The sequence below is a fragment of the Micromonospora sp. BL1 genome (genome assembly GCF_003667485.1).
Taxonomy (GTDB): domain Bacteria; phylum Actinomycetota; class Actinomycetes; order Mycobacteriales; family Micromonosporaceae; genus Micromonospora; species Micromonospora tulbaghiae.
In genome coordinates this window covers 57,672-110,802 of sequence record NZ_RCVK01000234.1, presented here as the reverse complement: position 1 = coordinate 110,802, position 53,131 = coordinate 57,672, and the positions used below count along the sequence as shown (strand labels likewise).

The following is a 53,131-nucleotide window of genomic DNA, read 5'->3' as shown; positions in this document are numbered from 1 at the left end:
GTCCCCCGCCACGGAGGCCGACATGCCCGCTCCCCTGGTGAACCGCCGCTTCGTCCTGCGCACCACCGCCGCCACAGCCGTCGCGGCCACCGCCGGCGCCGCCGCCGGGCCCGTCGCCGCAGGCGGCACGGCACACGCCGCGTTGCCACCGGCCCGCCCCGACATCGGCGTGTCCGCGTACGCGTTCGACCCGGGCCAGGTACGGCTGACCGCCGGCCGCTGGCAGGACAACCAGAACCGTACGGTCGCCTACCTGCGCTTCGTCGACGTGAACCGGCTGCTCTACAACTTCCGGGCCAACCACCGCCTGTCCACCGGCGGCGCCGCCGCCAACGGCGGCTGGGACGCGCCGAACTTCCCGTTCCGCACCCACATGCAGGGGCACTTCCTGACCGCCTGGGCACAGGCGTGGGCGGTGCTCGGCGACACCACCTGCCGGGACAAGGCGCTCACCATGGTCGCCGAGCTGGCCCGCTGCCAGGCCAACAACGGCGCGGCCGGGTTCAGCGCCGGATACCTGTCCGGCTTCCCCGAGTCCGACTTCACCGCGCTGGAGGCCCGGACGCTGAGCAACGGCAACGTCCCCTACTACTGCATCCACAAGACGCTCGCCGGGCTGCTGGACGTGTGGCGGCTGATCGGCAGCACCCAGGCCCGGGACGTGCTGCTGGCGCTGGCCGGCTGGGTCGACCAGCGCACCGGCCGGCTCACCTCGGCCCAGATGCAGGCCATGCTCGGCACCGAGTTCGGCGGCATGAACGCGGTGCTCACCGACCTCTACCAGCAGACCGGTGACGGACGGTGGCTCACCGTCGCGCAGCGGTTCGACCACGCCGCCGTGTTCAACCCGCTCGCCGCGAACTCCGACCAGCTCAACGGGCTGCACGCCAACACGCAGGTGCCCAAGTGGATCGGCGCGGCCCGGGAGTACAAGGCCACCGGCGCCACCCGCTACCGGGACATCGCCGTGAACGCGTGGGCCATCACGGTCGGCGCCCACACGTACGCCATCGGCGGCAACAGCCAGGCCGAGCACTTCCGCGCCCCGAACGCGATCGCCGGCTACCTGCGCAACGACACCTGCGAGGCGTGCAACACGTACAACATGCTCAAGCTGACCCGGGAGCTGTGGCAGCTCGACCCGGAACGGGTCGCGTACGCCGACTTCTACGAACGCGCGCTGCTCAACCACATGATCGGCCAGCAGAACCCGGCCGACGCGCACGGCCACGTCACGTACTTCACCCCGCTCAACCCGGGCGGGCGGCGCGGTGTCGGCCCGGCGTGGGGCGGCGGCACCTGGAGCACCGACTACAACTCCTTCTGGTGCTGCCAGGGCACCGGGCTGGAGACCAACACGACGCTCGCGGACGCGATCTACTTCCACAACGACACCACGCTGACGGTCAACCTGTTCGTCCCCTCGGTGCTCACCTGGAGTCAGCGCGGCATCACCGTCACGCAGGCCACCTCGTACCCGGTCGGCGACACCACGACGCTCACCGTCACCGGTTCGGTGGGCGGCTCGTGGACCATGCGGATCCGGATCCCGGCGTGGACCAGCGGGGCGTCCGTCAGCGTCAACGGCGTCGCGGCGGGCATCGCCACCACGCCGGGCAGCTACGCCGTGCTGACCCGCGCCTGGACCTCCGGCGACACGGTCACGGTCCGGCTGCCGATGCGGGTCGCCACGGTGGCCGCCAACGACGACGCTGCGGTGCAGGCCGTCACGTACGGGCCGGTGGTGCTCTCCGGCAACTACGGCAACACCACGTTGAGCGGCCTGCCGACGCTGGATCCCGCCTCGGTCACCCGTACCGGCACCGGCAGTCTCGCGTTCACCGCCCGGGCGGACGGCGCCACTGTCAACCTCGGCCCGTTCTACGACGCCCACGGGCACAACTACACGGTCTACTGGCGGGTCGGCGCGGGCGCCGGCGGCGGGGAGGCGAGCTTCCGGCTCGCCAACGCGGCGAGCGGCCTGGTGCTCGGCATCCAGAACATGTCCACCGCCGACGGCGGGCTCGCGCTCCAGTGGGGCGACACCGGCACCGCCGACCACGACTGGCAGCTCGTCGTCGACGGGTCGGCGCTGCGGCTGCGCAACGTCAACAGCGGCAAGGTGCTGGGGGTGGAGAACATGTCCACCGCCGACGGCGCCCGGATCCTGCAGTGGGCGGACAACGGCACCGCCGATCACCTGTGGACCGTCGTCGACGTCGGCGACGGCAGCCACAAGCTGCGCAACGTGCACACCGGCAAGCTGCTCGGCATCTCCGGCGGCTCGACAGCCCAGGGCGCGTTCGCCGTGCAGGACCCGGACAACGGGAGCCTGGACAACCAGTGGCGGTTCCTGCCCAACGGGGCGCGGCGGATCCAGAACCTCGGCAGCGGGCTGGTGCTCGGCGTGCAGAACATGTCCACCGCCGACGGTGGCCTGGTCATCCAGTGGGGCGACACCGGCACCGCCGACCACCTCTGGACCGCGCTCGTGGACACCGGTGGCTACCTGCGGCTGCGCAACGGCAACAGCGGCAAGGTGCTGGGCGTCGAGGGCGGGTCGACAGCGGCCGGCGCCCGGATCGTCCAGTGGGCCGACAACGGCACCGCCGACCACAGGTGGCGGCTACGGCACGGCGGAGGCGGCTGGTTCCGGATCCAGTGCGCGAACGGGGGCCGGGTGCTCGGGCTCAGCGGCGGCTCCGGCGCCCAGGGCACGCAGGCGGTCCTCGCCGACGACACCGGGGCCGCGCACCAGCGCTGGCGGTTCCTGTAGATCAGGCGGTGACGGTGGGAGCGGTCCGGCCGCTCCCACCGTCACCGGGGCGTTCCCCGGGGTCAGGGTGTCAGGGCGTCCCCGGCGGGCGTCCAGGTCGACTCGTCCCGCACGTCGTCGGCGACGGTGATCCCCTCGGCGATCCGCAGCAGCTCGGCCTGGGGCAGCTGGCCGCCGACGCCCTCGGAGCTGACCTGGACCACGACACTGCCGTCGGCGCTCCAGACGTTGCAGAACCCGCCTCTGCGGGCCGCACCCGGATAGCACCTCGTCGCGCCGGGCTCCGGTGACTGGTTGGAGCTGGTGCTCGGCGTGACGAAGATGTGGAACCCGTCCCTGATCCCGCCCTCGACCGAGTCGAACGGCGCGGTCAGGCCCGAGGTGCGCAGGGGCGGCCTGGTGTACGTCGCGCCGCCGTAGTCACCGGCGCGGGCGGTGGCGATGCCGCTCAGGCCGGGCATGGCGTGCGTGCCCACCTGGAGCGGCACGTAACCCCGCGGCAGGTAGCCCACCGTGAACGGCAGCGGAGCCGGCGTCGGCCCGGCCGGCTTGAGGCCCGTGACCAGGCCACTCAGGTCGCGGAAGCTCGGCGTCGCTTCGTCGCCGGAGATCGCCGTGACGACTGCCCAGGCGTTTTTCGCGTATTGCCAGGCGAACAGCTTGTTGCCCCTTTCCGGCGGCTGGCTCGGGTCGAGGGCGTACGGCAGCGTCGCCTGCACCGCCCTGCGTCCGGCCACCATGACGTTCCGCCCGCCCTTGATCGCGGCCGGGGCGAAGGCGCCGGGCCGGTAGACGGTCAGGTAGGCCCAGAGGCTCGGCTTCGCCCCGGCGGCCGTCGTCTCCTGCTGCATCGACTCGGCCTCGTCCGCGGTGAGGGGCCTGTCGTTCGAGGTGTGCCGGTCGGAGTAGACGGGGGCGATCTGGTACGCGGTCGACACGACGATCGGGTCCTGCACGTGCAGCGTGCCGGCGTCGTACCCGGTGAAGGTGAAGGTGAACGGCGAGGCGTCCGGCCAGGGGCTGACGCCCGGACGCGGCGCCTCGGACAGCGTCGAGGAGGTGCGCCTCGCGTCCAGGACCGGCACCGTGATCGCGGAGGCGACCGCCACCGCGACGAGGCCCGCCGCGCCGGCTGTCGCGAACCGGTTCCGGCGGCGCCGCTCGGCGCGCCGCCCGGCCGCGACGATGTCGTCGACGGTACGGCCCATCGGCGGCTCGTCGCCGGTCACGGCGTCCACCAGTTCACGCAACTGCATTGGTCCACTCCCCTATCGGCATGCCGGTGAGATTGAGGTGTTCGCCGCCGAGTGACTCGCGCAGCTTCGCCAGCCCGCGGGAGACCTGGCTCTTGGCCGTGCCCACCGTGCAGCCGAGCACGGCGGCCGTGTCCTCCAGGCTCAGGTCCAGGTAGTGCCGCAGCACCACGGCGGCCCGCTGCCGCGCCGGCACGGTCTCGAGCGCCGCCCGCAGGCGCATCCGCTCGTCGGTCGTCGCCGCCGTGTCCCGCACCGTGACGTCCGGCACGGCGTCGCCGGCCGACCGCTCGCGCCGCCAGGGCCGGCGGGTCTCGTCGATCGCAGCCCGGTAGACCATGGTCTTGACGTAGAGATCGGGCCGCTCCAGCTTCCGCCAGCGTGGATAGAGCTTGACCAGCGCGTTGGCCACGGCGTCCTCCGCGGCGTGCCAGTCGCCGCAGGTCATGTACGCCAGCTTGCGCAGGGACGCCATCTGTGACGTCACGAACTCGCGGAACGCTTGTTCGTCTTCGGCTTTCAATCGACTGCCTCCTCGTGACGGAGGTAGAACGGCTGCGCCCGCCCGCGAAGTTGCACGGACCGCGGACCAATTTCGCCGCGCGTCCGGAGACCTCGGTCAGTACCGTCCCGGTGGCGGCACCGGCCACGAACGGATCATGGTCGCCACCAGCGCCGGATGGTCTGTCGCCCCGCGCATGTCCACCGCGCGGCGGCAGCAGATCGTCACGCCGCTCGACGCCACGATCTGCTGCCGGGCGCCGTCGTCGATCCGCCGGTAGCCGGCCGGCACGCAGGAGCGCACGTCCGGCGTGCCACCGGCACGCAGGTTCAGGTCACCGCCGACGACGGCCGGCGCGCTCCCGGCGTCGCCCCGGACGTCCGGCACCACCGCGCCGAGCAGATGTCCGCACTGGGCCAGCGCGACCTGGGCGCTGGTGTTCGCCAGGTGCGTGGTGCAGGCGTGGAGTCCGGCGGCCCGGACGCACAGCCAGACCCGTTCCTCCGGGTCGGCGAGGTCCTGCGCCGGGTAGGTCCCCCGGTGCACCGAGGGCCGGGCGTCACGGTCGTCGAGGCGGGTCAGCAGCCCGATCCCGTACGGCTCGCCGTTGTTGCACCGGGTGGGACCGCGGGAGGGGCGGTCACCGGCGGCCTGGAACGCGGACACCACCGTCCCACCGGCACGGGCGGCCCGCAGCGTCCGCTCCAGCGTCACCAGGTCGTCGCGGCAGATCTCGTTGAGCGTGACCACGTCGGGCGTCTCGGCGGCGATCACGTCGGCGGCCTGGCGGACGGCCCGGCCGGTGTAGCAGCCGGCCCGGCCGCTGTTGCACAGGTTCATCTGGAGCACCCGCAGCGTTCCCGTGCCGCTGGCGCCGGCGCCCGACGACCCGGCGGGCAGCCCGGCGACCACGAGCAGGCACACCGCGGCCAGCACCCGGCGGACACGCCGGGCGGGGCGGGTGGCCGGCTGCGCTGACAGCGGGGCTCCAACGGGTACGGGCGGCGGCGGGCGCCGGTGATCCTATCGCCGCAGCGCTCCCGTCGCCGCCTACCTCGGTACGGCCCGGAACCACGCCTCCCGGTCGTCCGGGTCGGGCCCGCGCCGGGGCAGCCTCGGCGGTTCCTCGCCGGTGACCGGCGCGTAGTGGTCGAAGGTGGTGGTCAGGACCGCCTCGCCGCCGGTGAGGTCGGGCAGGGCGGCGACGACCCGCGGCACCCGGGCGGACGGCAGGGTGCCGCTCACCTCCAGGTATCCGCCCGCGACGGCGGTGTCGTGGACGACCGCTCCGAGCCGGCCGAGCAGCGCCAGCACCGTCTCCACCGTGTGCCGGGGGAGGTTGACGTCGAACCGCTCGATCGGCTGGCACACCCGCGTACCGGCCTGCCGCAGCGCGGCGGCGACCACGACCGGGGCGAGGTGGCGGAAGTCCGCCGCCACCGTCGAGATCGACTTGTCGAACTTCTGGTGCGGCCGGCTCTGCCGGGGCCAGTACCGGGACGCCGTCATGGTGACGGTGCAGTCGGTGACCGGCCACCCGTGCCGGCCCTGCCGCAGCGCGGCCCGCACGCCCTCCTCGGTGGCGGCGACGAAGGCCGGCGGCAGCCGGCCCGGCTCGATCCCGGGACGGAACTCGATGCCGTGCCCGGCCGGGGCGGCCTCGATGCGCAACCCCAGCCCGGCCAGGTACGGGTTGCCGCGCTCCCGTACCCGCTCCTCGGCGGCGCCGGTGCCGGCGACCCGTTCGATGCAGGCGGTGAGCGTGCCGGAGAACCGCACCCGGACGCCGTACCGGTCCTCCATCAGGGCTGCGAGGACCTCCTTCTGGACCTCGCCGTGCAGGCGGATCACCGCCTCGGCCTGCTGCTCGTCGAGGCGCAGGTCCACGAGCGGGTCCTCGTCGGCCAGCTCGGCCAGTCCGGCGAACATCGCCAGGCGCTGCTCCGGTTCGACCGGCTCGACGACCGCCTGCCGGGTCGGCGGCGGGAACCGGTAGCCGTGCCGCCGCGGCGGGTCGCCGATGTGCTGGCCGATCCGGGCCGACACCCCGCGTACCGCCGCGATCTGCCCGGCGGAGACCGACCCGCGCACCAGCATGCCCTCGGGCTCGATGACGGCGATCTCGGTCACCGGTTCCGGACGGCCGCCGGGCAGCCGCACCCGGTCCCGCACCCGCAGCCGCCCGGACCACAGCCGCAGCCAGACGCGCCGGCCGTGCCCGTCCCGGTCGACGGCGAAGACGGTGCCCGCCGGCGGGCCGTCCGGCGCGTCGCCGTACGGCAGCAGGTCGGCCAGGACGTCGCACAACTGGCGTACCCCGGCGCCGGTGATCGCCGAACCGCACACCGCGGGGACCAGCTCGGCGCGGCGGACCGCGCGGCGGAGCGCCCGCCGGACGTCGCGGACGCGCACCGGCCGGTCGGTCAGCCAGCGCGCCGCCACCGCGTCGTCGACCTCGGCCACCTCCGCCACCACGGGTTCGGCGTCGAGGTCCACGGCCTGCACCCGGGCCTCGCGGCGGCCCTGGCCGGTGACCGTGCCGAGAAGCACCGGCCGCGCTCCGAGCCGGTGCCGCACCTGGGCCGTCACCCGGTCCACGTCGGCGCCGCCACGGTCGACCTTGTTGAAGAAGAACACGGTCGGTACGCCGATGCGGCGCAGCGCCCGCCAGATCGCAACGGTCTGCGGCTGGACGCCCTCCACGCTGGACACCACGAGCACGGCGGCGTCGAGGACGGCCAGGGACCGCTCGACCTCCGCGATGAAGTCGGGGTGGCCGGGGGTGTCGAGCAGGTTGATGCTCAGGTCGCCGATGGTGATCGACGTGACGGCCGCGCGGATGGTGATGCCGCGGCGGCGTTCCAGGTCCATCGAGTCGGTCCGGGTCGTGCCGGCGTCGACGCTGCCCGGCTCGGACACGGCGCCCGCCTCGTAGAGCAGGCGTTCGGTCAGGCTGGTCTTTCCGGCGTCAACATGCGCGACGATTCCGAGGTTCAACAGGGCCAAGGCGGAGCTCCACGGTAGGACGGGCAAGGGTCCGAAGCGTGGAAGCTGCTCGCATCGTCTCTCCTGGTGATCGTCGTCGTGGCGGCGCTCGCCGCCGGTGTGCAGTCCTACCTTGCCCGCCCGCGGCGGTCGCCACCACCGAATTCGGTCCGGCTCAGCGCACGGGCGCGGCCGTATTCGGCCAGGGCGTGGAAGGCGGCCTTGGGCGTCCACGAGCCGTCCGGCAGCACGCGCACGATCCCCCGTGCCGCCAGGTCGTAGTCGTGCCCGGGGTCGCCGGTGGTCGGCAGGTGTCGGTTCGCGAACGTGTACACGAACGCCGCCTCCGCCCCGCCGGCCTCGTAGTCGCGCAGCAGGTCGACGAGGTAGCGTGCCTGGCCGTCCTCGTCGCGCTCCAGTTCCGCGGTGAGCTTCGCCGCACGGCCCTGCTCGTCGTAGGCCACCGGCTCCGTCGCGCCCGCGACATCGGCCGCGCCGCGGAACGTGCAGCAGCCGAACTCGGTCGCCGCGTACGGCTTGCCCTGCCCCACGGCCGCCGCCAGGGACTGCGGGAACACCGCGGAGTTGGTCGCGTCGCGGTAGCCGGCGTCGCTGGCGACGATGTCGAAGGCCGTCCAGTCGACGTCTTCGAGCGGGATCGAGGCGTACCCGACGGGGCCGCCGAAGCGCTCCCGCACCGCGGGTACCGCTTCCGCGAGGAAGTCCCGCACCGCGGCCCGCGCGGCCGGGACCGCCTCCCGCATCCGCATCGGGTCGGTGAACACCGCCATGCGCTCGGCCAGGTCACGGCCGGGCAGGAAGCCGTCGGTGAACAGGGAGATCTCGGAACCGGTGAGGTAGACGACCGGGGCGCCGTCACGCCGCAGCCGCTCGGCCCGCTCGGCGCCGTCGAGCAGGAACGCCATGAGACCGTCGCGGTCCAGGCCGTTGGTGAACGGGCAGTACCACACCTCCAGCCCCGTTTCGGCCGCCAGCCGCGCGGTCAGCTCCAGCCGGTCCTGCACGCCGCCGGTGACGCGGACCGCGTCGCAACGCAGCTCGTCGCGGATGACACGCAGGTCGCTGCGCACGACGTCGGGGTCGAACGGCTCGTGGGTGGTGGATCCGGCGCTGACGAAGCCGGTGTCGTAGTTCATGCCGAAGACGCGCATCGAGAACTCCACTCTTAGGGTACGCGCCGTACCCTATAAGGTACGCCGCGTACCCTGCAAGGCATGAGCAGGAGGCGACGGGGCGAGGAACTGGAACAGGCGATCCTGCGGGCCGCGGCGGAGGAACTGCGCGAGTCCGGATACGCGGGGATGACGATGGACCGGGTCGCCGACCGCGCCGGGACCAACAAGAACGCCATCTACCGCCGGTGGCCGCACCGGGCGGCGCTGGGCGTCGCGGCGTACCGCCACCTGTCCGACGCGGCCATGCCGGACCCGGACACGGGCACGCTGCGGGGCGACGCGCTCGAGATGCTCCGGCTGGCGAACGAGACGTGGTCGTCCCCGCACGGGGCCGTCCTGCGCGGCCTGCTCGCCGCCGCCGCCGACGACCCGGAACTGCTCACGCTCATGCGCGAACGGTCCGGCGCCGACACCATGGACCGCGCCTGGATCGGGATGCTGGAACGGGCCGCGGCCCGGGGCGAGGCGCCGGCGGCGGCCGTCCGTCACCGGGTGGCGACGGTACCGATGATGCTGCTGCGCGCCGAGTACGCGATGCGCGGCGTCCCCTCCGTCCCCGACGAGGTGCTGGTCGAGATCGTGGACGAGGTGTTCCTGCCCCTGGTACGCGGTCGCGGCTGACGCCACCGTTCACCGGCGGGCCGCCCTCCGCCGGACCCACCAGACCCGCGACGCCACAGCGGCGGCGATCAAGGTCAGCAGAATTCACTCCCCGATACCCAGTTCCCGCTCCAGATACCGGTAGGAGGCGGCTCGGCCGTACCAGCGCTCGAAGTGCAGGTCGTCGAAGTGGATCGCGCCACGGATGTGGTGGCCGGTGCTGCTGACCGTCACCACGCGAGCCGGGCACCGGCAGCATCAGGTCCAGCAGCAGCCCGGTGAGCGCGAAGTGGCCGAGGTGGTTGGTGCCGAACTGGAGCTCGAAGCCGTCGCGGGTGGTCCTCCTCGGCGCGCTGCCCCGCGACTGACCGGCTGCCCCGCGGACCACCGGCCGGCGGGGAAGCCGGACCGTCAGCACCAGGTCAGCGTCGAGTTGACCCGCGTGACGTTGCTGATCGTGTTGTTCGCCCCGCCGCACGGGCTCTGGGTGATGTTCGTGTTGGTGACCGTCAGGTTCTGGAAGCGGATGCCGGAGGAGATCGGGAACTCGGCCCGCGAGGCGATCCGCACCTCGCCGCCGCCGGTCACGGTGCCGGACACCCCGGCGATCGTGACGTTGTAGCAGTTCTCCACGAGGATCGAGTTGTTCCCGGTGTTCGAGATCGTCACCCGGTCGATGACCGCGCCGCCGGACTCCGACACGCAGAAGACCCCCCGGCCACCGCCGGACGCGATCACGGTGCCGACCCGGATGTTCGTCGGGTACGAGCTGCCGATCCGGCCGTTGCGGTTGGCCATCCGGAACGCCGCGTACCCGGTTCCGGTGCCGGCGCCCTGCGCGTCGACGGTGCCCACTGTGGCGTTGATCGTGTCGTTGAGCAGCAGACCGGAGTAGCCGGTGTTGCGCGCGGTGACGGTGCCGATGGTCAGGCCGTCCACGCCGTACGTCTCCACGCCGTGCGCGCCCGTGCCGGACACGTACACGGTGTCGATGCGCACGTTGCGCACCTTGACCGCCCGGTCACCGCCGTGGTTGTCGATCCGCACCCCCAGGCCGCCGGACAGCCGCATGTCGATCTGCCCGAGCGTCAGGTTGTTCACGTTGCGCATGAAGATCCCGTACAGCGGCGCCCCGGTGAGGGTCAGGTTCTGCACCTCGACGTCGGTGGTCCCGCGCGAGTAGACGGGCGCGTAGTCGCCCGATCCCGAGCCGGTCACGTTGATCGTGCCGCAGACCGCGAGCGTCGTGTACGACGGCAGCGACAACCGCGACCCGGCGCTCATCGAGCCGGAGCCGCGCACCACCACCCGCTGCCTGGCGGTCCGTCCTGCCGAGAGCGAGTTCACCGCGGCCTGCATCGCGGCGAGCATGTCCCCGCCCGAGTACACCGTCGACGACCCGTTGCGGGCCGTCCAGGTGCCGCCGTTGAGCACCGCCTCGGCCTGGTAGGAGCCGCTGCCGCACCCGGTGGACGGCGGCGGGGTGGTCGGTGTGCCGCCGGTGCCCACCCGGACCATCTGCCACTGCTGGTTGGTGCCGTTGAGGTCGGCGTACTGGCTGACCCGGGCACCGTCGGCGGTCGACCGTTCCCAGACCTCCAGGGCCTTCCCGGAGTGCCGGTTGATCAGCCGGATGTAGCCGCTGTCCGAGTCGCGCACCTGGAACTGCTGGTTGGCGGCGTCGAGGTCGGGCCACTGCCGGTACTCCGCGCCGTCGGCGACGTTCCACTCCCACAGGTCGACCACCTTGCCGCTGTGGCGGGCCCTCAGGCGGTAGTAGCCGCTGCCGGAGGAGACGAACTGGAACTGCTGCCACTCGCCGTCGTTGCGGGACCACTGCTGGATCGCCGCGCCGTCGCTGGTCGAGGTGTCCCGGACGTCGAGGACCTTGCCGCTGTTGCGGTTGACGAGCACGTACCAGGCGCCGGTGTCGATGGTGGCCGCCTGCGCCGAGGGCGCGGCCACCACGGCGGCGCCGGCCACGGCGGCCAGCGCCGCCACCAGGGCCAGCGCCAGGCCGGCGCGGCGCCGGCCCCGTGGGGCGCCGGGCGGTGCCGTCACTGCGGGGTTGAGCATCGTTCGACCTCCGGGAAAGGGGTACGCCGAGTCCGGCGCAGCGGTTGTCGGGCGCCTACTCCAGGTGGAAGGTGGCGGCGCCCCGGTCCGCGCCGGTGCCCACCGTTTCGAGCTGGAGCAGTCCGTCCCGATGGCGGACGTACCGGCCGGGGTAGTTCTGCGACTCCAGTGAGAGACCCTCGGCGGCGGCCAGCCCCGGCCGGCGCTGGAAGCTCGCGTCGCCGTCGAACAGGGCCGAGCCGTCGTCGCGTTCGACGTAGAGGGCGAAGGCCCGGTGACGCAGGTAGTAGCCGGGGAAGTTCGTCGACTCCAGCGAGACCGATCCGGCGCCGGCGAGGCCGGGGACGATGCGGAACTGCGAGTCGGCGAGGTTCGTGACGTTCGGCTCGACCCGGCCCCGGTAGTCGTAGTGCCGGATGTAGCTCCCGGTGAGATCGTGCGAGCGCAACCGGACCGGGGTGGCCCCGTCGGGCACGGGGATGCCGAGGTTCGGCGTGCCGTCGGTGTTCCAGTACAGCTTCTGGATCCTGGTCCGCCGGTTCGGGTCGTCGAGCGGGTCGCCGCTGATGTCCCGGTAGTTGCGGTCGTGGTAGACCAGGATGTCGCTCTGCCCGTCCTCGGAGACGGTGAAGGAGTTGTGGCCGGGGCCGTACTGGCCGGTGGCGGCGTTGCTGGCGAACACCGGAGTGGGGCTCTTGCTCCAGGAGGCGGCGTCGAGCAGGTTCGCGCCGGCCGACGCGGTGAGCATGCCGAGGCAGTAGTTCGCGTCGGTGGCGCTGGCCGAGTACGTGAGGAAGACCCGGCCGTTTCGCTGGATCACCGCCGGTCCCTCGGCCACCCGGTAGCCGCGGGTCTCCCAGTCGTACGCCGGCACGACCAGCCGGGCCACCGGGCCGGTGATCTGCCACGGTTCGGCGCCCATCCGGGCGAGGTAGACGTTGGAGTTGGTGGAGATGCCCGGCTCCTGCTGGGCCCAGGTCAGATACCGCACCCCGTTCACCACGAACGTCGAGGCGTCCAGGCTGAACGTGTCCCACGGCGTGGTGATCCGGCCGCGTTCGGTCCACGAGCCGGTCAGCGGGTTGGCGCTCGCGTTCTCCAGCACGTACATCCGGATCCGCCACACGTCGTCGGTCCGCCCGGCGGCGAAGTGGACGTACCACCTGCCGTTGATGAAGTGGATCTCCGGAGCCCAGATGTGGGCGCCCATCTCGCCGCTGGTGTGCCGCCGCCAGATCGTCGTCTCGGTGGCGGTGGCCAGCCCCTGCAGGGTGGTGGCGCGCCGGAGCACGATCCGGTCGTACTGCGGCACCGTCGCGGTCATGTAGTAGTAGCCGTCGGTGTGCCGGACGATGTGCGGGTCGGCGCGCTGGTTCACCAGCGGGTTGGTGTGGTTCACCGCCGGCGCCGCCTGTGCGGGGCCGGGAACGGTGAGGCCGGCCGAGGTGGTGAGCAGCGCGAGCGCCGCGGCCAGGATCGGCCGCAGACGCCGGTGGGCCGGTTCGCCGATACGGCGGCGGGCCGGGTGGAGGAAGTGCCGAGGCGACATGTGCGCCCTCCCAGGTGGCCGGTTCAGTACACGTAGGGCCAGGCAGCGGCGTCGTAGCCGATGCGGTTGACGCCGAGCAGCGACGCACCGTCGTCAACGTAGTAGTGGTAGAAGAGGACGTCGCCGTCGGTGTCCGCGAGCACGGCCTGGTGGCCGGGGCCGTGGACGTTGCCGTGCGAGGCCAGGATCTGCGTGCCGCCCCCGGCGAGCATGTCCCGGCCCGCGCGGTCCACGAACGGCCCGGTGGGGCTCGCCGAACGACCGACCATGATCCGGTACGTGCTGGCGGCGCCCTGGCAGCAGCGGTCGAACGAGACGTACAGGTAGTACCAGGAGCCGCGCTTGACCAGGACCGGCGCCTCGATGCCGGGGCCGTAGGCGGCCACGCTGTGCATGGTGCTGCCGAGCCGGCGCCCGGTGGCCGGGTCGATCGGGATCATCTTGATGCCGGACCAGAACGAGCCGAAGCTGAGCCACCAGCGGCCCTGGTCGTCGACGGTGAGGTTCGGGTCGATGGCGTTGAAGTCGTCGGTGGTCCGCGACTCGACCACCAGTCCCTCGTGGACCCAGCTCCCGGAGTCACCGGTGGTGCTGGTGGCCAGGAAGATCGCCGAGCGGTTGGAACCGAACGTCGACGCCGAGTAGTACAGGTGGTAACGCCCGTTGCGGTACGACAGGTCCGGTGCCCAGAGGTTGCGCGCACCGCCGGTGTACGTGCTGGTCCACGGCGCGCCACCGGGGAAGACGGCGCCCGCGTTGCGGAAGGTGACCCGGTCGGCGGAGGTCTTCAGCGCGACGTTGTCACCGGTGTGCGCGACGAGGTACGTGCCGTCGGGCCGCTTGACCACGGTCGGGTCGTGGACGCCGACGTCGCCGGACACCCGGCCGGGCTGCGGGTAGGCCGGTGCCGGGGTGGTGGGCGCCGGGGTGGGCGTGCCGCCGCCCAGCCGGATCAGCTGCCACTGCTGGTTGGCGCCGTCGAGATCGGCGTAGCCGGCCAGCCGGCCGCCGTCGGCGGTCGACCACTGCCACACGTCGACGACCTTGTTCCACTGCCGGTTGACGAACCGCACGAACCCGCCCGCGGAGTCCTGCAACCGGAACTGCTGGGTGGCCGACGAGCGGTCGGTGCTCTGCACGAGCTGGGTGCCGTCGCCGCCGGCCGGCAACTCCAGCACCTTCCCGCTGTGCCGGGACCGCACCTTGTAGAACCCGCCGCCGGCGTCCACGAACTGCCACTGCTGCACCGCGAGGTCGTTGCGCGTCCACTGGTTCACCGGCGCGTTCTCCGCCGTCGACCAGTCGTACAGGTCCATCGCCTTGCCGCTGTGCCGGTTCACGACCACGTACGACGCGGACGTGTCGACCGTCGCCGCCGACGCCGGGGGCGTCCCGGCCACCACCCCCGCGGCGAGGACCAGCGCCGCCGACACCACGACCGCCGCCGTCCGCGTCCTCCGAGCGGTCCCTGTCACCGAGAACCTCCTGCGCCTGGTCGTCACCGGCCGGCCGCGGCGGCTCGCCTCACCCGTGACGCTCGTGGCAACGGCATTACCTTCAAGTTACGGCAATGTTCTCGTTAACATAGACGGGTGTCAAGGTATTCATTCCGGGTCGGCCGTCGCGTCCACGATGGAGACGGGCGTGCCCAGCTCCACCGTCCGGGACACGGTGCAGAGCCGGTCGTGCGACTGCCGCAGGGAACGTGGCAGCATCTCGCGGGCCCGGTCGCCGTCCGCACCGTCCGGGAACGTCACCGCGAACGTGACGGTGAGGTTCTCCATCCGGTTGCCGGCCTCCGGGTCGCGGATCTTGTCGCCGCTCACCGTGACGGCGAACCGGGTCGGTTCGGCGCGCCGGCTGGTCACGTGGTCGACGTCGACAGCGGTGCAGCCGCCGAGGGCCGCCAGCAGCAGTTCCACCGGCGTGAAGGTCGCGTCCTCCCCCGTACCCATCGCAAGCTCGCCGCCGCGGGCGTTGCGCGCCACGTATCTGCCCACGCTGGTGCGCTCGATCTCCACCGACCGGAAGGTGTCCTCACTCATGCCACGAACCTACCGAAAAGCGTTCCGCGAACGTGCGGTACACCGGAGTGCCCGGCAGCCCGTCGCGAACGGCGAACACCACGAGGTCGAACCGGTCGACCACCCGGAGCGCGTCGGCGAACGCGCCCGCCACAGTGGCCGGGTCGTTCCGGAACACCCCGCACCCCCACGCGCCCAGCACCACGGTCCGGTGCCCGTGCGCGGCCGCGACCTCCAGCACCCGCCGGGCGCGCCGTGCCAGCACCGCCGGCACATCGGCGGCGCGGTCCGGCTGGTTGCGCAGGATCGCGCCCAGGTTCGGCGCCGCCGCGGTCAGGAAGGAGGTGGTGTACGGCCGGTCGAGCAGGTTGCCCTTGTCGTCGCGGAACACCGGCACGCCCGGGGAGTGGACGACCCGGTCGCTGTACCGCAGGTCCCGCTGCGCCCGGTGGAAGGCGTAGAACTCCGGCGCCGCGAGCAGGCACGGGTAGAGCGCCGACGAGCGGGCGATGCTCTCCTCCTGCGCCTGCGCCCCGCCCAGGAACCCGCCACCCGGGTTCTTCGCCGACGCGAACACCAGGCACGCCGCGCCGGACCCGAGCCGGTGGGCGGCCTGCAACGTCGACTCGTACGTCACCTCCACGGCGCCGGCACCCGGCCGCGCGCCATCGAGGTGGAGGACTTCGTCGGGCAGGTGCTCGCGGGTGCCGGCGACCGCGGCGCGTACCGCCGCCCCGATCTCGACGTCGTCACCGGCGTCGTTGCGATAGCGTCCGGCTTCGGCGATCGCGACCGTCTGCCGGGCGATCTCGCGGAGACGGCCGCTCATCGGGCATACCCGTCGATGTCGTGCATGATCGGCAATCTAGGCAGTCCGCACCGTGGCAGCAACCGATTAGCCACCGGCGGCGGCCTCGCGAGCGTCGACGTCGATCGACGCCGGGCAGCCGTCGCTGCTCTCGGGGGCGGGTCGCGCGACCCGTCCGCCACAGGGCATAGTGGCCCGCGGCTCCATCGACCGATGTTGCCCGCTCTCGGCGAAGGTGGTGGGAAGTGACGACGCGCTCACGTGTCCGACGGGCCCGGGCGGCCGTACTGGCCGTGCTGGCCGCAGGGGCGCTCGCGGTGGCGGCGGCACCGGCGACGGCCGCGCCGGAGACGGTGAGCATCCTGAGCGTGTCGGCGGAGAACGTGAAACCCCGCGAGACGGTACGCGTGCAGTTCCGCGTCACCAACAACGGACGCCGGGCCGAGACGGCGATCGTGGTGGTGGGCGGCGGCCTGCGGTGCGCCACCGGCTGCCGGGCGGAGCCGAATCTCGGTCCCGGCCAGAGCCGGACCTTCGACGCGACACTCGTCGCCCCGGATGCCCGGCCGGGCGAGACCACCGGGCTCAACATCTCGGTCGGGGTGCGGCTGGCCGGGCAGAACAGCTACGCCTACAAGATGGTCTACGTCCACGGGGCGGGTGCCTCGCCCACCGGCGGGGCCTCACCGGCGGCCGGGGTGAGCGGGGTCTCCGGCCGGGTCCGCGACGCCGACGGGAAGGCGATCGGTGGCGCCGACCTGACCATCCGGGACAGCGCCGGTCACGAGTACCGGACGACCAGCGACCGCAGCGGTCAGTTCTCGATCACCTCCAAGGCCGGCCGGACGATCGCGGAGGGGTCCATCACGGTCCGCGCGTCCATGGACGGCTACCGCACCGCCCGCGCGACCGTGCGGGGCCGGGCCGGTGACGTCGCCACCGTACGGCTGACCCTTGCCGCGGTGGCCACGCCGGCCACGGCGTCGCCGTCCCCGGCCGAGGAGGCGAGCCCTCTCGCCGCGGCGGCCGACGACGACCTTCCCGCGGCCGCGCCGCCCACGCTCGAGGCCGCCGGCGAGGAGAGCGGCAGTACGTCGATGTTCCTCCTGGGCGGCCTGCTGGTCGCCGCGGGCCTGGGTGCGCTCGCACTGGTGCTGGTGCGCCGGAGGAACGCACCGGGCGCGGTGGCGGCTCCCCCGGCGACCCGGCTGCCGGCCGGCGGTGACCTGGCCGACGCGCCGACCGCGATCCTGCACCTCGGGCCTCCCGGCGGCGGGCCGGAGAACGCGTTCCACGATCCGGCGCTCACGTACCGGCGCCGAGCTGCCACATCCGAAGGTTCCTGATCCGCGACGCCCGGCCCGTGGTGCCCGGCGATCGCGTCCGGGGAAGGCGCACCGTGAAGCGGGCTCCCCGGCCCGTCCGGCCCTCCGCCTCGATCGTGCCGTGGTGACTCGTCACGACCTCCTGGAGCAGGGCCAGTCCCAGGCCGAAGCGGCGCTCTCCGGAGCCCGCGCCGCGGTGGAACCGGTCGAAGATCCGCCGGGCGTCCGCCTGGTCGAAGCCCTTCCCGGTGTCGGCGATCACGATCTCGGCGACGTTGTCGACGGCCCGGAGCGTCACGTCGATCCGGCCGCCCGCGGGCGTGTGGGCCAGTGCGTTCGCGAGCAGTTCGCCGACGACCCGGCGCAGGGCCGACTCGACACCCGGCACCGGCAGCGGGCCGGCGGGGGTGTCCAGGGTGAGGGTGACCTGGCGCTCGGCCGCACGTTCGGCCTCGGCGGCGAGCGTCGCGCCGATCAGCGAGGTGAGGTCGACCGGCGGGTCCGGTTCCCGGTCGGCGGGAGCGGCGGCGAGACGGGCCGAGAGCAGCAGGTCGTCGACGATCTCGCCGAGCCGGCGGGTGGTGCCGATCAGCCGTTCCAGGTCCTCCCGGTTCGTGGCGGCGCCGTCGTGGCGCGCCCGCCGCGCGATCAGCTGGGCCCGGGTGTGCACCTGGGCGATCGGGGTTCGCAGTTCGTGGCTGGCGTCCGCGACGAACCGGCGCTGCCGGGTCAGGGCCTCCGCGAGTGGTGCGACGGCTCGACGGCCGACGACCGTGCCGGTCAGCACGGCGGCGAGCAGCCCGACCACCGCCGCGAGGCTGAACGCGAGCAGGAGGTGCCGGCGGTCGGACAGCTGGAAGCGGGCGTCGAACACCGCCTGGACCACACCGTCGCCGCGGGCCTCGGTGCGGACGTGGTAGGTCGTGCCGTCACGCGTGACGGTGGTGATCTCGGTGGCCCCGGTGGCCGCCACCGTGGCCAGCGCGTCGTGCAACGGGAAGCCCGGTGGTGGCGGGTTCGCGCCGGTGTGCACCGTGGTGCCCTCGTACTCGAAGATCCAGCTGCAGGCGGGCGGGCCGGCGATGGTGCCGTGTGCGGTGCCCCACGCCAGCTCACGCTGGATCTGCGCGTTCTGGCCGCGGACCAGGACCGCGTAGGAGATGCCGCCCGCCAGCAACAGCAGGGCGCCGATGGTGAGGCCGACGAACAGGCCGATCCGGAGCCGGGTCCGCCGCACGATCGTCTGCTCGGCCGCCTCCATCAGAGCGTGCCGAGGCGGTAGCCGAGGCCGTGCACGGTGCGTACCGCCCCACGGCCGAGTTTGCGCCTCAGGTAGTAGACGTAGGTGTCGACTATCGACGCCGCCGCGGCCTCCTCGAAGACCTTGCGGCGCAGCACCGCGCGGGGATGCACCGTGTTCGGCCGGGCCGCCAGCACACGCAGCAGCTCGAACTCACGGGTGGACAGGGCCACCCGGGTGCCGTCGGGCAGCACCGCTTCGCGTGGCCCCAGGTCGAGCACCCCGGCACCGATGCGCAGCACGTCGGTCGGCTCGGGCGTACGCCGGCACAGCGCCCGCACCCGCGCGCTCAGTTCGTCGAGGTCGAAGGGCTTGACCAGGTAGTCGTCGGCGCCCGCGTCCAGCCCGGCGATCCGGTCGTCGACGGTGCCGAGCGCGGTGAGCATCAGGGTCCGGGACGGGACCGCCCGGGCGCGCAGCCGGGCGACCAGGTCGAGGCCGTCGAGCGCCGGCAGCATCCGGTCGATGACCATCACGTCGTACGAGCGGGTCAGCCCGAGATGCAGCCCGCGCTGGCCGTCGAAGGCCCGGTCGACCAGGTAGCCTTCGTGCCCCAGCGTCTCGGTGAGCATCTCGGTCAGATCCGCGTCGTCCTCGACCAGCAGCAGCCGGTTCGATCTTCCGCCCCGCATGTGTTAACGATCTCATAGATGCCGGTCGATGCAACCATCGGTATTTGCATCTTCAACTATCTGAAACCGCCAGCGCGGGCGCGCGGACGTCGTCGGGCCGTTGCGCCTCCCGCCGCTCGATCCAGCTCAGCGCCGGCGTCGTCATCAGCGTGGTGACCAGCGCGACCAGCACCAGCACTGTGAACAGGGACGGGTTCACGATGCCCGCCTCCAGTCCCACGTTCAGCGCGATGAGCTGCATCAGGCCGCGGGCGTTCATCAGCGCGCCGACCCGCAGCGCCACACCGGACGGCTCACCGCGGAGCCTCGCCGCCGCCCAGCAGGCACCGAACTTGCCGGCGATCGCCACCGCCACGCAGGCCAGCGCGAACAGCAGCACCGGCAGCGAACCGAGCAGCCCGAACTCCGTCCGCAGCCCCGAGTAGGTGAAGAACAACGGCAGGAAGAGCGTCGCGGCGACCGGGGTGAGCGTGTCCACGACCCGGTCGGTGTTGTCGGTGCGGGGCATCACCACGCCGACCGCGAACGCGCCGAAGACCGCGTACAGCCCGATCTCGTCGGTGTACCAGGCGACCAGGAACAGCAGGGCCACGGTGCCGAGCAGCCGGGCGCGGTCGTTCAGGGCGCGGTGGGTCATCAACGTGGAGGTGACCGTACGCCCGCCGAGCCAGAGCACCAGTCCGAACAGGACCGCCCCACCGGCGGTGACGATCGCGGGACCGGCCTCGCCGGAGGCGAAGGCCAGGACGGCGGCCAGCATGATCCAGGCGGCCATGTCGTCGATCGCGCCGCTGGCCAGGGAGAGCGTGCCGTGCCGGGTGCCGGCGTGCCCGTGCTCGGTGATGATCCGGGCCAGCATCGGGAACGCGGTGATGGCCAGCGCGACGCCGACGAACGCGGCCGAGACCCCGAGTGACGTCCCGTCGGCCTGGATCGGCACGGCGCCCGCCGTCACCAGCACCAGCAGCACCCCGAGCACGAGCGGCGCGGTGACCCCGGCCAGGGAGATCACGCCGGCGGTGCCGGCCAGCCCGGTGACCCGGTGGGCGCTGAACGCGTACCCGGCCTGGAACATGAACAGCACCAGTCCGACCTGACCCACCACGTACAGGACCGGCAGCAGCGGGGCCGGGAACAGGGCGTTCTGCACGTCCGGCAGGAGGAGCCCGAGCAGCGACGGGCCGAGCAGCACGCCGGCGAGCATCTCGCTCACCACGGCGGGCTGGCCCGCCTTGCCGAGCAGCCAGGCGACCCCCTTGCAGAAGATCAGGATCACCGTGACCGCGATGAAGAACCGCGGCGCCAGCTCCGTTGGTGTCATCGGACCGCCCTCTCGAAGTAGTCGGTGCACAACCGCTGCCGGCGGGCGTCGAGCACCATCCAGGTGCCGAACACCAGTTGCCGGACGCTGCGGCCCACGTCCGCCCACCGGTCCCGCGACCGCATCGCGGCCAGCCGCAGCCGCCCCGGACCGGTGCACCCGGCCGGAGTCAGATACGCCGGGCCGCGGCTGGGCAGCGAGCGGGTGTGCGAGGCCGAGGAGGTCAGGACGTACCGGCGCAGCACCTCGCGGGTCGCGGCGCGCAGCATCACCGGCGCGACGCCGCGGGCCGGGCAGGCCCGGTTCGCGGTGACGCCGTACGGAATGAAGTGCGCGTCGCCGCGCCTGAGCGTCAGCCACCGGTCCGGGTCGAACCGGTCGTCCCCGGCGGCCCCGCCGCGGTGGAACGCCAGGTAGTTGAAGAGCAGCACGGTCCCGGCGGGCAGGGACACGCCGGTGGGCAGCGTGATCGGCGCCGACGTGATCCGGTGCGCCACGCCGAAGAGCGGATGCACCCGCAGCGTCTCGTCGATCACCCGGTCCAGTGCCTCGTCGTCGTCGAGTCCTCGCTGGAGGCCGGGATGTGTGGCGAGGGCGAGCAGCACGTGCGCCATCGCCTCGGACATCTGCACCACGGCGGTGTTGAAGAAGGCGCCCTGGAGATACCAGGCCGTCTCCTGGACCGTGAACGGCGGTGGCAGCGTCACCGGGCAGGTGCCCGCCTCGATCCGGTCGTGCAGGTAGGCGGTCAGCCGGTCGCGCCGCCGCATGTGCCGCAGGCCGGTGCACTTGAGCCCGTTGACCACGTCGGAGGCGTTGGCGACGATCAACGCCCGCGCGTCAGGGGGGCACGCCTCGCCGAAGACGAGTTCGTAGTAGACCTCGGCCCAGACCGGCATCATCAGGTCGCGCAGCCGTACGTGGCTGGTCCGGCCGGCCGGCAGCCGGTCCAGCACCCGGCGGGTGGCGGCGGTCGCCAGGTCGTCGCAGCCCTGACGGCGTACCGCGAGCACCCGCCGCGTCGTGGCGGCCACGGTCCGGTAGCGCTCCCCCGGCTCCAGATGTTCCTGGTGCATGTGCGGTCCGGGCGCCAGCCAGTACCAGAACAGGTCCGACAACCCGGCTCCCCGGCTGCGCCCGTCCGCCGCCGGATCGGCGTACACCCGCTCGAAGTGCTCCATGCCGACGGTGGGGCCCGGCACCGGTACGCCCTCGACGCCGTTGACCTTGACGAACACCCACTCCCGCAGCCGGACCACGGTCCGGGGCAGCCAGTACGGAACGGTCCACGCGATCCCCGCCAGGATCGGCAGGGCGATCAGGACGTTCATCCGCATGCCACCGTGGCGATCAGGTCACCGCGCAGGTCGGCCGGACCGGTGACGCCGGCCAGCGCCAGCGCCCGGTCGAGGTCGGCGTGCAGCAGGTCGAGCACGTGGCGCACCCCGGCGGCGCCACCCACCGCGAGCCCCCACAGCACCGGGCGGCCGACCAGCACCGCGCTCGCGCCGAGCGCCAGCGCCACCAGGACGTCGGCTCCCCGGCGGACGCCGCCGTCGAGCAGCACCGGCAGCCGACCGCCGACCGCCTCGACGACGGCCGGCAACGCGTCCAGGGTGGCGAGCGCCCCGTCGAGCTGCCGGCCGCCGTGGTTGGAGACCAGCAGACCGTCGAGACCGTACGAGACGGCCAGCGCCGCGTCAGCGGGATGCAGCACCCCCTTCAGCAGGATCGGCAGCGTGGTGACCTCGCGCAGCCAGGCGATCCGGGCCCAGTCCAGCCCGGCGTCCATCCCGATGTCGCGCACCCGGCCGCTCGCGTCGCGCATGTTCTCGCAGACCAGCCCGGGCGGCAGGTCGGCGAAGCCGTGCCGCAGATCGCGTTCCCGCCGGCCGAACACGGGTGAGTCGACGGTGACGACCAGGGCCGAGCAGCCGGCCGCCTCCGCCCGCCGCACCACCGACGCGGTGAAGTCGAGATCCGCCTGCGGATAGAGCTGGAACCACAGCGGCCCCCCGGCGGCGGCGATCTGCTCGACCGGCCGGGTGGCCGCCATGCTGACCACCATGATCGTGCCCGCCTCGGCGGCGGCGCGCGCGGTGGCCACCTCGCCCTCGGGGTGGGCCAGCCGGTGGAACGCGGTCGGCGCGATCAGCACCGGCATCGAGATCCGCGTGCCGAGCAGCGAGGTTCCCAGGTCGCGCCGGCCCGCGCCGCGCAGGACGCGGGGCACCAGGTAGCGCCGGGCGAACGCCGCCTCGTTGGCGCGGACCGTGCGTTCCTCGCCGGCCCCACCGGTGAAGAAGTCCCAGTGCACCGGGTCCAGGCGGCCCCGCGCGTCGGCGGCCAGCTCGGCCAGGTTCAGCGCCGGGCCGTCCAGCGCGGTGCCGTCCAGCGGACGCATCTCAGCCCTCGACGCCGCTCAGGCAGCGGTCGACGAACGCGACCAGCGGCGCGACGTGGGTCTCCGGCCGATCCCACCGGTTCTCCAGGTTCTCCGCGAGGTGGTGCGTGGCGACGACCCGGCCCGCCCGGTGGTGGCGGACGACCGGATGCAGGTAGGCGGCGTCGTGGGCCTGGCCGGGGACGTCCTGGGCGATCCGGCTGACAGTGACGTCGAACGGATCCACCCGGTCGTGCTCGGGCCCGTACTCGAGCGTGACGACGAAGGCGTCCGTGTAGTCGTGGTCAGCGGTGCGCAGGCCGGTGCCGGTGAAGTACTCGACCGGCACCTCGTCGTGGTAGCGCGCGTCGGATCCGGCCACCGTGACCACGTCGCCGAGGAAGCCGAACTGCTGCCACAGGGCGGAGGTGCGGTTGACCCGCGCGACGACGGCGTCGGCGATCAGCTCTGCGGTGGTGTCCAGCTTCTCCGCCGGCCACGGCGTGTCCCCGTACCGTCGCTCCAGGATCCGGTGCAGCGCCCGGACGGCGTACCGGAAACCGTGGATGAAGCCGCTCGTCGAGCGTTTGAAGTCCCGTTCCTGGCTGATCGTGCCGGCGAAGTAGAGGCCGGGCACGTTCACCGACTCCCACTCCGGGGTCTGCGCCGGGAAGCGGTCCCGGATCGCGAGTTGCGGACGGCAGGTGTCGTCGAAGACGGACGCGTCGAAGGCGAACCCGGTGCAGGCGAGCACCCGGTCGTACCGCAGTTCCTTGACCACCTCGTCCGCCCGGGAGAACGAGAACGTCACCTTGTAACCGGCACCGTCGCGCTCGATCCGCCTGACGTCGCCGTCGAGGATCGCGTTCGCCGACTTCAGCTGGTACGTGTCCAGGAAGTTGTTGTTCACCGCGCGCAGGTGACCCACGTAGTGCGTACGCCAGGCCATCCGCACCGAACTCGGCCCGGCGAGGTGGATCAGCGTGGTGGTCTCCATGAGGTTGTCCGCGGTCTCGAACGCGGAGTTCCCCTTGCCGATGATCAGCACCTTCTGGTCGAGGTAGTCGCGCGGGTCGACGGACATCTCCGCGTACTGTTCGGCGAGTTCCAGCCCGGGGATCTCCGGCCGGTACGGCTGGGAGACGCCGGTGGCGACGATCAGCCGGCGCGCCCGGAAGACCTCCTCCCCCGCCCGGGCCTCGAACACCCCGTCGACCTTGCCGATCGACGTCACCCGGGTGCCGTACCGGACCCGTACCCCCGTCTTCGCGGCGAAGTCCGCCAGGTAGCGGAGCATCACGTCGGCGTCGGGGAAGTACCGTTCCGTGTAGCCGGTGAACCGCAGCGCCGGGTCGTCGCTGAGCAGTGAGTTCCAGTCCAGCCGCAGGTTCAGCTCAGGGTCGTCCGAGCCGGTGTGCGGCTTGTTGATGGAGATCAGTTGCCGGTGGCGGGGAAAGGTGGCGAAGAACGCCCCCGGGATGTCCGCCTGTTCCAGGACCAGGTAGTCGCGCTTGCCGTCGGCCTCCAGCAGAGCCGCGAGTTGCAGGCCCGCCGGCCCGGCCCCGACGATCAGGTAGTCAAGCGTCATGTGCGCCCACTCTCAGGAGAAAGAAACGGAGAAATCCGCGATCACGTCGGCCGTGCGCCGCACGTCACCGTCCAGCGGCCGGTCCGGGTCGACCGGCGGTACGACAGCGGCCACCGCCGCGAGCGCCCCGGCGCAGCCGGACGCGGTCGGCTCACGCGCCCCGACGTACGCGGCCTGGCGCAGCCCCAGCGCGAGCGACCCGACGACGAGGTGCAGCAGCCGGGCCTGGTCCAGCGCCCGCAGCGCGGCCTGGGTGCCGAGCGGGACGACGTCCTGGTTGTGCAGGTTGGTCGGCACGCTCTGCATGCTCGCGGGCATGGTGTCCCGGCGGATCTCGGTGACCAGCGCGGTCGACGCCAGCTGCACCCCCTGGAGCCCGTGCTGCCGGCCCGGCCCGGCGGCCAGCATCGGCGGCAGGCCGCCGTTGCGGTTCGGGTCGACGAGCAGGTCCAGTTGCCGTTCGGCGAGGTTCCCGACCTGCGCCGTGACCATCGACAGCACGTCGGCGGCGAACGCGGCCGGCTGCCCGAAGAAGTTGCCGCCGTGCACCACGAGGTCGTCGTCGGGAAAGAACAGCGGGTTGTCGGTGACGCTCGCGAGGTCGGCCGCGACGACGGCGTCGACGTAGCGCAGGGCGTCCTCGGCGGCGCCGAGCAGTTGCGGCGTGCACCGGATGCTGTACGGCTCCTGCAACGGACGTCCGCCGGACGCGACGAGTCCGTCGCTGACCCGGCGCATCCGCGCGCCCACGTCGATCGTGCCCGGATGGCCGTACGCGCGCAGCAGCCGGGCGTCGAGGAACTGCGTGTCGCTGCCGAGCAGATCGGCGAGCAGGCAGGTGAGCACCTGGACCGCCCGGTGCGCGGCGCGGACCGTGTCCAGCGCCAGCGCCGTCGCCGCCGTGGTCAGGGATGTGCCGTTGACCAGGGCGAGGGCGTCCCGGCCGTCCAGCGGCAGGGGTTCCAGCCCGGCCCGCTTCAGCGCCTCGGCCGCGGGCATCCGCACCCCGTCCAGGTAGGCGTGGCCGCGGCCCCGCAACGCCTGGGCGGCCGCGCCGAGCGGGACCAGGTCACCGCTGGCACCGACCGAGCCCAGCCGGGGCATCGCGGGGACGAACGTGGTCGCGAGCATCGCCGCGAGGGCGTCGATCACATGCGGGGACACACCCGACGCGCCGCGGGCCAGCGACGCCGCCCGCAGCAGCAGCGTCGCGCGGACCACCTCCGGATCGAGGTCCGGGCCCTGACCGGCGCCGAGGTGGGCGAGCGTGTTGTCGGCCTGGTCACGCAGGTCGGCGCGGCCCGCGTACCCGACGAGGGCGCCGAAGCCGGTGGTGGCGCCGTACACCGCGCGGTCGTCGCCGAGCACGGTGGACAGGAACGTACGGGCAGCCGTGACCCGGTCGCGGACCCGCGGTCCGACCACGACTTTGATCGGGTCACGGGCGGCGCGGAGATCGGCGATCCGCAGCGGGACATCGAAGTCCACCTCTGTCGTCATGCGATCGCACCCTAGAGACGAATTCTCAGAACGCTCTGAGATCGGGTCGCTACGTTGCGGCGCATGACGCTCGACTATCTGATCATCGGAGCCGGACCGGCCGGGTTGCAGCTCGCTCACCTGCTCGAGCGCGACGGCCGCGACCACCTGGTCCTGGAAGCCGGCCCGGCGCCGGGCACGTTCTTCACCACCTACCCCCGGCACCGGCAACTCATCTCGATCAACAAGGTGTGGACCGGTTCCGACGACCCGGAGTTCAATCTGCGCGCGGACTGGAACTCACTGCTCACCGACGATCCGGCGCTGCTGTTCAAGAACTACAGCCGGCGCTACTTCCCGGACGCCGCGGACCTGGTGCGCTACCTCGCGGACGTCGCCCGCGGCCTGCGGGTCAGGTACGACACCCGGGTGTCCCGGGTCGCGCGCGACGGCGACCTGTTCACCGTCCACGCCGGCGACGACACCCTCACCGCCCGCCGCGTGGTCGTCGCCACCGGCGTGTCCCAGCTGTACGTGCCGCCGATCGCGGGCGCCGAACTCGCCGAACGGTACGACACGGTCAGCGTCGACCCGGACGACTTCACCGACCAGCGCGTCCTCATCATCGGCAAGGGCAACTCCGCCTTCGAGACCGCCGACGCGCTCGTCGAGACCGCCGCCGTCATCCACGTCGCCGGCCCGCACTCGGTCAAGCTGGCGTGGCAGTCGCACTACGTCGGGCACCTGCGTGCGGTGAACAACAACTTCCTCGACACGTACCAGCTCAAGTCGCAGAACGCGGTCCTCGACGGCACCGTGGAGCGGATCGCCCGGCGCGACGACGGCGGCTACCGGATCGACTTCCGGTACGCCCGCACCGTCGAGGCGATCCGGCAGATCGACTACGACCGGGTGATCCTCTGCACCGGATTCCGGTTCGACGCGAGCATCTTCGACCCGTCCGCCCGGCCCCGGCTCGTCATCAACGACCGCTTCCCCGAGCAGACCTCGGCGTACGAGTCGGTGAACGTTCCCGGCCTGTACTTCGCCGGCACCCTCACCCAGCAGCGCGACTTCAAGCGCTCGACGAACGGGTTCATCCACGGCTTCCGGTACGGCGTGCGGGCCCTGCACCGGATCCTCGACGCCCGCCACCACGACACGCCCTGGCCGGCCACGCCACTGGAGGTCACCCCGGAGGCGATCACCGACGCGATCATCGGGCGGATCAACCGCACCTCGGCGTTGTGGCAGCAGTTCGCCGTCCTCGGTGACGTCGTCGTCATCTCCGGCGACACCGCGCGGTACCACGAGGAGGTGCCGGTCGCGTACCTGCACGACGGCGGCCTGGGCCCGGAACCGTTCGCGTTCGTGGTCACGCTGGAGTACGGGCCGGACCACGACCAGGTCGACCCGTTCGACATCACGGTGCCGCGGATCGCCGAGAACGACGCCGCGCACGCGCACGACGCCAGCTACCTGCACCCGGTCGTCCGGGTCCACCGCGGCGGCCGGGTCGTCGCCGTGCACCACCTCGCGGAGAACCTGGAGAACCACTGGAACCTGCCGGACGTCCACCACCAGCCGCTCGTGCTCTTCGTCAAGGGCGTGCTCTCCGATGCCGGCTGAGGTCTGGCCGCAGCCCGTACTGGACCTGCTCGCCGCCGGCGACGACCGGCCCGTCTTCGAGGACGGCGACCGGACCGTCACCACGGCCCAGATGTACCGGACGGTCCGCCGCATCGCGGCCGGCCTCCGGGCCGCCGGCGCGGGGCCCGGCGTCGGGGTGGCCCTGCGCCTCGGCGTCACCGCGGAGGCGTTCGCGACGGTCATCGCGGCGTTCGCGATCGGCGCCCGGGTCTCCGGGATCCGCCCCGACCTGACCCCGGCCCACCGAGCCTGGCAGCTCGGCGGCAACACACTGCTGGTCGACGACGCCCGGGTCGCCGAACTGGCACGCACCCCCGACGACGGAAGGCCGCTGGTCGCCGCCGGACGCCCGGACGACATCGCCCGGATCATCTGGACCAGCGGCAGCACCGGCAGTCCGAAGGGCTGCGCGCAGACGTACGCGGCGATGAGCGCGGCCTGGGCGCCGTACCCGGATCGCTGGCCGCCGGCGGTCGCGGACCTCGCCACCCGGCTCCAGCGTTACCTCGTCTTCGGTTCGCTGAGCAGCCAGGTGATGCTGGAGTACGGCATCCTCACCCTGGCCGCCGGCGGCACCCTGGTCGCGGCCCGGCCCCCGGGTCTCCCGGGCATGATCGCCCGGCACCGGGCGACCGCGAGCGTGATCACCGTGGGCAAGTTGAACCAGCTCGTGCGGGACCAGCGCACCGATCCGGCCGACCTGAGCAGCCTGCGGGCCCTGCTGGTCTCCGGCTCCCCGCTCCCACCGGGCCGGCTCGCCGAGGCGCTCGACGTGCTCGGCCCCGTCGTCTTCCACGGCTACGGCCAGACCGAGACCGGCATGATCACGATGGTGACGCCGGGCGAGATGCTGGCGTACCCGGCCGCGCTCGCCTCGGTCGGCCGCCCTCCCCCGGTGACCACGCTGTCCATCCGGGACGCCGACGGCCGTCCCGCCACCCAGGGGGAACTGTTCGTCCGGACACCGGCGCAGGCCGCCTCCTACTGGAACGATCCGGTCGAGACCGCCGAGGTGTTCGTGGACGGCTGGGTCCGCACCCGCGACCTGGCCCGGCTGGACGGCGACGGCTACCTGCACCTGCTCGGCCGGATCCGGGACGTCGTCATCGTGCAGGCCAACCTGGTGTACGCCGGCCCGATCGAGCGGGTCCTCGCCGCCGACCCGACAGTCGCCGAGGCGTACGTCGTCGGCCGTCCCGACGACGTCACCGGGGAGGCGGTGCACGCGTACGTGGTGCCGGCCGCCGGTTGCGTGCCGGACGCCGGGCGGCTGCGGGCAGTGGTGGCGGATGCGCTGGGGGAACCGTCCGCTCCGCGGACGATCCAGTGGATCGACCGGGTTCCGGTGGCGCCCAGCGGGAAGCCGGACAAGCGCGCCCTGGCGTACATGACGACCGGCTGACCGCGGCCCTCGGCGCGGTCGGGGTCTACTACCAATTCTTAGTAGTTCCCCTAGGATGGCGACCGCATCAGGTCGGAGCGATGGGCGCCGGGTCCATGTCTCCCTGACGAAGGGGATCAGTGGTGCCTATCCCGCGGCGTCATCGGTTACCGGCGCGCGGCGCGGCCCGATGGGTGCTGCTGGTGTGGCTGGCGCTGTGCCCCGCCGTGTTCGTGGTGCTCGGCTTCGCCTCGCCCGCCGCCGCGCACTTCAAACTGCTCAAGGTCGTACCGGCGGACGGCGCGCGCGTGGACGGCGCGGTCGCGGAGATCCGGCTGACGTTCAGCGCCCCCGGCACGCCCACAGCGGCCGGCTTCAAACTCTCCCGCGAGGGCGCTGCCGTCCCGGTGACCAGTCACACCCCCGACGGGGGCCGTACGTGGCTGGTCCACCCCTCCGCCGCGTTGACCGGCGGGGAGTTCACGCTGCGCTGGAGCGTGGCCGCCCCGGACGCCCATCCGCTGACCGGCGACGTCACGTTCACAGTGGTCCCGGCCGCCGCGCCGCCGGGCGCGACCGCCACGCCTCGGCCCACCGCCGGTGCGCAGGGGCACGCCGGTCACGGTGGACCGGGCGTTCCGTCGGCGTCTCCACCGGCCCACTCCGGCGCTCACGCGGTGGGTCACACCGCCGACGCCGACCAGGGTCCGGTGCGGCTGGTCGGCACGGCGGGGCGCTGGCTGTCCTACGGGGCGATCCTGCTCGGCGTGGGCGGTCTCGTCTTCGCGTTGACCACACTGGTGGGGACGCGCAGCGACATCCGGCTGGTCCAGGTCTGGGTGCGGGCCGCCGGGCTGACGGTGGCGGCCGGCGTGGTGCTCGAACTCGCGGCGCTGGCGGCGGTGTTCGGCGGGGACGGTCTCGCCTCGGCGGTCAGCGTGCAGGCGTTGACCGCGCTCGGCCGTACGCCGGTGGCCGCCGGGCTGGGTCTGCGGTTCGCCGGCGCGGCCGGGTTGCTCGTGGCCGGTTCCCTGGATGCGGCGCTGATCCGGGGCCGGCACGCGGCCGGGCGGCACGCCGTGGCCACAGTCGCCGCGATCCCGACCGCCCCTCGCCCCCTGGTCGTGCCGCCCGCCGGCGACGCGAGCGGCGAGGAGACGCAACGGGTACGCGCGCGAGCGGTCCGGCCGGTGCTCCTCGGCGTCACGGTGGCGCTGCTGGTCGGTTCGTTCCTGTTCGACGGGCACACCGTCACCGCCCGGCCACGGGCCATCGTCGTGGCGGCGGACGTCGCGCACACGGTCGCCGCGTCGGTGTGGGTCGGCGGGGTTCTGCTCCTGGCGGCGCTGCTGCTGGGGCGTGCGCGCCTCGGTGTGCCGACGGGCGCGGCCGAGATGGCGGTGCGGTTCTCCGTTCCGGCAACGGCGGCGGTGACGCTCACGGGCGTCGCCGGTGCCGCGTTGACGGTGGCGATCCTGGACCGGCCCGCTCACCTGGTGAGCACCGGTTGGGGACGGGTGCTCCTGGTCAAGGTCGCGTTGGTGGCGGTCGTCGCAGTCGTCGGGCTCTACAACAGCAGGCGGGTGGTCCCCCGGCTGGACGATCCCAGCCCGGACGGCATGCGTCGCCTGCGCCGCACGGTCCTGGCGGAGGCGGTGCTGATGGTGGCCGTCCTGCTGACCACCGCGATCCTGGTGAACGCCGGCACGTAGGTCGAGCCCGCGTTGCCGGGGCGGTCCGGGGGTCTACAGGCAGAACAGGATGCCGGTGACCACGCCGGCGCCCAGAGGGGCGGCCAGGGCGGTCGAGGCGAGCACCGCGCGGGCGAGCAGGTTGCGGCGGTGCGGGCGGCGCCCCTGGAGGCGCTGGAGCCGGATGGCCACGTCGTCGCCGGCCATCGACAGCGCGGACGGCGGGTGCGGCGCGCCGGCGAAGGTCAGCAGCGCGTCGCGTACAGCGGTCGGGCCGCACTCGCGGACGGCGGCGGCGTCGGCGCGCAGTTCGACGAGCAGGCGCACGGCCGCGGGCGCCTGGCGGGTCAGGGGCAGCCACGGTACGGCGGCCGCGAGCCCTTCCACGGCGGCCACCAGGAGGTGGTGGCGTTCTCGCAGGTGTGCCCGCTCGTGGCTGAGCACCGCGGCGAGCTGGTCCGCCGGCAGGTCACCGGCGGCACTGGCCAGGACCGTCAGCCCGCGGGATCCGCCGAGGCTGTAGGCCATCGGGGTCGGGTGGGGGATCCACAGCACCGCCGCCTCGCCGCGCTCCGACGGGCCGCCGGCCAGCGTGAGCAGGTCGGCGTGGGCGCGGTGAGCACGGTGGGCGCGCAGGGCCCGGCGGGCGCAGGTCGCCGTGAACCGGGCGAGCACGACCAGCAGGACCAACGCTGCGGCCGCCCCGCCGATCTCGTCGACGGCGGGCGGCCGGCTGGGTTGCGCCCAGTGCCAGCAGATGCCGGCGAGGTCGTGCAGCGCCCACCGCCGGGTGCCGCCCGGGGCGAGGAGCATCACGGTGGCGAGGACGAAGGTGGCGGTCACCGCGACGATCAGGCCGAGCCAGCCGAGCAGCATCGCGACGGGGTCGGCGACGTGCCGGAAGCACAACCGCAGCACGGCGGGGCCGCAGCAGGCGACCAGCGCCGCGCCGGTGACGAGGGCGAGCGCGAGGCTCACGCCCCGGACTCCCGCTCGTCGAGGACCTGCCGCAGGATGTGCAGTTCGTGGTCGGAGGCGGACCGGGCGAAGTGCAGGAGCACCAGGTCGGGATGGGTGCTCGTCTCGACGACCCGGCGCAGCGTCCGCGCGATGATCTCCTCGCGGGTGCCGGCGGCACGGTAGCGGTAGGCCTTGCCGTCCTTCTCCCGTACGGCCCAGCCCTTGCGGTGCAGGTTGTCCAGCACGGTGAGGACTGTCGTGTACGCCAGGGCTCGGTCGGTGGTCACCGCGTCGAGGACGTCGCGTACGAGCACGGGCTCGGGGGCACGCCACAGGACGTCCATCACTGCCGACTCGAGTCTGCCCAGTTCCGCCACGTGCTCTCCCTTCGTGCCGGTCAGGGTACGTCAGGTGTCGTGGCGGTGCGGCCGGTCCCGACGCCGAGGCCGGGACCGGCCGCACCCGGCCGTCTACAGGCGGTCGAGGATCTTCCGCAGGGTCTGCACCTCCGTGGCCTGATCCGCCGCGATCCTGGCGGCGAGCGCCTTGGCCTCGGGGTTGCGGCCGTCGGCCTGCTCGGTCCTGGCCATGTCGATGGCGCCGTCGTGGTGGGCGATCATCATCTCGGCGAACATCTTGTCGAAGGCGGCGCCGTTCGCGGCGGCGAGGTCCTTCATCTGCTGCTCGGACATCATGCCGGGCATCCCCGAGGTCATCCCCGGCATGTCGTGCCCGGGCGTGGCGCTCATCCCGGGCATGCTGTGGTCGCCGGGCAGGTCGGTGGGCTTGCCCCAGGCAGTGAGCCACCCCTTCATGGTGGTGATCTCCGGATCCTGCGCCGCCTTGATCCTGGCGGCCAGATCCTTCAGTTCGGTGTCGCTCGCGCGCGTCGGGGCCAGGTCGGCCATCGTGACCGCCTGCTGGTGGTGCGGGATCATCATCTGGGCGAACATCACGTCCGCGTCGTTGAAGGTGGCGCCGGCCGAGGGCGAGGCGCCCGTAGCGGAACTGCTGCCGGTGCCGTGCGTCATGCCGCCGGTGTCGTCGCCGCCGCAGGCGGCGACGGCGAGCAGGGCGGACAGGGCGACGCCCGCGAGGGCGGCGCGGCGCAGGATGGTCGGTTTCATCGGTACGTGGTCCTTGTCGTGAGGTGTGCCGGAACGGAGTCGTCGGGTCCGGGCGGGACGCCGGACCGTGCTCTCCTCACGTGCGCAGGACCGTTGCGGCGCGCAGTCGCAGCCCGATGGGCCGACGGGGTGGACCCCGGTCCGGGCGGTCGACCCGGGACCAGGGGCCGGCCGGCGTGCCGGCGCCCCGGCGGCGTCGGCGTAGCAGGGCCAGGACGCCGAGGATCAGGGCGCCGCCCAGCACCGCCAGGCACACGGTGAACGCGTGCAGGCCGTCGCGGTGCCCGGGCGAGCCGCCGTCTCCGGGTGCGGCGTCGGGCTCGGCGGCGATCTCGTGGCCGGTGCCGACGGCGTGGCCGGTGCCGGCGTGGGCGGCGCTCGCGTGAACGGCGCTCGCGTGCGCGGCGTCGGGTCCGGCCGGGTGACCGAAGGTGTGCATCCCGAACACTCCGAACGCCACGGCGACGAACAGCGCCGACCGCAGCAGCGGGTGAGCGCGTCCCATCCCACCCCCTCCGCACGTCCGGCCCGGCATCAGCGTCTACTACAGGCGCATAGTAGATGGGATATCACGGCGACCGGGCACGGGGAGGGCGAACGCGTACAACGCGCCGGCCGGGAACTCCTAGGTGACGCGGTAGGCGGTGTAGCGCACCCGGTCGGCCTCACGGATCGCCGACGCCACGAAGACGGACTGCTCCAGCAGCGCCAGCGCGGGCACCGACGTCTCCAGTCGTACGCCCAGCCGGAAGTAGTACTCGGCCGGGTCGACCGCGTCGCCGCGCAGCAACGCCGCGAGGATCTCCGGGCGGCCGCTGCGGACGCCGAACGTCCGGATGTAGACGTGACCGCCGTCCGCGGTGCGCGCCGAGTAGCGCGTGTCGATCTCGATCGCGCCGTCGGGGCGGATCACCTGCCAGTCGGCACCGCCGGGAAGGATGTCGGCCTCGAACAGGCCGGTGACCCGGCCGCCGACGATCGGCACGACGCGGCGGTGACCCGCGCGGGTCGTCCCGTGGTCCTCCAGCACCCCGAGCCGGGCCTCCACCTCGAACGCGGCCTCCAGACCGGGCACCGGCGGGGCGCTCACGGCGTCCGGCCGGCGGGTCGGCGCGTACTCATGGGGTGTCCTTGGTCTGTGCGAGGGCGTCGCGGAGGCGTTCCAACGCGGGCACCGCGGCGGCGAGGGCCGCGCGGTCCGCCGCCGGCAGGGTGGCCGCGGCGCGGGCGACCAGGTCTCCGCTCGCGAGGTCGAAGCGGTCGAACAGGTCGAGGGCCTTCGGGGTGGCGAGGACCTCGACGTGCCGGTGGTTGCCCGGACGGGGGCGGCGCTCGACGAGACCCCTGCCCTCCATCGTGGTGAGCAGGTTGCTGACCGTCGAGCGGCTGAGGCGGAGCCGTTCGGCCAGCTCACCGGGACCGGAGACGGTGCCCCGGGGCAGGGCCCGCACGATCTCGATCTGCGCGTCCGGGATCTCCGGCAGGTGCTCGGCGGCCCGGGCGGCGGCGAGTAGCGTGCGGCGCAGCGGTGAGATCACCGATGCCAGTCGCGCGGCGTCCAGCTCGGTCGGTTCCGGGCCGGTCACGGCAGGACGCCCGAGAAGACCGTCGGCGTCAGGGAGGCCCGTTCGTTGAGGTCGGCGGGCAGGAAGCCGGCCGCCTTCTTGTATCCGGTGGCGATCTCGGTCAGCTCCTCCGGTCCGATGACGTCGTGGATGTGGTCGAACCCGTCCGGCGCGCGCTCGTGGGCGAGCACCATCACCTGTTCCGGGCCCTGCCGCCGGTTGCTCAGCACGAGCGCCGTGGTCGCCGGCCGCCGGTCCGCCTCGTAGGCGTCGAGCGCCTGCCCGACCGTCGGCGCGGTGGCGAGGTGGAAGGCGAGGGTACGCGCGTCCAGGATCGCCTGCGACGCCCCGTTGGAGCCGTTCGGATACATCGGGTGCGCCGCGTCGCCGAGCAGCGTGGTGTTCCCGTGGGTCCACGTGTCGATCGGGTCGCGGTCCACCATGGGGTATTCGAGGATCTCGTCGGCGGCGGCCAGCAGTTGCGGCACGTCGAGCCACGGGAAACGCCAGCCCGCGAAGAGCGAGACGACCGGCGCGGGGTCGACCGCCCGGTTCCAGTCCGCGTTCGGCCCGGCGAAACCGGGCCCGCGCCGCTCCGCGACGACATTGATCAGGCCGGCGCCGATCGGGTACGCGACGAACTTCTGTTCCGCGTCCCCTGCCATGATCATGGTTCGCCCGTCCAGGAATCCGGGCGCCCGCGCCGTCCCCCGCCACAGCGTCAGCCCGTTCCAGATCGGCGGCCCCTCGCCGGGCTGATGGTGCCGGCGCAACTCGGAGTGGATGCCGTCCGCTCCGACGATCAGGTCGCCCGCGACGCTCACCTCCCCCGCTGCCGTCTCGAAGCGGGCGACGCCGTCCCGGACGCCGACGAGCCGGTGCCCGGTGCGCACCGCGTCGGCCCCCAGCCGTTCCCGCACGGCGGTGAGCAGTTCCATCTGGAACCGGCCGCGGTGCACGGAAAGCTGCGGCCAGCGATATCCGGCGTCCAGCCCGCGCGGCTCGCTCCAGATCTGCTGACCGTGCCGGTTGTAGTAGGCCAATGTGCCGGGCGCGGCGCCCAGCCTTTCCACGCGTTCGCCGAGACCCAATTCGGTCAGCTCCCGGACGGCGTGCGGAAGCAGATTGATCCCGACGCCGAGTGGGCGCAGCGCGGCGGCGCGCTCATAGACGGCGATGTCCCGGAAGCCGGCCCGATGCAGGCTGAGCGCGGTGGTGAGGCCACCGATACCAGCGCCCACGATCACGATCGCCAAGTCGTCGCTCCCTCCGCCGCCGCACCACCAACCACACAGTTTGGTCACAAAATCGTCACGCGTCAAGACGTATTCACATCGAGGCCGGACTACTCGTCCCGCATTGCGATTCGCCTTATCGGAATTCTTGACAATCAATCATCTCTGCATGACGCTGATCGACGCGGTCGGATGGCTAACCTCTCCTCGCCGGCCCTCACTCCTCCGGATGCACCAGCGCTTCGCACGGAAGGGCTCGTCCATGAAGAAGGTCACCGCCCTCGCTGTTCTCGCCGGCCTCACGATCGCCCTGACCGGCTGTACGGACTCCGACGCCACCGATCCGTCCCCCGGGACGAGCGGCGATCTGCGGAAGGTCCGCGTGGCGGCGCTGCCGATCAGCGAGACCGCCGCGCTGTGGGGTGGCATCAAGGCGGGCATCTTCCGGGAGCAAGGGCTCGACGTGGAGGTGGTGCCCGCACAGGGCGGCGCACAGGCCATCCCGGCGCTGATCAACGGCGACATCGACTTCGCCATCGGTCAGCCGTTCGGCCCGTTCCGCGCCGACCTGCAGAACCTCGGCGTGGTGATCATCGGGAACTACGCGTCGTCCTACGCCGACGGTGACGACATCAACGCCGTGGTGGCGTCGGCGAAGTCCGGCATCACCCGGCCCGCCCAGCTCGCGGGGCGCAAGGTGTCGGTGAACAGCCTGGGCGCCGCCGGCGACGTCACGATCATGGCGGCGGTCGAGAAGGACGGCGGCGATCCGGCGAAGGTCAAGTTCGTCGAGGTCGCCTTCCCGGACGCGGCGGCCCAGCTCGCCGCCGGCAACATCGACGCCGCCTGGGTGACCGAGCCGTTCATCACCCAGATGCGCAAGCGCGGTGACGTCCTCGTGGTCGCCCCGTACCAGGCCACCGTCCCGGGGCTCACCACCCTGACGACGATCACGTCGAGCAAGCTGAAGGACTCCGACGCCGAGCTGATCGCGGACTTCTCGGCGGCGATGAAGAAGACGCTCACCTGGGCCAAGGATCCGGCCAACGAGAAGGACCTCCGCCAGGCCATCAAGGACAACCTCGAACTGCCGGAGCCGGTGGCGGACTCGGTACGGCTCCCGGCATTCGGGTGGGAACTCGACCGGGCCGGCCTGGAGCAACTGGCGACGCTGGCCCAGAAGTACCGCGTCCTCGACCGGCGACCCGACTTCGACCGCCTCATCCAGCAGCAGTAGCCGGCCGATGCGCAAGATCCTGCTGGGCGCCGTGGGTCTGCTGGGGTTCCTCGTCGTCTGGCAACTGATCCCGACACTGGGGCTGGCCGACCCGCACGACCTGCCGTACGCGACGGACGTGTTCGGGTGGCTGTTCCAGGAGGTCCGCGACCTGGCGTTCTGGCGGCGGCTCCGGCTCACCATGACGTCCTGGGCGATCGGCCTGACGCTGGCGACGCTCGCGGCCCTCGCGCTGGGGACGGTGGTGGGGATGGTGCCGTTCCTGCGTCGCGCGACGCACACGACAGTCGAGTTCCTGCGGCCGGTGCCGTCGGTCGCGCTGATCCCCCTCGCCGTGCTGATGTTCGGCCTGCAGATGCGCGCCGCGCTCGTCATCATCGTCTACGCCGCGTTCTGGCAGGTGTTCGTGCAGGTGATCTACGGCGTCGCCGACGTCGACACCGTCGCCCGCGACACGGCGCGGAGTTTCGGCCTCACCCGCGCCGAACGGCTGCGTTACCTCGTCCTGCCGACCGCCCTGCCGTACCTGATGACCGGGCTGCGTCTCGGCGCTGCGGTCGCGCTCATCCTGGCCGTCACCGCGGAGATGGTGATCGGCAATCCCGGCCTCGGGCGCATGATCGAGCTGTCCCGCTCCTCCGGGGACGCCGTCGGCCTGTACGGCCTCGTCGTGGTCACCGGGGTCCTCGGCCTGCTGGTGAACGTCGTGTTCCGCTTCGTCGAACGCCGCTCGCTGGCCTGGCACCAGTCGGTGCTCGCCGACGAGGCGGCCCGGTGACCGCCCTCGGCGCGGGCCGGGCCCGTCCCCGCGACCTGGGCGTCCGGGTCGCCGAGAACGTGCTGTTCACGGTCGGGCTTCCCGTCCTGGCCGTGGGGCTCTGGGCCGTCTGGTCCACCCGGTCGACGAACCGGTTCCTCGTCGGCCCCCGCGCCCTCCTCGACGCGTTCCGGCAGACCTGGATCGGCCCGGCGTTCGTCGACGACGTCCTGCCGAGCCTGTACCGGCTCCTGATCGGACTGTTCGCGTCGATCCTGCTCGGCGTCGCCGCCGGCGTCGTCATCGGCCGGCTCCGCCCGCTACGCGAACTCCTCGAACCACTGCTGGAGTTCTTCCGCGCGATTCCGCCACCCGTGCTGATCCCGGTCGCCATGCTGCTGCTCGGCATCACCGACACCATGAAGGTCGTCGTCATCACCTCCGGCGCGATCTGGCCGATCCTGCTGAACACGATCGACGGCGTCCGGGCGACCGACAGCGTGATGATGGAGACCGCGCGCTCGTTCCGGATCTCCCGGTGGGACCGGCTGTGGCTGCTGATCCTCCCGGCGGCGAGTCCGCGCGTCATGACCGGCGTACGGCAGGCGCTCTCGGTGGCCCTGATCCTCATGGTGATCTCGGAGATGTTCGCGTCGTCCGCCGGTCTGGGTTACCGGATCGCCTACTTCCAGCGGAACTACCTCATCGCCGAGATGTGGAGCGGCATCCTGCTGCTCGGCCTCATCGGCGTCGTCCTCGCCGTGGTCTTCGGTGTCGTCGAACGCCGCGTGCTGCGCTGGTACCACGGAATGAAGGAGGTGAGCCGTGGCTGACGGGAGCCCTCTGCTGAGAGTCGAGCACCTGCGGAAGGTGTACGCGTCCGCCCGGGGCGAGGTCGAGGCGATCGGGGATCTCAGCTTCACCATGGATCCCGGCGAGCTGCTGTGCATCGTCGGCCCCTCGGGCTGCGGCAAGACCACGCTCCTGAAATGCCTCGCCGGGCTGCTCCGGCCCACCAGCGGCCTCGTCGAGATGGAGGGATCGCCGGTGACCGGCCCGAGCCCGGCGATGGCGGTGGTCTTCCAGGAGTACGGCCGCAGCCTGTATCCGTGGCTGACGGTCCGGGGCAACGTGGAGCTTCCGCTCCGCCACAAGAAGCTGTCCCGCGCCGAACGTGCCCGGGCGGTCGCCGACGCCCTCGACGCGGTCGGCCTGCCGCAGTCGGCGCGCAGCCATCCGTGGCAGCTCTCCGGCGGGATGCAGCAGCGGGTGGCGATCGCACGCGCCATCGCGTACCAGCCGGACGTGCTGATCATGGACGAGCCGTTCGCCGCCGTGGACGCGCAGACCCGCGCGGACCTGGAGGATCTCGTCCGCGAACTGCACCTTACCCGTGGCATCTCCACCGTCTTCGTGACGCACGACATCGACGAGTCGGTGTATCTGGGCCAGCGCGTGCTCGTCCTGTCGAACTCGCCGACCCGGGTGCAGGAGGACCTCGTGATCGACCTCCCCCGGGAACGCGATCAGCTCACCACCCGGGCCCTGCCCCGGTTCACCGAACTGCGGACCCACGTCTACGAGCAGATCCAGCGGGCCAAGCGCGGGCCGGCCGCGGCGCCGCAGCCGGCGCCGTGACTGTGCCTCGCCGGTCCCGGCACAGGGTCACGTAGCCCACGCGTACGGGCGCGGGCCGGTGGAGGGCGGAGCATGATCAGAACCCTGGTGGAGAACCGTCTCACGGCGCCGGCCCGCTACGACTCCTACGGGAGCTGATGCGCGCCGCGTACCACGGACCGGCGACCACCGGCTGACGCCGCGGTGACCGCCGCTTCGTTCAGGAGGGAGAGGTCATGAACCGGAACAGTCTCCGGCGGGCCGGCCATGCGCGTGGAGATCCTCGGCCCCCGCCGGACGCTGGTGTTCCGGTCCGCCGACGGCGCCTGGGTGTGGGGCTTCCACCTGCGACGGTACGGCGCGGGCACCCGGCTGATCAGCCGTAACCGGATCTCCCTGGCCGGGCGTCCGGGGCCGGGCCGGACCGCGTACCGAATGGTGATGGAACCGGGCAGTCTGGTCATGGAGCGCCGGATGCTGCTGGGTATCAAGCAGCGCGCGGAACGAACGTCATGAATGTCCCCGGCGGTGCGCAGCGGTCGCCGGCGAGGGCCGAAGGTCCCGCGGCTTCCGGCCTGCGGCCCCCCGCGGCCGGGCGCCGCCGGGCCTAGGCTGGATCCGGACAAGACGAGATCAGTGGAAGGAAGCACGGTGACCGCGGTCGAATCCGAACTCCGTACGCTCGCCGAACTCGACGACACCGAACTCGCCCGTCTGGACGCGTGGTGGCGGGCGAACAACTACCTGACCATCGGTCAGATCTACCTGCAGGGCAACCCACTGCTGCGCGAGCCCCTGTCGGCTGAGCACATCAAGCCGCGCCTGCTCGGCCACTGGGGAACGAGCCCCGGCCTGTCGCTGATCTACGCGCACGTCTCCCGGCTGATCCGGCACACCGGCCAGCAGGCGATCTACCTGGCCGGTCCGGGTCATGGCGGGCCGGCACTGGTGGCCGCCGGCTACCTGGAGGGCACCTACAGCGAGATCTACCCGGACGTCAGCCAGGACGAGGCCGGGATGCTGCGCCTGTTCCGGCAGTTCTCCAGCCCCGGCGGTATCCCCTCGCACGTGTCGGTGACCACCCCGGGTTCCATTCACGAGGGCGGTGAGCTGGGCTACGTCCTGGTCCACGCGTTCGGCGCGGTGATGGACAACCCGGACCTGCTGGCCATCGCGGTGGTGGGCGACGGCGAGGCCGAGACCGGGCCCCTGGAAGGCTCCTGGAAGGGCGTGTCCTTCCTCAACCCGGAGCGCGACGGCGCGGTCCTGCCGATCCTGCACCTGAACGACGCCAAGATCTCCGGTCCCACCGTGCTGGGGCGCAAGGACCCCGAGGAGGTGCGCCACCTGCTGCGGGGCCACGGTTACGACGTCATCGAGGTCGAGGGCTCCGACCTGCCCGGCATGCACCACCGCTTCGCCGCCGCCCTGGCCACCGCCTGGACGAGGATCCGCGACATCCAGACCGCCGCCCGTGGCGGCTCCTGGGACGGTACGCGTCCGACCTGGCCGCTGATCGTCCTGCGGTCGCCGAAGGGCTGGACCGGGCCGGACGCCGTCGACGGGGTCACCGTCACCGGGACGTGGCGCTCCCACCAGGTGCCGCTGTCCGGCGTCAAGGACAATCCGGAGCACCTCGCGCTGCTGGAGCGCTGGCTCAGGTCGTACCGTCCGGAGGAGTTGTTCGACTCCACCGGCGCGCCCGTGGCGCTGGTCCGGGACCAGGCCCCCGACGGCGACCTGCGGATGAGCGCCAGCCCGCACGCGAACGGCGGGCTGCTCACCCGGGACCTGGACCTGCCGGACTTCCGTTCCTACGCGATCGAGGTGCCCCAGCCGGCGCGGCAGCGGGCCGAGTCGACGCGCAAGCTGGGCGAGATGATGCGCGACATCTACGCCCGCAACGCCGACCGGTTCCGGTTGTTCTGTCCGGACGAGACGAACAGCAACCGCCTCGGCGGCGTCTTCGACGTCTCCGACCGCGCCTTCATGGAGCGGGTGACGCCGGACGACGTCGCGATCAGCCGCGACGGCCGGGTCATGGAGGTACTCAGCGAGCACAACTGCCACGGTTGGCTGGAGGGCTACAACCTGACCGGCCGGCACGGCATGTTCGCCACCTACGAGGCGTTCGCCATGGTCAGCGCCTCGCAGACCGTGCAGCACGGCAAGTGGCTGCAGGAGGCCAAGCACCTGCCGTGGCGCGCGAAGGTGCCGAGCCTCAACGTGCTGCTGACCTCGACGGCGTGGCGCAACGACCACAACGGCTTCTCCCACCAGGGCCCGGGCCTGATCCAGGTGGTGCTCACCCAGCGCGGCGACGTCGCCCGGGTCTACCTGCCGCCGGACGCCAACACTCTGCTGTCGGTGGCCGACCACTGTTTCCGGTCACGGTCGTACATCAACCTGATCGTCATCGACAAGCAGCCACAGTTGCAGTACCTCTCCATGGACGAGGCGATCGAACACTGCGCCCGCGGCGCGGGGATCTGGGAGTGGGCCGGCACCGACGACGGCACCAGCGACCCCGACATCGTCCTCGCCTGTGCCGGTGACGTCGTCACCATGGAGACGGTCGCGGCGGCGCAGATCCTGCGCGACCGGCTGCCCGGTCTGAAGGTGCGCGTCGTCAACGTGGTCAACCTGATGACGCTGGTCCGGCCCAAGGACCACCCGCACGGCATGAGCGAGACCCTGTTCACCGAGCTGTTCACCGACGACGTCGACGTGGTCTTCTCCTTCCACGGCTATCCCGGCGCGATCCACCAGCTCGTCCACGGCCGCCCGGACGCGGACCGGTTCCGCGTGCGCGGCTTCATCGAGCAGGGCACGACCACCACCCCGTTCGACATGACGGTGCGCAACAAGGCGTCGCGGTACCACCTCGTGATGGACGCCATCAACAACGCCAAGCGTCTGCCACGCGGTGCGGCGGACCTCAAGGCGTGGTGCCGCAGTCAGCTCGACCGCCACGAGGCGTACGTGGTGGAGCACCTGGAGGACATGCCCGAGGTCCGCGACTGGGCCCTCGGCGACTGGGCCGCACGCGGCTGAGGTCGACGGAGACGGTGACGCCGGCCGGGCGTCACCGTCTCCTTTCGCGTACGTGCGGGTCCGCGGTCAGAAGACGCGAGTGCGGCGGGCCCCGGACGCGAGGCCCGCGATCGGGCCGACGGCGCCGTCGTGTCCCGGTTGCCGGGGTTCCCCCAGCAGGTCGACGTCCATGACGGCCGGGCTGCCGTCCGCCTCCTCGAACTCCGCGTCGGCGCACCGGACCCGTTCCAGGTCCCGGCCGGTGACCACACCGACACGTGCCTCGTCGAACGCCTCGGGAAGGCCGGTGACGAGCCAGACCGCGTCGCCCTCGACGACGACGGTCGCCGTCGCGGTGCCCAGCACCCGTGGCTCCCGCTCACCCTCGAACGGGCGGGCGCCCGCGGCGTAGGCGTTCGCGCGGGCGTACACCGGTTGTCTCACCTCGACGTACTTCTGCTGGTCGCTGGGCGGCTGGTCGGCGAGGCGGGCCAGGTACTCCGCGAACGACGCCGGATGCCCGTCGTATCCGGCGGTGCCGGCCAGCGGCGGTCCCTCACCCTCCGCGCCCGTCCCGTAGGCCGCGCCCGGGTCGCCGCCCACGAAGAGGTTCCCCACGTACCTGTCGTCGCCGCCGTAGATCACCGCGTACCCGGCGACCTGGGTGCTGTGCGGCCGGTGGTAGGGCGTGGCGCGGTCCAGCACCGGCTCCAGCCGCACGGTGCCGCAGATCAGGTTGCAGACGAAGGCACCCCCCTGGCTGAACAGCTCCAGCGCGGCGGGCGAGCCGAAGATGTTGTGCTCGACCAGGTAGGGGCCGTGGCTGACCTCGACGAAGAGGTCCCGGCAGTTGTCGTGGTAGACGTTGCGGGAGAGCCGGGTGCCCTGGGCCTGCCAGTCCAGCCAGGTGCCGAGCGAGCAGTCGTGGATCCGGTTGTGCCGGATCACCACGTCGATGGCGGCGTGCAGCTTGATGCCGGCGATCTCGTAGCCGTAGAACTCGCGCTTCACGCCGATGCGGTGGATGTGATTGTCCTCGATCGTGGAGAACGCGCATCCGAGGTGACCGGCTATCGCGTTCTGGCCGCAGTCGTAGATCGTGTTGCGGCGGATCACGTGGGAGCCGATGTGCTCCCGGTCCCACCCGATCTGGCGGGCCGCGAAGACCGACTCCAACTGGTACTGGTATCCCGGCTTGTCGCCGCGCAGAGCCGAGTGGTTCTGCCCGGTCGACCCCTCCTTCCCGATCGAGATCGCCGAGCACTTGGCGTCATGGATCACGTTGTCCTCGATGACCCACCCCTTCGCCCAGTTCGGCCCGATCAGGCCCGGCTGGTCGGCGGTCGGCGGCGCCCACGGGCTGGCCGCCTGTGCCAGCTCGAAGCCGCGCACGGTGATGTAGTCCAGGTGCGGTTGTTCCGGGTAGAAGACGCTGCGGCGTACGTTGATCTCCACCAGCTCCGTGTTCGGGTCGGCGCCCTGGAAGTTGGCCCAGATCGTCGTCCGCTCACCGACCTCGGCGTACCAGACGAGCCGGGTCTGGTCGGGATCGCCGACCGGACGGGGCAGCCTGGTCCAGTCGTCGACGACCTCCGTGCGCCGGGGCGGATCGTCGACCTCCGCCCGGCTCGCCACCTCGAAGAAGCTCAGGCCGTTCAGATAGACGTCGCCGAGGTGCCTGCGCGGCGCATCCTTGCCGTACACGATCCAGTCGCCGGTCACCTCCTCGGCGAACGGGTTGAACGAGCCGAACAGCGAGTTGTCGACGACCGCCCGCCATACCGTCCCGCCGAGCGGCTCCCAGCCCGTGACGCGTTCCGATCCCTTGATCACCACGTGCTCGCCGGGTGCCGCCTCGTAGGTGATGCGGCGGGAGTCGCTGAGACCGCCACGGCGTGGCTTGACCCACTCGCGGTACTCCCCCGCGTGCACCACCACCGTGTCACCGGGCTGCGCGACGCCGGCCGCCCGGTCGATCGTCCGGAACGGCCGCTCGGCGCAGCCGTCGGCGCGATCCGAACCGCTGGTCGCCACATGGAATACCGATGTCATCCGGGGAGCCCTCCTTGTCGATTGATGGAGATGCCTTCGGCGCCGCGGGCGGCGCGTGCGCACCCGTTCATGTCCACACCGGCAGGTCGATCGCGGACGGGTGGGCGCCGTCGTGGGAGATCTCCTGCTGCGCCCGTACCGTGGTGGTAGCGGTGGCGGCGGGTTCGCCGGTGCCGGGATTGCGGGCGTAGCGCGGATGCGCTCCGGAGCTGACCTGCACGGCGACGCGGTGGCCGGCGGCGAAGCGGTGGAACGCCGGCCACAGCGGCACGTCCAGCTCGACGTAGCCGTCCCCGTCGGGCCGCGGGTCGGTCGCCGCGGTGCCGACGCCGCCGATGCGGCGGATGCCGTCGCACACGGTCATCGATCGGCCGTCCGGGTGCACGTCGCAGATCCGGATGAACACGTCCGCGCTGGCTGCCGTCGAACGGAACCGGACACGGGCGATCGGCTCCCCGGCGAGGACGACGGCGTGGTCCAGCGGTGGACTGCGGAAGACCGCCACGTCCGTACGGCGTTCGTGGGCGCTGTTGTCGACCGGCCCGGAGGCCGGGCCCAGGCCGGGGCCACCGAGTGCGGGCGTGGGCCGGTCCGGGTCGTAGGTGTAGCGGGTGCTGCCCCCGTCGGGAGCGGCGGGGTCGAGCAGCCCGTCCGGATGCAGGTACCACCGCTGCGCGGCGGCGCCCGGCGGCGGCCACGCGGGCAGGTCGCGCCACTGTTCCGCGCCGGTGAGGAAGGCGCGCACGGGTGCCGGCCGGGCCGCGGGCGTACCGGCGAAGTGTTCCTTGAGGAACGCGACCGACTCGGCGAGGAACGGGCTCTGCTCGCTGCTGTGACCCCACGGGCCGATAGTGAGCCGCGGCGGGCGACCGGCCGCGGCGAGCCGGGCGTAGTCGCGCAGCTGCCAGGGCAGGAAGATGTCGTACCAGCCGGTGGCCATGTACACCGGTGCGGTGACGTCGGGCACCGACGCGGTGTGCGACTGCCGGGTCCAGTAGTCGTCGGTGAGCCTCTCGTGGGCCAGCCAGTCCTGGTACCAGCCGATCGGGTGGCCGGCCACCGCGGTGTCGCCGCGGGACAGGGGCAGGACGTCGAAGGCTTCGGCCAGCTTCCGGTCCGGCCGCCGCGCGAGCCGCGCCCGGACCAGGGCGCCGCGCATGCCCCGCAGGGCCATCAGGCGCGACCAGCCGAGCGAGCCGCCCAGCGAGAAGGCGCCGTTGTTCCAGGTGACCGCGCCGAAGTCGGCCATCGTGACGTTCAGGCACAGGGCATCGGGGGCGTTGCCGGGGTCGTCCCGGCACATCCGACCCGCCACGGCCCACTGGGTGTAGCCCAGGTAGCTCTCCCCGTACGTCGCGACGGTGCCGGTGAACCACTGCTGGCGGCGTACCCACCGGTGGGTGGCCATGCCGTCGCGCTGCTCGTCGAGCTGCGGCCGGAAGCTGCCACCGGAGCCGCCCGTACCGCGGCAGCTCTGCACCAGGACCGTGAACCCCTCGCCGGCCAGCGCCGGCGCGTGGGTGAGCGAGCCGTGCCGGCCGTACGGCGAGCGGACGACGATCGTGGGCAACGGCGGTTCCACCGGGCCGGCCGGCAGGTAGAGGTCGGCGATCAGTTCGACGCCGTCGTCCATCGGCACGCGCAGCCCGCGCCGCACCGTGAAGGCGTACGAGGGCTCCGGGGCCGCGCGGCGGAGCCGCCCGGACAGTCGGCGGCGGAGACTCCTCATCCCTCATCCTTGGTTCTGGAGTTCACGCCGGGCCGGCTGTGCGGATGCGCACCCTGCCACCGGCCGGCGCCGTGCCCGTACGAGAAGGAGCGGATATGGAACCGAAGCCCGCCGACGGTGGCTACCGCAACCCGATCCTTCCGGGCTTCTGGCCCGATCCGAGCATCTGCCGCGCCGGCGACGACTACTACCTCGTGTGTTCGAGCTTCGAGTACACGCCCGGCGTTCCGATCTTCCACAGTCGCGACCTGTTCAGCTGGCGCCAGATCGGCAACGTGCTCGACCGCCCCGGTCAACTCCGGTTGCCCGCCGGCACGCTCGCCTCGCGGGGCATCTACGCGCCGACGATCCGCTACCACGACGGCCGGTTCTGGGTCGTCACGACGAACGTCACGCTCGACCGGCACCTGATCGTCACGGCGACCGATCCCGCCGGCCCGTGGTCGGATCCGGTCTGTCTGGACCTGCCGCACGTGGACCCGTCGCTGGCGTGGGACGACGACGGCAACTGCTGGATGACGGTGTCCGGGGTCGAGTCGTACCGGATCGACCCGCGTACGGGAGAGGTCTTCGAAGGCCCGGTGCCGATGTGGTCGGGAACGGGTGGCCAGTACCCCGAGGCGCCGCATCTGTACCGGGTGGGCGACTGGTGGTACCTGCTCGTCTCGGAGGGTGGTACCCACACCGGCCATGCGGTGAGCGTCGCCCGCGCGCGCTCGCCGCGCGGGCCGTTCCAGCCCGGACCGGCCAACCCGATCCTGACGCATCGCGGTACCGACCGGCCGGTGCAGGCGACCGGGCACGCCGACATGGTCGAGGCCGCCGACGGCAGCTGGTGGATGGTCCTGCTGGGCATCCGGCCGAGGGGCCAGTGGCCGCCGTACCACGTCCTGGGGCGGGAGACGTTCCTGGTCCCGGTGCGCTGGGTCGACGGGTGGCCGGTGGTCGATCCCGTCTCGTGCGCGACCGGCCCGGCAGAGACGGGCCGGTGGGACGACCGGGACGACTTCGACGACGACCGGCTGGGGCCACAGTGGATCTCTCCCCGTGAGCGGCCCGCAGCCGCCTGGTCGCTGACCGACCGGCCCGGCTGGCTGACGCTGCACGCGACCGGCGACAGCCTCGACCGCAGTGGCGCCACCGTCGTCGGCCGCCGCCAGCAGCACCACGACTGCCGGGTCAGCGCCCGCGTCGATCCCGGCTCCGGCCGCGCCGGCCTGACGATCAGGATCGACGAGGCCCACCACTACGACCTGGAACTCGCGCGGGGGCGGGCTCGGGTCGTCGGCCGGGTGGGGCCGTTCCGCCAGGTGTTCGGGGAATGTCCCGTGCCGGCGGGGGCGGTGACCGTGGCCTTGAGCACCCGGACCGCCGACGTGCTGCCACCGACCGTCACCTCGTCCGACGATCTCGCGCAGGCGGGCCTCGTGGGCGTCACGGCTGCCGGCAGCGACACGATCCGGTTCGAGGTCGAGACCGGCGACGGCTGGTCGTCCCTGGCCGAACTCGACGGACGCTACCTGTCCACCGAGGTCGCCTCCGGGTTCACCGGCCGGGTCATCGGCATGTACGTCACCGAGGGAACCGCCGCATTCGACTGGTTCGACTACCGGCCGGCCGGATGACAGACCGGCACGGGACCTCACCCCTTGAACGCGCCTTCCATGATTCCCTGCACCAGACGGCGTCCGACGAAGACGAACAACACCAGCAGCGGAATGGTGGCCAGGAAGGAGCCGGACATCGCCAGGCCCAGATCGATGTCCCGGTTCTGCTGCAGCGCCTTGATGGCGATCTGGACGGTGTAGTTCTCCGGCGACTTCAGGACGATGAACGGCCACAGGAAGTCGTTCCACGCGTAGACGAACGTGAACAGCCCCAGCACGTACGCCGCCGGGCGGACCAGCGGGAAGGCTACCCGCCAGAAGATCTGCCAGGTGGTCGCGCCGTCCACCCGCGCCGCCTGCATCAGCTCGTCGTCGATGGTGCTGCCGATGTGCTGGCGCATCCAGAAGATGCCGAACGCGCTCACCAGCCCGGGAACGATCACCGCCTGGAGGCTGTCCACCCAGTCCAGCTGCGAGATGATCAGGTACTGCGGCACCACTGCCAGCTGCGCCGGCACCGTCATGGTCAGCACGACGATGAGGAACAGCGTGTTGCGGCCCGGGAAGGACAGCTTGGCGAACGCGAAGCCGGCCAACGCGCAGAGCACCGCCTGGCCCACGGCGATCGTGCCGGCGACGATGAGGCTGTTCAGCAGGGACTGCACGAACGGCACGATGGTGAAGACCAGCTCCGCCAGGTGCAGGAAGTTGCCTCCGGGCGTGAGGGTCGGGGGGAGGGTCGTCGCGGTGGCGGAGTCGGTCGTCGCCACCACGAACATCCAGTAGAGCGGGAAGACGCTGACGAGCGCCATGAGGGTGAGCAGCGCGTACACCGGGATCGGGACGCGGTTGGCCTGGCGCCGCCGGGCCCGCCTGGGCGCGGCGGTCGGGGGTACGGGCTTCATGGGCGCTCCGAACGGATTCGGGTGGTCAGCAGATAGTTGAGTGCGGAGAAGGCCACCACGATGACGAAGAGCGCGACGCCGACCGCCGCGCCGTAGCCGAAGTGGAACTGCCCGAAGGACTGCTCGTAGAGGTAGAGGGTGACGGTCTGGCACTGCCGTGCCGCCCCGCATGTGAGGCCGCCCACCGGGTTGACCAGCAGCGGCTCGGTGAAGACCTGCAACCCGCCGATGGTCGACGTCACGACGGTGAACGCGATGATCGGCCGCAGCGACGGGATGCTGATGTGCAGGAACTGTCTCCAGCCGCTCGCACCGTCGGCGGCGGCGGCCTCGTACAGTTCCCGGGGAACCGCCTGGAGCGCGGCGAGGTACAGCAGTGTGTTGTATCCGGTCCAGCGCCAGGCGATCATCGTGGCGATCATGACGTGGCTGCCCCACAGCGACGCCGTGAAGTCGATGTGGTCGAAGCCCAGCAGCCCGAGAAACCAGTTGATCATGCCGTAGTCCCGGTCGAACATCTGGGCGAAGACGATGGTCGTGGCCGCCACCGAGGTGACGTAGGGAACGAGCACCGACATCCGGAACAACGCGGCCAGCCGCAGCCGCGCGTGGTTGAGCAGGTGGGCCAGGCCCAGCGCCAGGAGCAACTGCGGCACTGTCGACAGCACCCAGATGCTGAACGTGTTCCGCAGCGCCCCCCAGAAGCGCGGGTCGTCCAGGAGTTCGGAGAAGTTGTCCAGCCCCACGAAACGGTGCTCGCCGATGGGATCCCAGTCGAACAGCGAGATGTAGAAGGTGAACAGCAGCGGGAAGAGGCCGAAGATCAGGAAGAGCACGAAGAACGGCGAGATGTACGCGTACGGCGCCAGGAACTCCCGTACGCCCTGCTGGATCCGCCGGTTGCGAGCGGGCCTGCGGACGTTCGGTGGGACCGGGGCCGGGCCGAGCATGGTGGTCAAAGCGTCACCTTCCCGATGGGCGGCGGCCGGGCAGGACCCGGCCGCCGCGCATCAGCCCTCCGTCATTCCCGTACGGCGTTCTTGACGTTTGTCAGCGCGGTGTTCCAGGCGTTGGCCGGGGCCACCTTGCCCTGCTCGACGCTGGTGAGCGTGTTCAGGAACTCGGTGCCGATGGGGCCGTCCTGCGGGCCGAAGTAGAAGGGCTTGATCCCCAGCACCGACTGGGTGTAGATCTTGCCGATCGGTGCGTTGCTGAAGAACGGGTCGGTCTTCCCGACCAGCTGCGGGTCGGTGTAGACCGACGGCGTGGTGGGCAGCGACCCCTGCATCAGGAAGTGGTCCAGCTGGCCCTTCGGCGACTGCATCTCGGAGATGTAGTTCCACGCCGCCTTCGCGTTCTTGGCGCGCTTGGGGATGGCGAGGAAGCTGCCGCCCCAGTTCCCCGAGCCACCGGGAATGGTGGCGATGTCCCACTTACCGTTCGTCTCGGGGGCGTTCGTCTTCATCTGGCTGAGCATCCAGGACGGTGAGCACACCACCGCGTAGTCGCCCTTCTTCATGGCCGCGGTCCAGCCGGACGAGAACGACCCCTGCTTGGCGGAGATGCCCGCGTCGAAGGCCTTCAGCGTCACGTCGAACGCCGCCTTGACCTGCTCGTTGTCGTAGTCGAGCTGGCGGTCGGCGCTGTAGTAGCGCTGGCTGCCCTGGTTGACCGCCTGGAAGAAGACGCTGGTCGGCGTGTTGTCCACGAACGGCTTCCCGGTCTTCTGGACGTACTGCTTACCGACGTTGATGAACTCGTCCCACGTCGGCCAGAGCTTGGAGACCTCGTCCCGGTCGGTGGGCAGGCCGGCCGCCTTGAACAGATCCGTACGGTAGGCCACCGCCAAGCCGCCGACGTCGGTCGGCACGCCGATGATCTTGCCGTCCTTGGTCGTCGACTGCGCCATCACCCAGTCGAGGTAGTTGCCCTTGATGTCGTTCGCGCCCAGCGTGGTGAGGTCGACGAAGTTGTCCGGGGACTGCATGAACTTCGGCAGGTCGTCGGCCTGGATGAGCACCAGGTCGGGCACCTTGCCGCCGGCCAGCGCGGCGGTGAGCGCCTGCGCGGTCTCGGTCGTGCTGCCCACCTCGGTGAGCTTGACGCGCACATCGGGGTGCGCCTTGGTGTAGACGTCGACGTCGGCCTTCTGGTTGATGTTGGCGAACGACCAGAACTCGAAGGTCTTCGAGTCGGACTTGCCGTCTGATCCCCCACAGCCGGCCAGGAGGAGCGCGGCGGCGGCGATGACTGCTGTGGCGGTGGTCCGGACGCGTTTCAACGGCCCTCCAGCGGTGTGATCGTGAGCAGCGGTGGTGGGGGTGGCGGGTTCCCCCCGGCGCGGACGCGCAGGGGGAATCCGGCGAGTGGCCTCACCGACCGGTCAGTCGTTGTCCCGCCGACGGTGAGCTCGTCGCCTCCGAAACTTATCGAGATATTTACATGCCATGATTTTGTGCGCTGAGGCTACTAACTGCCCCGTCATCCGTCAATGACCTCGCTGCCAGCAGGAGCACCGGAAGGCGGGGTGGATTTCCGACCGGACGAGTACCGAAAGTTTCGGAGCGGGTGGCGCGACCCTCTCGGAAGGAGGCCACCCTCGACCCTCTCGCACGAGCTTGGAGCCGACGAGCCCCTGCCACCGATGACGACGATCTTCACGATCGAGCCCCTGCCTGTCCGCATCCCCTCGATATCGACGTGGCAGGGTGGTCCCACCCCAGGAGCTCCGGCAGAATCGGGCCACTAAAATCCGCGCATGCAGCATTGCCGACTTTCCTCCACCAAACGCACAGCGATCGGGGCGCTACTGCTGGTCTTGGCCGTGGCCGCCTGCGACTCCAAAGCGGAATCGTCCTCCGACACCACGTGGTCGAGCCAAGACACCGCCGCTACCGCGACCGCCTCCCGCGCTCCTTCCTCCCCAAGTCCCCGTGACGCCGGACCTTCCGCATCCTCCTCCCCCATCGCGAACGATTCACCGGAGACCAAAGCGGCAAGGGAGACCAAAGCGGCAAAGAGGACGGAGGCGCCGAGCGGGGGCGGCACCACGTACGCGGCGTGTGCCGACGGCGACTGCAAAGTGTCCTTCTCCCGTTCGGTCAAGTTCCCGCTCGGCAAGTGGACGGTGTCGTCCTCCGTGGAGGATGGCGGTGCCCGGGTACGACTGACCGACGCCAATGGCAGGGGCGCCGGTGGCGGCTTCATGGCAGGGCCCGGGTGCAGTGTGGCGATTCACGCCGACGGCGGCGGGCGAGTCGGATGCGACCAACCCGGAGCCGAGCCCGGACCGGGAGGGTGGGTAGTGCACCTGCTGGCACTGGACGGGGACACCGCGGTCATCCGAGCGATCCTGGGCTGACTGCCTTCTGCGTGAAGGAACTGCCGGCCGCCGACGAACTGCGGGAGCAGCGCGTCAGGCCGGTTGACCGATCCGCCGGGCCGGACGGCGGGTGATCGACGCCCCGGCCACCGGGCCGGGTACCGTCGCGGCGCCGGCGCCGGCTACTCCGCTGCGGAGCAGGCGTACGCCGGTCAGCGCGACAGCATCCGGCGGACCCGGCCGCCCACCGCCTGCTTGACCTGCTCGCGCAGTGGCTGCGCGCGGTGTGCCTTGAGTTTCTGCTGCAGCGTCCGGTTCTCGTCCCGCAGCCACTGCATGCGCGCCAGCAGTTCGTCGGTGGTGTAGGCGGAGGCCGGCCGGACCGCCTGCGGGTAGACGGTCTGGCGGACCTGCTCGTCGAAGCGGGTGGCGCTGTCCCCGTCGGCGAACGAAAGGCCCAGGTCGTGCTTGGCGAGGAACGCGGTGATCCGCGCGAAGCGCTCCTTGTGGCCCTCGTTCAGGGCCGTGTAGTCGGCTTCCTCGTAGAGTTGGGCGGCGTCGACGTCGGCCGGTACGTCGCGCATCAACCGGTACGGGATGTCGAAGTAGCGGGCCAGTTCCAGGGTGCGCGAGTCGTGTGGGAGGAGATACCCGGGAGTGCCGGAGATCAGCGCCGTGATGGTGCCGTGGATCCGGGTGCCGAAGGCGAAGTCGAATCCGGCGAGATACTCCATCCAGGGCCACGGGTCCACGAACATCCGCACCTTGTCCTCGACGAAGAGCGGGTGCGAGGTGTGGATCGGCATGTCGTCGGTCTTGCCGCGCAAATTCGGTGCGTCGCCGTAGAGCAGGGTGCCGAGGGTGTACAGGCCCTGCGCCAGGTAGCGCAGGTTCGGGTAGCGCTGGTGGTGGTGGCGGACGATCGGGGCCAACGCGCGGACGTATGGCGAGATGACGAACGCGAGCCGATCCTCGGCACCCAGGGTCGCCTTCGCCTTCTCGACCCGGAAGCTGTCGCCGTGCAGGAACATCGACGGACAGCCGATCTGCTCGACGGCGGAGAAACCCAGCGTACGCAGGTAGGTCTCGCTGATCTCGCCGCGTACGCCGATGCTGTGCGACCGGTCCAGCACCGCCCGGCAGAACGCCTTCACCGGCTCGTCGATCGGGCGCAGGTACTCCAGGTCGCCGTCCACGTCGGTCTGCGCCCCGACCCCGAGCACCACCACCGGGATCTTGAGGCGCTCGATCAGCCGGGTCATCGACACCAGCCGGTTCGCATAGTCGTGGCGAAACGCGTTTGCCAGCGGGATCACGAAGACGTCGTACTTCTCGTTGATCTCGTCGGCATCGCGCGGGTCCGCCCGGAACCGCGACGGGGTGATCTCCGCCGCCGAGGTGGCCAGAAGCTTGTGCGCGGCGTGGCTGAAGACCAGGTTGCCGCTGTTCTTGCCGATCCAGTCCCG

Annotated in this window: 44 protein-coding genes and 1 pseudogene (1 of these 45 running past the window's edge); 13 read left to right on the top strand and 32 right to left on the bottom strand. The window is 71.9% G+C overall.

The features are described from left to right. The first annotated feature begins 22 nt into the window (after window positions 1-22). Window positions 23-2,776, top strand: a complete 2,754-nt coding sequence (locus EAD96_RS15395; protein WP_121684768.1) for a beta-L-arabinofuranosidase domain-containing protein — start codon at window positions 23-25, stop codon at window positions 2,774-2,776. 62 nt (window positions 2,777-2,838) lie between these two features. Here the strand turns inward: EAD96_RS15395 and EAD96_RS15390 are convergent, their stop codons facing one another. The 5 genes from EAD96_RS15390 to EAD96_RS15370 form a co-directional block, all read right to left on the bottom strand. Beyond that, on the bottom strand, window positions 2,839-4,032 hold the full coding sequence (locus tag EAD96_RS15390) for a hypothetical protein (protein ID WP_121684767.1): 1,194 nt from the start codon (window positions 4,030-4,032) through the stop codon (window positions 2,839-2,841). Next, complete coding sequence (locus EAD96_RS15385) at window positions 4,019-4,552, bottom strand: SigE family RNA polymerase sigma factor (RefSeq protein ID WP_121684766.1); 534 nt, start codon at window positions 4,550-4,552, stop codon at window positions 4,019-4,021. The genes EAD96_RS15390 and EAD96_RS15385 overlap by 14 nt, the downstream gene beginning before the upstream one ends. Before the next feature lie 96 nt (window positions 4,553-4,648). After that, on the bottom strand, window positions 4,649-5,467 hold the full coding sequence (locus tag EAD96_RS15380; protein WP_121684765.1) for an endonuclease/exonuclease/phosphatase family protein: 819 nt from the start codon (window positions 5,465-5,467) through the stop codon (window positions 4,649-4,651). A gap of 114 nt (window positions 5,468-5,581) precedes the next feature. Next, entirely contained in the window at window positions 5,582-7,537 is a 1,956-nt protein-coding gene (locus tag EAD96_RS15375) for a translation factor GTPase family protein (RefSeq protein ID WP_121684764.1), read from the bottom strand. Window positions 7,538-7,644: 107 nt separating this feature from the next. Then, window positions 7,645-8,688: a hypothetical protein gene (locus EAD96_RS15370; RefSeq protein ID WP_121684778.1), complete on the bottom strand. Its 1,044-nt coding sequence runs from the start codon at window positions 8,686-8,688 to the stop codon at window positions 7,645-7,647. A 63-nt stretch (window positions 8,689-8,751) separates the two neighbouring features. Here EAD96_RS15370 and EAD96_RS15365 point away from each other — a divergent pair, with 63 nt between their 5' ends. Further along, on the top strand, window positions 8,752-9,333 hold the full coding sequence (locus EAD96_RS15365; protein WP_121684763.1) for a TetR/AcrR family transcriptional regulator: 582 nt from the start codon (window positions 8,752-8,754) through the stop codon (window positions 9,331-9,333). Between the two features lie 120 nt (window positions 9,334-9,453). On the opposite strand, the pseudogene EAD96_RS15360 reads toward EAD96_RS15365, so the two are convergent. The 6 genes and pseudogenes from EAD96_RS15360 to EAD96_RS15335 all read right to left on the bottom strand — a co-directional run. Beyond that, window positions 9,454-9,661 (bottom strand): annotated as a pseudogene (locus tag EAD96_RS15360) (short-chain dehydrogenase); the annotation flags it as partial. Between the two features lie 62 nt (window positions 9,662-9,723). After that, window positions 9,724-11,388 carry an RICIN domain-containing protein gene (locus EAD96_RS15355; protein ID WP_121684762.1) on the bottom strand — a complete coding sequence of 555 codons (1,665 nt, stop codon included), beginning with the start codon at window positions 11,386-11,388 and terminating at the stop codon, window positions 9,724-9,726. A 55-nt stretch (window positions 11,389-11,443) separates the two neighbouring features. Continuing rightward, entirely contained in the window at window positions 11,444-12,937 is a 1,494-nt protein-coding gene (locus EAD96_RS15350; protein WP_121684761.1) for a family 43 glycosylhydrolase, read from the bottom strand. Window positions 12,938-12,960: 23 nt separating this feature from the next. Next, on the bottom strand, window positions 12,961-14,412 hold the full coding sequence (locus EAD96_RS15345; protein ID WP_121684760.1) for a family 43 glycosylhydrolase: 1,452 nt from the start codon (window positions 14,410-14,412) through the stop codon (window positions 12,961-12,963). A 129-nt stretch (window positions 14,413-14,541) separates the two neighbouring features. Next, complete coding sequence (locus tag EAD96_RS15340; protein WP_121684759.1) at window positions 14,542-14,982, bottom strand: OsmC family protein; 441 nt, start codon at window positions 14,980-14,982, stop codon at window positions 14,542-14,544. Beyond that, a complete protein-coding gene (locus EAD96_RS15335) occupies window positions 14,975-15,790 on the bottom strand; it encodes a TIGR02452 family protein (protein ID WP_121684758.1) in 816 nt (271 codons plus the stop codon). The genes EAD96_RS15340 and EAD96_RS15335 overlap by 8 nt, the downstream gene beginning before the upstream one ends. 224 nt (window positions 15,791-16,014) lie before the next feature. Here EAD96_RS15335 and EAD96_RS15330 point away from each other — a divergent pair, with 224 nt between their 5' ends. Continuing rightward, window positions 16,015-17,115: a carboxypeptidase-like regulatory domain-containing protein gene (locus EAD96_RS15330; protein ID WP_121684757.1), complete on the top strand. Its 1,101-nt coding sequence runs from the start codon at window positions 16,015-16,017 to the stop codon at window positions 17,113-17,115. On the opposite strand, the gene EAD96_RS15325 is transcribed toward EAD96_RS15330, so the two are convergent. The 7 genes from EAD96_RS15325 to EAD96_RS15295 are packed head-to-tail and all read right to left on the bottom strand — an operon-like array spanning window position 17,075 to window position 25,818. Then, window positions 17,075-18,355 (bottom strand): HAMP domain-containing sensor histidine kinase, encoded by a 1,281-nt coding sequence (locus EAD96_RS15325; protein ID WP_121684756.1) that lies wholly within the window; start codon window positions 18,353-18,355, stop codon window positions 17,075-17,077. The genes EAD96_RS15330 and EAD96_RS15325 overlap by 41 nt on opposite strands. After that, on the bottom strand, window positions 18,355-19,026 hold the full coding sequence (locus tag EAD96_RS15320) for a response regulator transcription factor (RefSeq protein WP_121684755.1): 672 nt from the start codon (window positions 19,024-19,026) through the stop codon (window positions 18,355-18,357). Before EAD96_RS15320 ends, EAD96_RS15325 begins: the two co-directional genes overlap by 1 nt. Window positions 19,027-19,078: 52 nt before the next feature. Further along, window positions 19,079-20,347: a cation:proton antiporter gene (locus EAD96_RS15315; protein WP_121684754.1), complete on the bottom strand. Its 1,269-nt coding sequence runs from the start codon at window positions 20,345-20,347 to the stop codon at window positions 19,079-19,081. After that, complete coding sequence (locus EAD96_RS15310; protein WP_121684777.1) at window positions 20,344-21,678, bottom strand: cytochrome P450; 1,335 nt, start codon at window positions 21,676-21,678, stop codon at window positions 20,344-20,346. The genes EAD96_RS15315 and EAD96_RS15310 overlap by 4 nt, the downstream gene beginning before the upstream one ends. Next, complete coding sequence (locus tag EAD96_RS15305; RefSeq protein ID WP_121684753.1) at window positions 21,675-22,751, bottom strand: alpha-hydroxy acid oxidase; 1,077 nt, start codon at window positions 22,749-22,751, stop codon at window positions 21,675-21,677. The genes EAD96_RS15310 and EAD96_RS15305 overlap by 4 nt, the downstream gene beginning before the upstream one ends. A gap of 1 nt (window position 22,752) precedes the next feature. Next, window positions 22,753-24,318, bottom strand: coding sequence for an NAD(P)-binding domain-containing protein (locus EAD96_RS15300; RefSeq protein ID WP_121684752.1), 1,566 nt, complete (start codon window positions 24,316-24,318; stop codon window positions 22,753-22,755). A gap of 12 nt (window positions 24,319-24,330) precedes the next feature. Then, the gene (locus EAD96_RS15295) at window positions 24,331-25,818 is read right to left on the bottom strand and encodes an aromatic amino acid ammonia-lyase (RefSeq protein ID WP_121684751.1); all 1,488 of its coding nucleotides are present in this window, start codon (window positions 25,816-25,818) and stop codon (window positions 24,331-24,333) included. 63 nt (window positions 25,819-25,881) lie between these two features. On the opposite strand from EAD96_RS15295, the gene EAD96_RS15290 reads away from it, so the two are divergent. From EAD96_RS15290 to EAD96_RS15280, 3 genes are all read left to right on the top strand, one after another. Beyond that, the gene (locus tag EAD96_RS15290; protein WP_121684750.1) at window positions 25,882-27,426 is read left to right on the top strand and encodes an NAD(P)-binding domain-containing protein; all 1,545 of its coding nucleotides are present in this window, start codon (window positions 25,882-25,884) and stop codon (window positions 27,424-27,426) included. Beyond that, the gene (locus EAD96_RS15285) at window positions 27,416-28,849 is read left to right on the top strand and encodes a class I adenylate-forming enzyme family protein (protein ID WP_121684749.1); all 1,434 of its coding nucleotides are present in this window, start codon (window positions 27,416-27,418) and stop codon (window positions 28,847-28,849) included. Before EAD96_RS15290 ends, EAD96_RS15285 begins: the two co-directional genes overlap by 11 nt. A 122-nt stretch (window positions 28,850-28,971) precedes the next feature. Next, entirely contained in the window at window positions 28,972-30,540 is a 1,569-nt protein-coding gene (locus EAD96_RS15280; protein ID WP_233585792.1) for a CopD family protein, read from the top strand. A gap of 33 nt (window positions 30,541-30,573) precedes the next feature. On the opposite strand, the gene EAD96_RS15275 is transcribed toward EAD96_RS15280, so the two are convergent. The 7 genes from EAD96_RS15275 to EAD96_RS15245 all read right to left on the bottom strand — a co-directional run bounded on the left by EAD96_RS15275 (window position 30,574) and on the right by EAD96_RS15245 (window position 35,418). Further along, window positions 30,574-31,497 carry a M56 family metallopeptidase gene (locus EAD96_RS15275; protein WP_121684748.1) on the bottom strand — a complete coding sequence of 308 codons (924 nt, stop codon included), beginning with the start codon at window positions 31,495-31,497 and terminating at the stop codon, window positions 30,574-30,576. Next, on the bottom strand, window positions 31,494-31,856 hold the full coding sequence (locus EAD96_RS15270; RefSeq protein ID WP_121684747.1) for a BlaI/MecI/CopY family transcriptional regulator: 363 nt from the start codon (window positions 31,854-31,856) through the stop codon (window positions 31,494-31,496). The genes EAD96_RS15275 and EAD96_RS15270 overlap by 4 nt, the downstream gene beginning before the upstream one ends. Before the next feature lie 93 nt (window positions 31,857-31,949). Further along, window positions 31,950-32,606, bottom strand: coding sequence for a DUF305 domain-containing protein (locus tag EAD96_RS15265; RefSeq protein WP_121684746.1), 657 nt, complete (start codon window positions 32,604-32,606; stop codon window positions 31,950-31,952). Between the two features lie 76 nt (window positions 32,607-32,682). Continuing rightward, window positions 32,683-33,111, bottom strand: a complete 429-nt coding sequence (locus EAD96_RS15260) for a DUF6153 family protein (RefSeq protein WP_121684745.1) — start codon at window positions 33,109-33,111, stop codon at window positions 32,683-32,685. A 120-nt stretch (window positions 33,112-33,231) separates the two neighbouring features. Further along, entirely contained in the window at window positions 33,232-33,696 is a 465-nt protein-coding gene (locus tag EAD96_RS15255; RefSeq protein WP_121684744.1) for a DUF3237 family protein, read from the bottom strand. A gap of 28 nt (window positions 33,697-33,724) precedes the next feature. Further along, a complete protein-coding gene (locus tag EAD96_RS15250) occupies window positions 33,725-34,192 on the bottom strand; it encodes a MarR family winged helix-turn-helix transcriptional regulator (protein WP_158614792.1) in 468 nt (155 codons plus the stop codon). Continuing rightward, window positions 34,189-35,418, bottom strand: coding sequence for a flavin-dependent oxidoreductase (locus EAD96_RS15245; protein WP_233585800.1), 1,230 nt, complete (start codon window positions 35,416-35,418; stop codon window positions 34,189-34,191). The genes EAD96_RS15250 and EAD96_RS15245 overlap by 4 nt, the downstream gene beginning before the upstream one ends. A 250-nt stretch (window positions 35,419-35,668) precedes the next feature. Between EAD96_RS15245 and EAD96_RS15240 the strand changes: the two genes are divergently transcribed. The 6 genes from EAD96_RS15240 (at window position 35,669) to EAD96_RS15215 (ending at window position 42,071) form a co-directional block, all read left to right on the top strand. Then, window positions 35,669-36,643, top strand: a complete 975-nt coding sequence (locus EAD96_RS15240) for an ABC transporter substrate-binding protein (protein WP_121684742.1) — start codon at window positions 35,669-35,671, stop codon at window positions 36,641-36,643. A 7-nt stretch (window positions 36,644-36,650) separates the two neighbouring features. Then, window positions 36,651-37,421, top strand: a complete 771-nt coding sequence (locus EAD96_RS15235) for an ABC transporter permease (protein ID WP_121684741.1) — start codon at window positions 36,651-36,653, stop codon at window positions 37,419-37,421. Next, window positions 37,418-38,233 carry an ABC transporter permease gene (locus tag EAD96_RS15230; protein WP_121684740.1) on the top strand — a complete coding sequence of 272 codons (816 nt, stop codon included), beginning with the start codon at window positions 37,418-37,420 and terminating at the stop codon, window positions 38,231-38,233. Before EAD96_RS15235 ends, EAD96_RS15230 begins: the two co-directional genes overlap by 4 nt. Continuing rightward, window positions 38,226-39,038 (top strand): ABC transporter ATP-binding protein, encoded by an 813-nt coding sequence (locus tag EAD96_RS15225; RefSeq protein ID WP_121684739.1) that lies wholly within the window; start codon window positions 38,226-38,228, stop codon window positions 39,036-39,038. Before EAD96_RS15230 ends, EAD96_RS15225 begins: the two co-directional genes overlap by 8 nt. A gap of 246 nt (window positions 39,039-39,284) precedes the next feature. Then, window positions 39,285-39,533, top strand: a complete 249-nt coding sequence (locus EAD96_RS15220) for a hypothetical protein (RefSeq protein WP_121684738.1) — start codon at window positions 39,285-39,287, stop codon at window positions 39,531-39,533. Window positions 39,534-39,668: 135 nt separating this feature from the next. Further along, on the top strand, window positions 39,669-42,071 hold the full coding sequence (locus EAD96_RS15215; RefSeq protein ID WP_233585790.1) for a phosphoketolase: 2,403 nt from the start codon (window positions 39,669-39,671) through the stop codon (window positions 42,069-42,071). A 66-nt stretch (window positions 42,072-42,137) separates the two neighbouring features. Here the strand turns inward: EAD96_RS15215 and EAD96_RS15210 are convergent, their stop codons facing one another. Further along, complete coding sequence (locus EAD96_RS15210; protein WP_121684736.1) at window positions 42,138-44,102, bottom strand: right-handed parallel beta-helix repeat-containing protein; 1,965 nt, start codon at window positions 44,100-44,102, stop codon at window positions 42,138-42,140. Window positions 44,103-44,169: 67 nt separating this feature from the next. Beyond that, window positions 44,170-45,831, bottom strand: a complete 1,662-nt coding sequence (locus tag EAD96_RS15205; protein WP_121684735.1) for a CocE/NonD family hydrolase — start codon at window positions 45,829-45,831, stop codon at window positions 44,170-44,172. Between the two features lie 95 nt (window positions 45,832-45,926). On the opposite strand from EAD96_RS15205, the gene EAD96_RS15200 reads away from it, so the two are divergent. Next, on the top strand, window positions 45,927-47,456 hold the full coding sequence (locus tag EAD96_RS15200) for a glycoside hydrolase family 43 protein (protein WP_121684734.1): 1,530 nt from the start codon (window positions 45,927-45,929) through the stop codon (window positions 47,454-47,456). 17 nt (window positions 47,457-47,473) lie between these two features. Here EAD96_RS15200 and EAD96_RS15195 read toward each other — a convergent pair whose 3' ends face one another. The 5 genes from EAD96_RS15195 to EAD96_RS15175 form a co-directional block, all read right to left on the bottom strand. Beyond that, window positions 47,474-48,343: a carbohydrate ABC transporter permease gene (locus tag EAD96_RS15195; RefSeq protein ID WP_121684733.1), complete on the bottom strand. Its 870-nt coding sequence runs from the start codon at window positions 48,341-48,343 to the stop codon at window positions 47,474-47,476. Then, window positions 48,340-49,293 (bottom strand): carbohydrate ABC transporter permease, encoded by a 954-nt coding sequence (locus EAD96_RS15190; protein WP_121684774.1) that lies wholly within the window; start codon window positions 49,291-49,293, stop codon window positions 48,340-48,342. Before EAD96_RS15190 ends, EAD96_RS15195 begins: the two co-directional genes overlap by 4 nt. A gap of 71 nt (window positions 49,294-49,364) precedes the next feature. Then, window positions 49,365-50,624 (bottom strand): ABC transporter substrate-binding protein, encoded by a 1,260-nt coding sequence (locus tag EAD96_RS15185; protein WP_120570425.1) that lies wholly within the window; start codon window positions 50,622-50,624, stop codon window positions 49,365-49,367. Window positions 50,625-51,088: 464 nt separating this feature from the next. Further along, window positions 51,089-51,448, bottom strand: coding sequence for a hypothetical protein (locus EAD96_RS15180; protein ID WP_147457885.1), 360 nt, complete (start codon window positions 51,446-51,448; stop codon window positions 51,089-51,091). A gap of 429 nt (window positions 51,449-51,877) precedes the next feature. Next, a protein-coding gene (locus EAD96_RS15175; RefSeq protein ID WP_121684731.1) for a polysaccharide pyruvyl transferase family protein crosses the window boundary here: on the bottom strand, window positions 51,878-53,131 show its 3' portion. It continues 72 nt past the right edge of the window; only the last 1,254 of its 1,326 coding nucleotides appear in the window; its start codon lies beyond the right edge, outside the window; it ends in the stop codon at window positions 51,878-51,880.

Bases quoted from the DNA above. Each gene is read 5' to 3' on its own strand.
- EAD96_RS15395 (WP_121684768.1), top strand. From the start codon at position 23: ATGCCCGCTCCCCTGGTGAACCGCCGCTTCGTCCTGCGCACCACCGCC.
- EAD96_RS15390 (WP_121684767.1), bottom strand. From the start codon at position 4,032: ATGCAGTTGCGTGAACTGGTGGACGCCGTGACCGGCGACGAGCCGCCG.
- EAD96_RS15370 (WP_121684778.1), bottom strand. From the start codon at position 8,688: ATGCGCGTCTTCGGCATGAACTACGACACCGGCTTCGTCAGCGCCGGA.
- EAD96_RS15365 (WP_121684763.1), top strand. From the start codon at position 8,752: ATGAGCAGGAGGCGACGGGGCGAGGAACTGGAACAGGCGATCCTGCGG.
- EAD96_RS15355 (WP_121684762.1), bottom strand. From the start codon at position 11,388: ATGCTCAACCCCGCAGTGACGGCACCGCCCGGCGCCCCACGGGGCCGG.
- EAD96_RS15350 (WP_121684761.1), bottom strand. From the start codon at position 12,937: ATGTCGCCTCGGCACTTCCTCCACCCGGCCCGCCGCCGTATCGGCGAA.
- EAD96_RS15340 (WP_121684759.1), bottom strand. From the start codon at position 14,982: ATGAGTGAGGACACCTTCCGGTCGGTGGAGATCGAGCGCACCAGCGTG.
- EAD96_RS15335 (WP_121684758.1), bottom strand. From the start codon at position 15,790: ATGAGCGGCCGTCTCCGCGAGATCGCCCGGCAGACGGTCGCGATCGCC.
- EAD96_RS15325 (WP_121684756.1), bottom strand. From the start codon at position 18,355: ATGGAGGCGGCCGAGCAGACGATCGTGCGGCGGACCCGGCTCCGGATC.
- EAD96_RS15320 (WP_121684755.1), bottom strand. From the start codon at position 19,026: ATGCGGGGCGGAAGATCGAACCGGCTGCTGCTGGTCGAGGACGACGCG.
- EAD96_RS15315 (WP_121684754.1), bottom strand. From the start codon at position 20,347: ATGACACCAACGGAGCTGGCGCCGCGGTTCTTCATCGCGGTCACGGTG.
- EAD96_RS15310 (WP_121684777.1), bottom strand. From the start codon at position 21,678: ATGAACGTCCTGATCGCCCTGCCGATCCTGGCGGGGATCGCGTGGACC.
- EAD96_RS15305 (WP_121684753.1), bottom strand. From the start codon at position 22,751: ATGCGTCCGCTGGACGGCACCGCGCTGGACGGCCCGGCGCTGAACCTG.
- EAD96_RS15300 (WP_121684752.1), bottom strand. From the start codon at position 24,318: ATGACGCTTGACTACCTGATCGTCGGGGCCGGGCCGGCGGGCCTGCAA.
- EAD96_RS15295 (WP_121684751.1), bottom strand. From the start codon at position 25,818: ATGACGACAGAGGTGGACTTCGATGTCCCGCTGCGGATCGCCGATCTC.
- EAD96_RS15290 (WP_121684750.1), top strand. From the start codon at position 25,882: ATGACGCTCGACTATCTGATCATCGGAGCCGGACCGGCCGGGTTGCAG.
- EAD96_RS15285 (WP_121684749.1), top strand. From the start codon at position 27,416: ATGCCGGCTGAGGTCTGGCCGCAGCCCGTACTGGACCTGCTCGCCGCC.
- EAD96_RS15265 (WP_121684746.1), bottom strand. From the start codon at position 32,606: ATGAAACCGACCATCCTGCGCCGCGCCGCCCTCGCGGGCGTCGCCCTG.
- EAD96_RS15260 (WP_121684745.1), bottom strand. From the start codon at position 33,111: ATGGGACGCGCTCACCCGCTGCTGCGGTCGGCGCTGTTCGTCGCCGTG.
- EAD96_RS15240 (WP_121684742.1), top strand. From the start codon at position 35,669: ATGAAGAAGGTCACCGCCCTCGCTGTTCTCGCCGGCCTCACGATCGCC.
- EAD96_RS15235 (WP_121684741.1), top strand. From the start codon at position 36,651: ATGCGCAAGATCCTGCTGGGCGCCGTGGGTCTGCTGGGGTTCCTCGTC.
- EAD96_RS15220 (WP_121684738.1), top strand. From the start codon at position 39,285: ATGCGCGTGGAGATCCTCGGCCCCCGCCGGACGCTGGTGTTCCGGTCC.
- EAD96_RS15210 (WP_121684736.1), bottom strand. From the start codon at position 44,102: ATGACATCGGTATTCCATGTGGCGACCAGCGGTTCGGATCGCGCCGAC.
- EAD96_RS15205 (WP_121684735.1), bottom strand. From the start codon at position 45,831: ATGAGGAGTCTCCGCCGCCGACTGTCCGGGCGGCTCCGCCGCGCGGCC.
- EAD96_RS15200 (WP_121684734.1), top strand. From the start codon at position 45,927: ATGGAACCGAAGCCCGCCGACGGTGGCTACCGCAACCCGATCCTTCCG.
- EAD96_RS15195 (WP_121684733.1), bottom strand. From the start codon at position 48,343: ATGAAGCCCGTACCCCCGACCGCCGCGCCCAGGCGGGCCCGGCGGCGC.
- EAD96_RS15190 (WP_121684774.1), bottom strand. From the start codon at position 49,293: ATGCTCGGCCCGGCCCCGGTCCCACCGAACGTCCGCAGGCCCGCTCGC.